The organism is Pseudomonas sp. WS 5071, assembly GCF_012985765.1.
GTDB classification, from domain to species: domain Bacteria; phylum Pseudomonadota; class Gammaproteobacteria; order Pseudomonadales; family Pseudomonadaceae; genus Aquipseudomonas; species Aquipseudomonas lundensis_A.
The window spans coordinates 53,814-109,719 of sequence record NZ_JAAQWY010000002.1 but is presented as its reverse complement, the minus strand read 5'-3'; the positions used below and the strand labels follow the sequence as shown (position 1 = coordinate 109,719).

Annotated in this window: 61 protein-coding genes (2 of these 61 only partly in view); 51 read left to right on the top strand and 10 right to left on the bottom strand. The window is 60.5% G+C overall.

Features of this window, described 5'->3' with window-relative positions:
• The 24 genes from fliD to flhB form a co-directional block, all read left to right on the top strand.
• Positions 1-355: the end of a flagellar filament capping protein FliD gene (fliD, locus tag HBN61_RS01710; protein WP_169963526.1), read on the top strand. It extends 1,013 nt beyond the left edge of the window; 355 of the gene's 1,368 nt are visible here — the last part of the coding sequence; its start codon lies beyond the left edge, outside the window; it ends in the stop codon at positions 353-355.
• 98 nt (positions 356-453) lie between these two features.
• Complete coding sequence (gene fliS / locus HBN61_RS01705; protein ID WP_048375740.1) at positions 454-843, top strand: flagellar export chaperone FliS; 390 nt, start codon at positions 454-456, stop codon at positions 841-843.
• 24 nt (positions 844-867) lie between these two features.
• Positions 868-1,161 carry a flagellar protein FliT gene (fliT, locus tag HBN61_RS01700; protein WP_094992292.1) on the top strand — a complete coding sequence of 98 codons (294 nt, stop codon included), beginning with the start codon at positions 868-870 and terminating at the stop codon, positions 1,159-1,161.
• 177 nt (positions 1,162-1,338) lie between these two features.
• Positions 1,339-2,814 carry a sigma-54 dependent transcriptional regulator gene (locus HBN61_RS01695; protein WP_094992291.1) on the top strand — a complete coding sequence of 492 codons (1,476 nt, stop codon included), beginning with the start codon at positions 1,339-1,341 and terminating at the stop codon, positions 2,812-2,814.
• A gap of 160 nt (positions 2,815-2,974) precedes the next feature.
• Entirely contained in the window at positions 2,975-4,159 is a 1,185-nt protein-coding gene (locus HBN61_RS01690) for a sensor histidine kinase (protein ID WP_169963524.1), read from the top strand.
• A 5-nt stretch (positions 4,160-4,164) separates the two neighbouring features.
• On the top strand, positions 4,165-5,568 hold the full coding sequence (locus tag HBN61_RS01685) for a sigma-54-dependent transcriptional regulator (RefSeq protein ID WP_170046079.1): 1,404 nt from the start codon (positions 4,165-4,167) through the stop codon (positions 5,566-5,568).
• 166 nt (positions 5,569-5,734) lie between these two features.
• Positions 5,735-6,067, top strand: coding sequence for a flagellar hook-basal body complex protein FliE (fliE, locus tag HBN61_RS01680; protein ID WP_094992289.1), 333 nt, complete (start codon positions 5,735-5,737; stop codon positions 6,065-6,067).
• Positions 6,068-6,082: 15 nt separating this feature from the next.
• A complete protein-coding gene (gene fliF / locus HBN61_RS01675; RefSeq protein WP_169963522.1) occupies positions 6,083-7,876 on the top strand; it encodes a flagellar basal-body MS-ring/collar protein FliF in 1,794 nt (597 codons plus the stop codon).
• Positions 7,869-8,891, top strand: coding sequence for a flagellar motor switch protein FliG (gene fliG, locus HBN61_RS01670; RefSeq protein ID WP_047275955.1), 1,023 nt, complete (start codon positions 7,869-7,871; stop codon positions 8,889-8,891). The genes fliF and fliG overlap by 8 nt, the downstream gene beginning before the upstream one ends.
• Positions 8,892-9,665 carry a flagellar assembly protein FliH gene (gene fliH, locus HBN61_RS01665; protein WP_094992287.1) on the top strand — a complete coding sequence of 258 codons (774 nt, stop codon included), beginning with the start codon at positions 8,892-8,894 and terminating at the stop codon, positions 9,663-9,665.
• Positions 9,655-11,013: a flagellar protein export ATPase FliI gene (gene fliI / locus HBN61_RS01660; protein WP_094992286.1), complete on the top strand. Its 1,359-nt coding sequence runs from the start codon at positions 9,655-9,657 to the stop codon at positions 11,011-11,013. The genes fliH and fliI overlap by 11 nt, the downstream gene beginning before the upstream one ends.
• 6 nt (positions 11,014-11,019) lie before the next feature.
• Positions 11,020-11,472: a flagellar export protein FliJ gene (fliJ, locus tag HBN61_RS01655; RefSeq protein ID WP_094992285.1), complete on the top strand. Its 453-nt coding sequence runs from the start codon at positions 11,020-11,022 to the stop codon at positions 11,470-11,472.
• A gap of 86 nt (positions 11,473-11,558) precedes the next feature.
• Positions 11,559-11,864, top strand: a complete 306-nt coding sequence (locus HBN61_RS01650; RefSeq protein WP_094992284.1) for an STAS domain-containing protein — start codon at positions 11,559-11,561, stop codon at positions 11,862-11,864.
• Complete coding sequence (locus HBN61_RS01645) at positions 11,861-13,576, top strand: ATP-binding SpoIIE family protein phosphatase (protein WP_170046035.1); 1,716 nt, start codon at positions 11,861-11,863, stop codon at positions 13,574-13,576. The genes HBN61_RS01650 and HBN61_RS01645 overlap by 4 nt, the downstream gene beginning before the upstream one ends.
• Before the next feature lie 30 nt (positions 13,577-13,606).
• On the top strand, positions 13,607-13,969 hold the full coding sequence (locus HBN61_RS01640) for an Hpt domain-containing protein (RefSeq protein ID WP_094992282.1): 363 nt from the start codon (positions 13,607-13,609) through the stop codon (positions 13,967-13,969).
• Between the two features lie 77 nt (positions 13,970-14,046).
• Positions 14,047-15,390: a flagellar hook-length control protein FliK gene (locus HBN61_RS01635; RefSeq protein ID WP_170046034.1), complete on the top strand. Its 1,344-nt coding sequence runs from the start codon at positions 14,047-14,049 to the stop codon at positions 15,388-15,390.
• A gap of 198 nt (positions 15,391-15,588) precedes the next feature.
• On the top strand, positions 15,589-16,080 hold the full coding sequence (gene fliL / locus HBN61_RS01630; protein ID WP_094992280.1) for a flagellar basal body-associated protein FliL: 492 nt from the start codon (positions 15,589-15,591) through the stop codon (positions 16,078-16,080).
• 9 nt (positions 16,081-16,089) lie between these two features.
• On the top strand, positions 16,090-17,058 hold the full coding sequence (gene fliM / locus HBN61_RS01625) for a flagellar motor switch protein FliM (RefSeq protein ID WP_047275940.1): 969 nt from the start codon (positions 16,090-16,092) through the stop codon (positions 17,056-17,058).
• Between the two features lie 56 nt (positions 17,059-17,114).
• A complete protein-coding gene (fliN, locus tag HBN61_RS01620) occupies positions 17,115-17,582 on the top strand; it encodes a flagellar motor switch protein FliN (protein ID WP_094992279.1) in 468 nt (155 codons plus the stop codon).
• Complete coding sequence (gene fliO, locus HBN61_RS01615; RefSeq protein ID WP_170046033.1) at positions 17,583-18,023, top strand: flagellar biosynthetic protein FliO; 441 nt, start codon at positions 17,583-17,585, stop codon at positions 18,021-18,023.
• Complete coding sequence (gene fliP, locus HBN61_RS01610; RefSeq protein ID WP_094992277.1) at positions 18,023-18,766, top strand: flagellar type III secretion system pore protein FliP; 744 nt, start codon at positions 18,023-18,025, stop codon at positions 18,764-18,766. The genes fliO and fliP overlap by 1 nt, the downstream gene beginning before the upstream one ends.
• A 24-nt stretch (positions 18,767-18,790) precedes the next feature.
• On the top strand, positions 18,791-19,060 hold the full coding sequence (gene fliQ / locus HBN61_RS01605) for a flagellar biosynthesis protein FliQ (RefSeq protein ID WP_094992276.1): 270 nt from the start codon (positions 18,791-18,793) through the stop codon (positions 19,058-19,060).
• Positions 19,061-19,843 carry a flagellar biosynthetic protein FliR gene (fliR, locus tag HBN61_RS01600; protein WP_170046032.1) on the top strand — a complete coding sequence of 261 codons (783 nt, stop codon included), beginning with the start codon at positions 19,061-19,063 and terminating at the stop codon, positions 19,841-19,843.
• 2 nt (positions 19,844-19,845) lie between these two features.
• Positions 19,846-20,982, top strand: coding sequence for a flagellar biosynthesis protein FlhB (flhB, locus tag HBN61_RS01595; RefSeq protein ID WP_170046031.1), 1,137 nt, complete (start codon positions 19,846-19,848; stop codon positions 20,980-20,982).
• A gap of 17 nt (positions 20,983-20,999) precedes the next feature.
• Here flhB and HBN61_RS01590 read toward each other — a convergent pair whose 3' ends face one another.
• A complete protein-coding gene (locus HBN61_RS01590; protein ID WP_170046030.1) occupies positions 21,000-22,121 on the bottom strand; it encodes an RHS repeat-associated core domain-containing protein in 1,122 nt (373 codons plus the stop codon).
• A 178-nt stretch (positions 22,122-22,299) separates the two neighbouring features.
• On the opposite strand from HBN61_RS01590, the gene HBN61_RS01585 reads away from it, so the two are divergent.
• From HBN61_RS01585 to HBN61_RS01510, 16 genes are all read left to right on the top strand, one after another.
• The gene (locus HBN61_RS01585) at positions 22,300-22,869 is read left to right on the top strand and encodes a hypothetical protein (protein ID WP_170046029.1); all 570 of its coding nucleotides are present in this window, start codon (positions 22,300-22,302) and stop codon (positions 22,867-22,869) included.
• A 363-nt stretch (positions 22,870-23,232) separates the two neighbouring features.
• The gene (locus tag HBN61_RS01580; protein ID WP_170046028.1) at positions 23,233-23,502 is read left to right on the top strand and encodes a short-chain dehydrogenase; all 270 of its coding nucleotides are present in this window, start codon (positions 23,233-23,235) and stop codon (positions 23,500-23,502) included.
• A gap of 221 nt (positions 23,503-23,723) precedes the next feature.
• The gene (gene flhA / locus HBN61_RS01575) at positions 23,724-25,853 is read left to right on the top strand and encodes a flagellar biosynthesis protein FlhA (protein ID WP_094992387.1); all 2,130 of its coding nucleotides are present in this window, start codon (positions 23,724-23,726) and stop codon (positions 25,851-25,853) included.
• 10 nt (positions 25,854-25,863) lie between these two features.
• The gene (gene flhF, locus HBN61_RS01570) at positions 25,864-27,177 is read left to right on the top strand and encodes a flagellar biosynthesis GTPase FlhF (protein WP_170046027.1); all 1,314 of its coding nucleotides are present in this window, start codon (positions 25,864-25,866) and stop codon (positions 27,175-27,177) included.
• Between the two features lie 119 nt (positions 27,178-27,296).
• Positions 27,297-28,130, top strand: a complete 834-nt coding sequence (fleN, locus tag HBN61_RS01565) for a flagellar synthesis regulator FleN (protein ID WP_094992269.1) — start codon at positions 27,297-27,299, stop codon at positions 28,128-28,130.
• Positions 28,127-28,867 (top strand): RNA polymerase sigma factor FliA, encoded by a 741-nt coding sequence (gene fliA / locus HBN61_RS01560; RefSeq protein ID WP_048366258.1) that lies wholly within the window; start codon positions 28,127-28,129, stop codon positions 28,865-28,867. Before fleN ends, fliA begins: the two co-directional genes overlap by 4 nt.
• Before the next feature lie 207 nt (positions 28,868-29,074).
• Positions 29,075-29,446 (top strand): chemotaxis response regulator CheY, encoded by a 372-nt coding sequence (locus HBN61_RS01555; RefSeq protein WP_162199707.1) that lies wholly within the window; start codon positions 29,075-29,077, stop codon positions 29,444-29,446.
• Between the two features lie 21 nt (positions 29,447-29,467).
• A complete protein-coding gene (locus HBN61_RS01550) occupies positions 29,468-30,256 on the top strand; it encodes a protein phosphatase CheZ (RefSeq protein ID WP_094992268.1) in 789 nt (262 codons plus the stop codon).
• Positions 30,257-30,267: 11 nt separating this feature from the next.
• Positions 30,268-32,514 (top strand): chemotaxis protein CheA, encoded by a 2,247-nt coding sequence (locus tag HBN61_RS01545; RefSeq protein ID WP_170046026.1) that lies wholly within the window; start codon positions 30,268-30,270, stop codon positions 32,512-32,514.
• A 49-nt stretch (positions 32,515-32,563) separates the two neighbouring features.
• Positions 32,564-33,703: a protein-glutamate methylesterase/protein-glutamine glutaminase gene (cheB, locus tag HBN61_RS01540; RefSeq protein ID WP_094992266.1), complete on the top strand. Its 1,140-nt coding sequence runs from the start codon at positions 32,564-32,566 to the stop codon at positions 33,701-33,703.
• The gene (locus HBN61_RS01535; protein WP_094992265.1) at positions 33,703-34,443 is read left to right on the top strand and encodes a flagellar motor protein; all 741 of its coding nucleotides are present in this window, start codon (positions 33,703-33,705) and stop codon (positions 34,441-34,443) included. Before cheB ends, HBN61_RS01535 begins: the two co-directional genes overlap by 1 nt.
• Positions 34,444-34,458: 15 nt before the next feature.
• Positions 34,459-35,349 carry a flagellar motor protein MotD gene (gene motD / locus HBN61_RS01530; protein ID WP_094992264.1) on the top strand — a complete coding sequence of 297 codons (891 nt, stop codon included), beginning with the start codon at positions 34,459-34,461 and terminating at the stop codon, positions 35,347-35,349.
• Positions 35,350-35,400: 51 nt separating this feature from the next.
• Complete coding sequence (locus HBN61_RS01525; RefSeq protein WP_170046025.1) at positions 35,401-36,189, top strand: ParA family protein; 789 nt, start codon at positions 35,401-35,403, stop codon at positions 36,187-36,189.
• 84 nt (positions 36,190-36,273) lie between these two features.
• Positions 36,274-37,083 carry a CheW domain-containing protein gene (locus HBN61_RS01520; protein WP_170046024.1) on the top strand — a complete coding sequence of 270 codons (810 nt, stop codon included), beginning with the start codon at positions 36,274-36,276 and terminating at the stop codon, positions 37,081-37,083.
• 80 nt (positions 37,084-37,163) lie between these two features.
• A complete protein-coding gene (locus tag HBN61_RS01515; RefSeq protein ID WP_094992261.1) occupies positions 37,164-37,646 on the top strand; it encodes a chemotaxis protein CheW in 483 nt (160 codons plus the stop codon).
• The gene (locus HBN61_RS01510; protein WP_094992260.1) at positions 37,647-38,039 is read left to right on the top strand and encodes a DUF2802 domain-containing protein; all 393 of its coding nucleotides are present in this window, start codon (positions 37,647-37,649) and stop codon (positions 38,037-38,039) included.
• Positions 38,040-38,091: 52 nt separating this feature from the next.
• Here the strand turns inward: HBN61_RS01510 and HBN61_RS01505 are convergent, their stop codons facing one another.
• Entirely contained in the window at positions 38,092-38,409 is a 318-nt protein-coding gene (locus HBN61_RS01505) for an EscU/YscU/HrcU family type III secretion system export apparatus switch protein (protein ID WP_094992259.1), read from the bottom strand.
• A complete protein-coding gene (locus HBN61_RS01500; RefSeq protein WP_170046023.1) occupies positions 38,406-39,977 on the bottom strand; it encodes a flagellar hook-length control protein FliK in 1,572 nt (523 codons plus the stop codon). The genes HBN61_RS01505 and HBN61_RS01500 overlap by 4 nt, the downstream gene beginning before the upstream one ends.
• A 245-nt stretch (positions 39,978-40,222) precedes the next feature.
• Here HBN61_RS01500 and ccmA point away from each other — a divergent pair, with 245 nt between their 5' ends.
• The 10 genes from ccmA (at position 40,223) to HBN61_RS01450 (ending at position 47,613) form a co-directional block, all read left to right on the top strand.
• Entirely contained in the window at positions 40,223-40,804 is a 582-nt protein-coding gene (gene ccmA / locus HBN61_RS01495) for a cytochrome c biogenesis heme-transporting ATPase CcmA (protein ID WP_249275317.1), read from the top strand.
• Complete coding sequence (ccmB, locus tag HBN61_RS01490) at positions 40,801-41,469, top strand: heme exporter protein CcmB (RefSeq protein WP_094992257.1); 669 nt, start codon at positions 40,801-40,803, stop codon at positions 41,467-41,469. The genes ccmA and ccmB overlap by 4 nt, the downstream gene beginning before the upstream one ends.
• 85 nt (positions 41,470-41,554) lie before the next feature.
• Entirely contained in the window at positions 41,555-42,313 is a 759-nt protein-coding gene (locus tag HBN61_RS01485) for a heme ABC transporter permease (RefSeq protein WP_169963493.1), read from the top strand.
• Positions 42,310-42,486, top strand: coding sequence for a heme exporter protein CcmD (gene ccmD, locus HBN61_RS01480; RefSeq protein ID WP_094992255.1), 177 nt, complete (start codon positions 42,310-42,312; stop codon positions 42,484-42,486). Before HBN61_RS01485 ends, ccmD begins: the two co-directional genes overlap by 4 nt.
• Positions 42,483-42,941, top strand: a complete 459-nt coding sequence (gene ccmE / locus HBN61_RS01475) for a cytochrome c maturation protein CcmE (RefSeq protein ID WP_094992254.1) — start codon at positions 42,483-42,485, stop codon at positions 42,939-42,941. Before ccmD ends, ccmE begins: the two co-directional genes overlap by 4 nt.
• Positions 42,941-44,929, top strand: a complete 1,989-nt coding sequence (locus HBN61_RS01470) for a heme lyase CcmF/NrfE family subunit (RefSeq protein ID WP_094992253.1) — start codon at positions 42,941-42,943, stop codon at positions 44,927-44,929. The genes ccmE and HBN61_RS01470 overlap by 1 nt, the downstream gene beginning before the upstream one ends.
• Positions 44,926-45,462 (top strand): DsbE family thiol:disulfide interchange protein, encoded by a 537-nt coding sequence (locus tag HBN61_RS01465; RefSeq protein WP_094992252.1) that lies wholly within the window; start codon positions 44,926-44,928, stop codon positions 45,460-45,462. The genes HBN61_RS01470 and HBN61_RS01465 overlap by 4 nt, the downstream gene beginning before the upstream one ends.
• The gene (locus HBN61_RS01460) at positions 45,459-45,932 is read left to right on the top strand and encodes a cytochrome c-type biogenesis protein (RefSeq protein WP_094992251.1); all 474 of its coding nucleotides are present in this window, start codon (positions 45,459-45,461) and stop codon (positions 45,930-45,932) included. Before HBN61_RS01465 ends, HBN61_RS01460 begins: the two co-directional genes overlap by 4 nt.
• Positions 45,925-47,127: a c-type cytochrome biogenesis protein CcmI gene (ccmI, locus tag HBN61_RS01455; RefSeq protein ID WP_170046022.1), complete on the top strand. Its 1,203-nt coding sequence runs from the start codon at positions 45,925-45,927 to the stop codon at positions 47,125-47,127. Before HBN61_RS01460 ends, ccmI begins: the two co-directional genes overlap by 8 nt.
• 87 nt (positions 47,128-47,214) lie before the next feature.
• Positions 47,215-47,613 carry a hypothetical protein gene (locus HBN61_RS01450; RefSeq protein ID WP_094992249.1) on the top strand — a complete coding sequence of 133 codons (399 nt, stop codon included), beginning with the start codon at positions 47,215-47,217 and terminating at the stop codon, positions 47,611-47,613.
• A 45-nt stretch (positions 47,614-47,658) separates the two neighbouring features.
• On the opposite strand, the gene HBN61_RS01445 is transcribed toward HBN61_RS01450, so the two are convergent.
• Positions 47,659-48,381: an SDR family oxidoreductase gene (locus tag HBN61_RS01445; protein WP_169963489.1), complete on the bottom strand. Its 723-nt coding sequence runs from the start codon at positions 48,379-48,381 to the stop codon at positions 47,659-47,661.
• A gap of 133 nt (positions 48,382-48,514) precedes the next feature.
• Between HBN61_RS01445 and HBN61_RS01440 the strand changes: the two genes are divergently transcribed.
• On the top strand, positions 48,515-49,357 hold the full coding sequence (locus HBN61_RS01440; protein ID WP_094992247.1) for a PhzF family protein: 843 nt from the start codon (positions 48,515-48,517) through the stop codon (positions 49,355-49,357).
• Positions 49,358-49,385: 28 nt separating this feature from the next.
• On the opposite strand, the gene HBN61_RS01435 is transcribed toward HBN61_RS01440, so the two are convergent.
• From HBN61_RS01435 to hyi, 6 genes are all read right to left on the bottom strand, one after another.
• Positions 49,386-51,323, bottom strand: a complete 1,938-nt coding sequence (locus tag HBN61_RS01435) for a DNA topoisomerase III (RefSeq protein WP_170046021.1) — start codon at positions 51,321-51,323, stop codon at positions 49,386-49,388.
• A 186-nt stretch (positions 51,324-51,509) separates the two neighbouring features.
• Positions 51,510-52,511 (bottom strand): sulfate ABC transporter substrate-binding protein, encoded by a 1,002-nt coding sequence (locus tag HBN61_RS01430; RefSeq protein ID WP_094992245.1) that lies wholly within the window; start codon positions 52,509-52,511, stop codon positions 51,510-51,512.
• A gap of 83 nt (positions 52,512-52,594) precedes the next feature.
• Complete coding sequence (locus HBN61_RS01425; protein ID WP_094992244.1) at positions 52,595-53,416, bottom strand: ion transporter; 822 nt, start codon at positions 53,414-53,416, stop codon at positions 52,595-52,597.
• 39 nt (positions 53,417-53,455) lie between these two features.
• A complete protein-coding gene (locus HBN61_RS01420; protein WP_170046020.1) occupies positions 53,456-54,355 on the bottom strand; it encodes an urea transporter in 900 nt (299 codons plus the stop codon).
• A 74-nt stretch (positions 54,356-54,429) separates the two neighbouring features.
• Positions 54,430-55,320 (bottom strand): 2-hydroxy-3-oxopropionate reductase, encoded by an 891-nt coding sequence (locus HBN61_RS01415; RefSeq protein ID WP_094992242.1) that lies wholly within the window; start codon positions 55,318-55,320, stop codon positions 54,430-54,432.
• Positions 55,321-55,410: 90 nt separating this feature from the next.
• Positions 55,411-55,906, bottom strand: the 3' portion of a protein-coding gene (gene hyi / locus HBN61_RS01410; RefSeq protein ID WP_094992241.1) for a hydroxypyruvate isomerase. 287 nt of this gene lie beyond the right edge of the window; only the last 496 of its 783 coding nucleotides appear in the window; its start codon lies off the right edge, out of view; its stop codon occupies positions 55,411-55,413.

The window sequence follows — 55,906 nt, the reverse complement described above, 5'->3', positions numbered from 1 at the left end:
GGGCTTGCTAAGTCTGGATGACAAGGCGTGGAACAAGGCCGTCGCCTTGCCTAATGGCGCCACTAACATTGCCAAAGTCTTCACTGGGGATGCCGGTCTGATCTCGCGCATGACCAAGATGACAGAGCCCTATGTCGGCACCACCGGTACGCTGTCCCAGCGCACCACCGACCTGAACAACAAACTGACCGATCTGACGACCCAGCAAGCTGAGCTGGACCGCCGTATCGAGAGCCTGCAAACTTCGCTGTCGGCCAAATACAACGCCATGGACACCCTGGTGGCCCAGCTCAATGCCAGCAGCTCCAGCATCATGACCACGCTGAACTCGCTGAATAATCCGAAGTCGAGCTAAGGCGGGCAGGGCAGGGCCGGTTAAAGTTTTGACGGGCCCGGTCGAAACAAGTAGTAAGTCACCCTATTTTTGCCGGTCATCTGTTACGAGGTAGAAACATGAACCCGATGCGCGCCCTTCGTCAGTACCAGAAGGTCAATTCCCACGCTCAAATCTCCGAGGCCAGCCCGCACCGGTTGATTCAGATGCTGATGGAAGGTGCTCTGGAGCGCATGGCTCAAGCCAAAGGTGCCATGGCGCGAGGTGATATTGCTCAGAAGGCCCTGCTGATAACCAAGACCATCGACATTATCACCGGCTTGCGTGCGGGCCTGCGTGAAGAGAATACCGATGACAAGGAAGCGCTGCGTCAATTGGACAGTCTGTACGAATACATGACCAAACAATTGACCCTGGCCAATGCTAAAAACGATCCAGAACTGATCGACGAAGTCGCCCGCCTGCTGATCACTGTGAAAAGTGGTTGGGATGCAATCGCGCCAGAATAAGCCTGCCGGTCCGAGGAGTGCATCATGAGCCAACTGCAACGAATTCAACAAACCCGTGATGCGCTGATCGATGCCCTGGCCGAGCGTAACTGGGAAGCCATTGGCGAGCTGGATACCGCTTGTCGGGATTGTGTTGAGCACGTGCTGGACGAAAAGCCGGTGGACGAAGCCGTGCTACGCGAGAATCTTGAGGGCTTGCTGGTGGTGTATCGCATGCTGCTGGAAGCCGCGACAGGGGAGCGTCAGCTCGTGGTTAACCAGATGGCGCAGATCAACCAAGCAAAAAGTGCTTCAAAGGTTTACCATCTATTTGGTTAAGACCTAAAAATTTTGTGGTTAAGCGTGTTTTGAGCGCCATAAAATTGACTGCATACAATTTTTTGACTTAACTAGTGCTGTTTTCTGATTTCAGTCGTCTTAAATATCCAAACGGGTCAAGGCGTCTACCTTGCCCCTCAATCAGGGCATTGAGTTGACTAGGGAAGTTGCTATTGCATGTGGCGTGAAACCAAGATTCTGCTAATCGATGACGATAGCGTCCGTCGCCGCGACCTGGCGGTGATTTTAAATTTTCTGGGTGAAGAAAATTTAACTGCCGCGAGTAACGATTGGCAGCAGGCTGTCGGTTCCCTGGCGTCCAGCCGTGAAGTGCTCTGCGTGCTTGTAGGCAACGTGAGTATTGCAGGCGGGACTGCGAGCTTGCTTAAGACACTCGCTACGTGGGATGAGTTCCTTCCAATTTTGCTTTTGGGTGAAATTTCTTCGGTTGACCTGCCCGAAGACCAGCGCCGCCGCGTGTTGTCCAGCCTCGAAATGCCCCCCAGCTACAGCAAATTGCTCGATTCGCTGCACCGTGCCCAGGTCTATCGCGAGATGTATGACCAGGCCCGCGAGCGCGGTCGGCACCGTGAACCCAATTTATTCCGCAGCCTCGTCGGCACCAGCCGTGCAATTCAGCACGTGCGCCAGATGATGCAGCAAGTGGCCGACACCGACGCCAGCGTCCTGATCCTTGGTGAGTCCGGCACCGGCAAGGAAGTGGTTGCGCGTAACCTGCATTACCATTCCAAGCGCCGTGACGCGCCGTTTGTGCCAGTCAACTGCGGGGCGATTCCCGCTGAGCTGCTCGAAAGCGAACTGTTCGGCCACGAGAAGGGCGCATTCACCGGCGCCATCACCAGCCGCGCCGGGCGTTTTGAGCTGGCCAATGGCGGTACGCTGTTCCTGGACGAGATCGGCGACATGCCCCTGCCGATGCAGGTCAAACTGCTGCGTGTGTTGCAGGAACGCACGTTTGAGCGCGTGGGCAGCAACAAGACCCAGTGTGCCGACGTGCGCATCATTGCGGCGACCCACAAAAACCTCGAAAGCATGATTGAAGTCGGCGCCTTCCGCGAAGACTTGTACTACCGCCTGAACGTGTTCCCGATTGAAATGGCCCCCTTGCGCGAACGGGTTGAAGACATTCCGTTGCTGATGAACGAGTTGATCTCGCGCATGGAGCACGAAAAGCGCGGGTCTATCCGCTTCAATTCAGCCGCCATCATGTCTTTATGCCGCCACGGCTGGCCGGGGAACGTGCGTGAACTGGCCAACCTGGTGGAGCGCATGGCGATCATGCACCCGTACGGGGTGATCGGTGTCGCTGAGTTACCCAAGAAATTTCGCTACGTGGATGATGAAGACGAGCAACTGGTCGACAGCCTGCGCAGCGACATGGAAGAGCGCGTGGCCATCAACAATGCCACACCGGATTTCACGGCCACCGCCATGCTGCCGCCAGAAGGGCTGGACCTTAAGGACTACCTCGGCGGCCTTGAGCAAGGGCTGATTCAGCAAGCGCTGGACGACGCCAATGGCATCGTGGCCCGTGCCGCTGAGCGTCTGCGAATCCGTCGCACCACCCTGGTGGAAAAGATGCGCAAGTACGGGATGAGCCGTCGTGAAGGCGAAGAACAGGCGGATGATTGACGCCTGTTTTTTAACCTGCTGATTTTTAAATCCTTTTTTTTAGGCACGGGTATTGCTAAGTCTCTGCTAACGAACCGTTTAATGACGGTCAGCCACGCGAGAAAGTCCCATGCCTCAGTCCGCCCAGCAGTCCTCCGTCCCTGATCTCGCAGGGCAAGCCATGTCTCTCGCCGCTCAGCCCTTGAACGCAGTTGAGCAGGCCAGTCGGGAAGGGCTCGAGCAGGCGTTCTCGCTGTTCAGTCAGATGTCGACTCAACTAACCGATTCCTACAGCTTGCTGGAAGCCCGGGTGACCGAGCTCAAGGGCGAGTTGGCTGTGGTCAGCGCCCAGCGCATGGCCGAGCTGGCGGAAAAGGAGCGGCTGGCCAATCGCCTGCAACACCTGCTGGACCTGCTGCCGGGCGGCGTTATCGTGATCGACGACCGTGGCCGTGTGCGTGAAGCCAACCCGGCTGCCTGCGAACTGCTGGGGCTGCCGCTGGAAGGCGAACTCTGGCGGCATGTCATCGCACGCTGCTTTGCGCCTCGCGAAGACGATGGTCACGAAATCTCCCTGATTGACGGTCGGCGCTTGTCGATTTCCACCCGCTCGCTGGATGCCGAGCCGGGTCAACTGGTCTTGCTCAACGACCTGACAGAAACCCGTCGCCTGCAAGACCAATTGGCGCGCCATGAGCGCCTGTCCTCGTTGGGCCGCATGGTCGCATCGCTGGCGCATCAGATCCGCACCCCGTTGTCGGCGGCGTTGATCTACGCCAGCCATTTGACTGAGCAACAGCTGCCGGTCGAGACCCAGCAACGCTTCGCCGGGCGCCTTAAAGAGCGTCTGCATGAACTGGAGCATCAGGTCCGGGACATGCTGGTGTTCGCCCGCGGTGAATTGCCCCTGACAGATCGCGTCACACCCAAGGCGCTGATGCAGTCCCTGCAAGCCGCCGCGCAGCCCCATGTGGAAGGCGTTGCAATGCGCTGGCAGTGCGACATCCATGATGGCGAAGTGCTTTGCAATCGCGACACGTTGGTCGGTGCGCTGCTGAACCTGATTGAAAATGCGCTCCAGGCGGGCACCGCGCAGGTGCGACTCAAGGTGCATGTGTACGCCCGCCATAACACCCTGCGCCTGTGCGTGAGTGACAGCGGCAGCGGTATCGAACCTCGCGTGCTGAGCCGTTTGGGGGAGCCGTTTTTCACCACCAAAGCCACGGGCACCGGTCTGGGGCTGGCCGTGGTCAAGGCCGTGGTGCGCGCGCATCACGGCGAGTTGCAACTGCATTCGCGCCTGGGGCGTGGCACCTGCGCGCTGCTCAGCTTGCCGCTGATCACTGGCGCTGGGGAGGCGAACTGATGGTGATGCGCATCAACGTGCTGCTGGTGGAAGACGATCGGGCCTTGCGTGAAGCGTTGTCAGACACCTTGCTGCTGGCCGGTCATGGCTTTCAGGCGGTGGGTTCTGCCGAAGAAGCGCTACAAGCCGTTTCGCGCGAAGCCTTCAGTCTGGTGGTTAGCGACGTCAACATGCCGGGCATGGACGGTCATGAATTGCTCGGCCTGCTACGGGCGCAGCAACCCCAATTGCCGGTGTTGTTGATGACCGCCCATGGCGCGGTTGAACGGGCGGTGGACGCCATGCGCCAAGGCGCAGCGGATTATCTGGTCAAGCCGTTCGAGCCCAAGGCGTTGCTGGACCTGGTGGCGCGCCATGCGCTGGGCAGTTTGGGCGCGGCCGAAGCCCAAGGCCCGGTGGCCATCGAGCCGGCCAGCGTGCAGTTGCTGGAATTGGCTGCCCGCGTGGCGCGCAGCGATTCCACGGTGCTGATCTCGGGTGAATCCGGTACCGGCAAAGAAGTGTTGGCGCGTTACATTCATCAGCATTCCCGTCGGGTGGATCAGCCCTTTGTCGCAATCAACTGTGCGGCGATTCCGGACAACATGCTGGAAGCGACGTTGTTCGGCCACGAAAAGGGCTCTTTCACCGGTGCGATTGCGGCCCAGGCGGGCAAGTTTGAACAAGCGGATGGCGGCACCCTGCTGTTGGACGAAATTTCCGAAATGCCCTTGGGCTTGCAGGCCAAGCTGTTGCGGGTGCTGCAGGAACGTGAGGTCGAGCGGGTGGGCGGGCGCAAGCCAATTGCGCTGGATATTCGCGTCGTGGCCACCACTAACCGCGATCTGGCGGGCGAAGTGGCGGCGGGGCGGTTTCGTGAAGATTTGTACTACCGGCTTTCAGTGTTTCCACTGGCCTGGCGCCCGCTGCGCGAGCGCACTGCCGACATTCTGCCGCTGGCTGAGCGGTTGCTGGCCAAGCACATCAGCAAAATGAAGCACACCGCCGTGCGTTTTTCGCCTGACGCGCAGGCGTGCCTGACCCACTATGGCTGGCCGGGGAATGTGCGTGAACTGGACAACGCTATTCAGCGCGCATTGATCCTGCAGCAGAGCGGGCTGATCGAGGCGGCGGATTTTTGTCTGTCGGGGCCTGTGGCTTGTGCGCCGTTGTCAGCTGCCGGTGGCGCCAGATTGTCGGCGCCTGTCGAAGCCTTGGGCGTGGAGCCGCTAGAGTCGGCGGGCGCGTTGGGCGATGACCTGCGTCGCCGCGAGTTTCAGATGATTATCGACACCTTGCGCGCCGAACGCGGTCGCCGCAAAGAGGCCGCCGAGCGTTTGGGGATCAGTCCGCGCACTTTGCGCTACAAGTTGGCGCAAATGCGCGATGCGGGCATGGATGTCGAAGCGTACCTGTTCGCCACCCCTTAATAGCTGACGCCTGTCACGGCAGCGGCTCGGGCGCCACTCATCCGTCTGCGACCATTTGTAACGCTATTTGTTCCAGATCAATAAATAACTGGCACCCTTGTTGCTAACACCTCAGTAGATGCTGTGTGAGTGTCAAAAAATTGCGGGCCGTCGGAGACAGTAGTCCATGAGCCAAGGTATTGAATTTAATCGAATGATGTTGGACATGCGGGCCATGCAAATGGACGCCATGGCCCAGCCTAAATCGGCTGTGCAAGCGCCGGCTGAAATGGGTGCGCCCAGCTTCTCCGATATGCTCGGCAACGCGATCAACAAGGTCAGCGAAACCCAGCAGGCATCGACCCAGTTGTCGAATGCGTTTGAAATCGGCAAGAGCGGTGTTGACCTGACTGACGTGATGATTGCATCGCAGAAAGCCAGTGTTTCTTTTCAGGCATTGACCCAAGTACGCAACAAGCTGGTTCAGGCGTACCAAGACATCATGCAGATGCCGGTTTAAGGACGATATTAGGTCATGGCAGAAGCAGTCGCTGATAACGTCCCGGCTAAAGCGGGCTCTACAGAAAGCAAGCCGCCGCTGTTCGGGCTGTCTTTTCTGGAAAACCTTTCCGAGATGACCATGCTGCGTCAGGTCGGCCTGATGGTCGGCCTGGCGGCGAGCGTGGCGATTGGTTTTGCCGTGGTGCTGTGGTCGCAACAGCCCGATTACCGGCCGCTGTACGGCAGCCTGGCCGGTATGGATGCCAAACAGGTCATGGAGACCCTGGCCACCGCCGACATCCCCTACACCGTCGAGCCCAACTCCGGCGCCTTGCTGGTCAAGGCCGATGACGTCGCCCGTGCCCGCCTGAAGCTGGCAGCTGCGGGTGTGTCACCGACGGACAGCAACATCGGCTTCGAGATTCTGGACAAGGATCAGGGCCTGGGCACCAGCCAGTTCATGGAAGCGACGCGTTATCGCCGTGGCCTTGAAGGCGAGCTGGCGCGCACCATTTCCAGCCTGAACAACGTCAAGGGTGCCCGCGTGCACCTAGCCATTCCGAAGAGCTCGGTGTTTGTACGCGACGAACGCAAGCCCAGCGCCTCGGTACTGGTTGAGCTGTACTCGGGCCGCTCGCTGGAGCCGGGTCAGGTGCTGGCGATTATCAATCTGGTGGCCACCAGTGTCCCGGAGTTGACCAAGTCGCAAATCACCGTTGTCGACCAGAAGGGCAACTTGCTGTCGGATCAGGCGGAAAACTCCGAACTGACCATGGCTGGCAAGCAGTTCGACTACAGCCGCCGCATGGAAAGCATGCTCACACAGCGCGTGCACAACATCCTGCAACCGGTATTGGGCAATGACCGCTACAAGGCGGAAGTGTCTGCCGACGTTGATTTCAGCGCCGTCGAGTCGACGTCCGAGCAGTTCAACCCGGACCAACCGGCGTTGCGCAGCGAGCAGTCCACCAATGAACAACGCACCGCCAGCAATGGCCCGCAAGGTGTGCCGGGCGCATTGAGCAACCAGCCGCCAGCGCCTGCTTCGGCGCCGCAACAAACCGGTCAGGCAACCGCCGCCGCAGGCATGGTGCAGCCGGGGCAGCCGCTGCTGGACGCCAACGGTCAGCAAATCATGGACCCGGCCACGGGCCAGCCGATGCTGGCGCCATACCCGGCCGACAAGCGTTCGCAATCGACCAAAAACTTTGAGCTGGACCGCTCCATCAGCCACACCAAGCAGCAGCAGGGTCGAGTCAATCGCCTGTCGGTCGCGGTGGTGGTGGACGATCAGGTCAAAGTTGACCCGGCCACCGGCGACGTCACCCGTGAGCCGTGGAACACCGATCAACTGGCGCGTTTCACGCGTCTGGTGCAAGACGCCGTGGGCTTTGATGCCAGCCGTGGCGACAGCGTGAGCGTGATCAACGTGCCGTTCTCCGCCGAGCGTGGCGAAGTGATTGCCGACATCCCGTTCTACTCGCAGCCCTGGTTCTGGGACGTCGTCAAACAAGTGTTGGGCGTGCTGTTCATTCTGGTGCTGGTGTTCGGCGTGCTGCGCCCGGTGCTCAACAACATCACCGGTCACGGCCGCAACAAACAAATGGCGCTTGGCAGTGATGCCGAGCTGGGCGGTCTGGGTGGCATTGGCGGTCTGGATGGCGAGTTGGCCAACGACCGCGTCAGCCTGGGTGGCCCACAAAGTATTCTGTTGCCTAGCCCGAGCGAAGGGTATGACGCTCAGTTGAACGCAATCAAAAGTCTGGTAGCAGAAGACCCGGGCCGCGTGGCTCAGGTCGTGAAAGAGTGGATCAACGCTGATGAGTGACAACCGAGCCGCCACCAACCTCAAGCTGACCCGGGTCGACAAAGCCGCGATCCTGCTGCTGTCCCTGGGTGAAACTGACGCGGCCCAGGTGCTGCGGCACATGGGGCCTAAAGAAGTCCAGCGCGTGGGTGTGGCGATGGCGCAAATGCGCAACGTGCACCGTGAGCAGGTTGAGCAGGTGATGAGCGAGTTCGTCGAGATTGTCGGCGACCAGACCAGCCTTGGCGTTGGCTCTGACAGCTACATCCGTAAAATGCTGACCTCGGCACTGGGCGAAGACAAGGCCAATGGCCTGATCGACCGCATCCTGTTGGGGGGCAACACCAGTGGCCTGGACAGCCTGAAATGGATGGAGCCGCGCGCAGTGGCGGACGTCATCCGCTTCGAGCACCCGCAAATCCAGGCCATTGTGGTGGCGTACCTCGACCCCGACCAGGCAGGCGAAGTGCTTGGCCACTTTGACCACAAGGCGCGGCTGGACATCATCCTGCGCGTCTCGTCCCTCAATACCGTGCAGCCTGCCGCCCTTAAAGAGCTGAACCAGATTCTCGAGAAGCAATTCTCCGGCAACTCCAATGCCGCCCGTACCACCTTGGGCGGGATCAAGCGTGCGGCCGACATCATGAACTTCCTCGACAGCTCGACCGAAGGTCAGCTGATGGACTCGATTCGCGAAATCGACGAAGACCTGTCCGGTCAGATCGAAGACCTCATGTTCGTGTTCAACAACCTGGCCGATGTCGACGACCGTGGCATTCAGGCGCTGTTGCGCGAAGTGTCCTCGGACGTGCTGGTACTGGCGCTCAAAGGCTCGGACGACAACGTTCAGGAAAAAATCTTCAAGAACATGTCCAAGCGTGCGTCCGAACTGCTGCGCGACGACCTCGAAGCCAAAGGCCCGGTGCGTGTCAGCGACGTCGAAACGGCGCAGAAAGAAATCCTCACCATTGCCCGCCGTATGGCCGAAGCCGGAGAAATCGTTCTCGGCGGGAAGGGCGGCGAAGAGATGATTTAAGTGAGCAATGCCAAGGGTGAATCGCCCAGTGATGTGATTCGCGCCCGCGATGTCGGCGGTTTTGACGTGTGGTCATTGCCCAGCTTTGACCCGTTTCGCGAAGCGCCGGAACCCGAGCCCGAACCGGTCGAAGAACTGCCGGTCGAGAGCGAAGAAGTGCCGCTGGATGAAGTCCAGCCACTGACCCTCGAAGAGCTCGAGAGTATCCGTCAGGAGGCCTACAACGAGGGCTTCGCCACGGGCGAAAAAGAAGGGTTTCACAGCACGCAGCTCAAGGTCCGCCAGGAAGCCGAAGTGGCTTTGAACGCCAAGGTTTCAAGCCTTGAGCGTCTGATGGCCAGCCTGTTTGCGCCGCTGGCCGAGCAGGACGTGCAACTTGAAAAGGCCATGGTGGGGCTGGTCGAGCACATGACGCGTCTGGTGATCCAGCGCGAGCTGAAAACCGACTCCAGCCAGATTGAGCAGGTCCTGCGCGAAAGCCTCAAATTGTTGCCAATGGGGGCTGACAACATTCGCCTGTTCATCAACCCGCAGGATTTTGACCAGGTCAAAGCACTGCGCGAGCGGCATGACGCCGCGTGGCGGATCCTCGAAGACGACACCTTGCAGCCGGGCGGTTGCCGCGTCGAAACTGAACACAGCCGGATCGATGCCAGCATCGAAACCCGTATCAAACAGGCCATGAGCCAGTTGTTTGATCAATTGCACGAACAGGCGCTGCACCCGTCTGCGCCGGACATTGACGTCGACCTGGACGCGCCTGATGCACCTTAAACGCACCAGTTTTGCCAAGCGCCTGAGCACGTATTCGCCGGCCATCACCTTGCCCGGCCAGCCGATTGTCGAAGGCCGCTTGCTGCGCATGGTCGGCCTGACCCTTGAGGCCGAAGGCTTGCGCGCCGCCATGGGCAGTCGTTGCCTGGTCATCAACGACGACAGCTTTCATCCGGTGGAAGTCGAAGCCGAAGTGATGGGCTTCTCGGGCAGCAAAATTTTCCTTATGCCGGTGGGCAGCGTTGCGGGCATTGCGCCGGGTGCCCGGGTGGTGCCACTGGCAGACACCGGGCGTTTGCCCATGGGCATGAGCATGCTCGGCCGCGTGCTGGATGGCGCCGGGCGGGCGCTGGACGGCAAAGGCGGGATGAAAGCCGAAGACTGGGTGCCAATGGACGGCCCCACCATCAACCCGCTCAAACGCAACCCGATCAGCGTGCCGCTGGACGTGGGCATCCGCAGCATCAACGGTTTATTGACGGTCGGCCGTGGCCAGCGCCTGGGCCTGTTCGCCGGTACGGGCGTGGGCAAGAGTGTGCTGCTGGGCATGATGACCCGCTTTACCGAGGCCGACATCGTGGTGGTGGGGCTGATCGGGGAGCGGGGCCGCGAAGTAAAGGAGTTCATTGAGCACATCCTCGGTGAAGAAGGCCTCAAGCGCTCGGTGGTGGTTGCATCCCCGGCGGATGACGCGCCCTTGATGCGGATGCGCGCCGCCATGTATTGCACGCGGATTGCCGAATACTTTCGCGACAAAGGTAAAAACGTCCTCTTACTGATGGATTCGCTGACCCGTTTCGCCCAGGCGCAACGGGAAATCGCCTTGGCGATCGGCGAGCCGCCCGCGACCAAGGGCTATCCGCCTTCGGTGTTCGCCAAACTTCCAAAGCTGGTGGAACGGGCGGGTAACGCCGAAGCGGGCGGCGGGTCGATCACTGCGTTCTATACGGTGCTGTCCGAGGGGGATGACCAGCAAGACCCGATTGCCGACTCGGCGCGGGGTGTGCTCGACGGCCACATCGTATTGTCCCGGCGGCTGGCCGAAGAGGGCCATTACCCGGCCATCGATATCGAGGCGTCCATCAGCCGGGTCATGCCTTCGGTGGTCAGTGAAGAACACATGCGCCGTGCGCAGCAATTCAAGCAGCTGTGGTCGCGCTTCCAGCAGGCGCGGGACTTGATCAGCGTTGGCGCCTACGTGCCGGGCGGTGATCGCGAAACCGACACCGCGATTGCCCTGCAACCGGCGATGGTGGCGTACCTGCGCCAGGGGTTGAACGACAACATCAGCCTGGGCGAAAGCAGTGGCCATCTGGGGACCATTTTTGCCCCGGCGCCGGGCGGCTAATCCCCTATGGCCAGCGGTGGAAGAGCGGCGCGTCTGGCGCCAGTGGTGGACATGGCCGAAAGCGCTGAAAAAGCCGCGGCGCAGCGCCTCGGTCATTTTCAGGGGCAGGTGAACCTGGCCAACAGCAAGTTGGGCGACCTGGAAAACTTCCGCGCCGAATACCAGTCGCAATGGGTCGACCGTGGCAGTCAGGGTGTTTCGGGCCAATGGCTGCGCAGTTACCAATACTTTCTCAACCAGCTTGAAACCGCCGTTTCCCAGCAGCGCCAGAGTTTGGTCTGGCACGAAAACAACCTAAATAAAGCCCGCGAAACCTGGCAGCAGGCCTACGCGCGGGTCGAAGGTTTGCGCAAACTGGTGCAGCGCTACGCCGACGAAGCGCGGCAGCTGGAAGACAAGCGCGAACAAAAGCTGATGGACGAACTGTCCCAGCGCCTGCCTCGCCGCGACACGCTTTAAGCCCGCCGGATTCCCGTCAAGGGATGTGAAATTGTCATCGACGTCTATAGTTCTGGGCACTTGACCTCAGATAAGGATGCGTGCGCATGGCTGTGACAGCTGAACTCACTCCGGATGGTAAAAAACTGACGTTAGCGATCAAGGGTCGTTTTGATTTCGGCAGGCATCATGATTTCAGGGATGCCTACGAACGGCTGGAGCACACGCCTGATCAGTACGTGGTTGACCTCAAAGACACGACTTACGTCGACAGTTCCGCGCTGGGCATGCTGTTGCTGTTGCGTGACCATGCGGGGGGCGATGAGTCCGATGTGCGTATCGTCAATTGCAATCCTGACGTGCGCAAAATTTTCGCTATCTCCAACTTTGACAAGCTGTTTGATATCAGTTGAACGGGCCAGAATCTGATCTCCAGCCGCTCACCCTGCTGATCGCAGAAGACAGTGCGGTCGACCGGTTGCTGCTTTCGCGCATTGTCGGCAAACAGGGGCATCGCGTGCTGCTGGCAGCCAATGGCGCCGAAGCCGTGACGCTGTTTGCCGAGCAGCGCCCGCAAATGGTGCTGATGGACGCGCTGATGCCGGTCATGGACGGCTTTGAAGCCACCCGGCAGATTAAGGCGCTGGCGGGTGAGACGCTGGTACCGATCATTTTCCTGACCTCGCTTGAGCACACCGACGCGTTGACCCGGGCGCTGGAAGCGGGGGGCGACGATGTGCTGATCAAGCCTTATAACCCGCAGGTGCTGGCCGCCAAAATCATCGTCATGGACCGTATGCGGCGTTTGCAGGACACCGTGTTGCAGCAACGCAACCTGATCGCCCGGCACAACACATACCTGCTCAACGAACAGCGGGTGGCCAAGGCGGTGTTTGATCGGGTGGCGCACTCTGGCTGTTTAAAGGCACCGAACATTCAGTATTTGCAGTCGCCGTATGCCTTGTTCAACGGCGATTTATTGCTTGCAGCCTACACCCCGACCGGCGATATCCACGTGTTGCTGGGCGACTTCACTGGCCACGGGTTGCCTGCCGCAATCGGCGCCATGCCGCTGGCGGAGGTGTTCTACAGCATGACGGCCAAAGGCTATGGCCTGGCGGAAATCCTGCGCGAGATGAATGCCAAGCTCAAACGCATCCTGCCCGTGGACATGTTCTGCTGCGCCACACTGGCCTGCGTGAGTGCCCAGCGGCGCATTGTCGAACTCTGGAATGGCGGCATGCCGGACGGTTATCTGCAGGTCCGGGCGACCGGCGAACGCACCCCGTTGCCCTCCCGGCATTTGCCGCTGGGCGTGCTCACGTCCGACGCCTTTGATGACGCCACCGATGTGCTGCCCATGGCGCCGGGCGACCAGCTGTTTTTACTCTCGGACGGCGTTATCGACACCCCGGGGCCTGATGATCAACTGTTTGGCGTGCAAGGGCTGGAGCGCGTGTTTGCTCGTAATCAGGACCCGGCGCGGTTGATCGATGAGGTGGTACAGGCGCTGCGCGATTTTCAGGGGCACAAGCGCGATGACGTGAGCCTGGTGCACATCACGTCGCAACTGCCGCAACCCTGGAACATACCGCCGATTCTCTACGCCGACAGCGGACGTTGCAGCCCGCTGGACTGGTCGGCCAGCTTTGAGTTTAGGGCCCAATCCCTGCAACAGTTCAACCCGTTGCCCTACCTGCTGCAGTTGCTGATGGAGGTCCATGGGCTGCGTGTGCAGGGGGCAGTGATCCATGCGGTTCTGGCCGAACTGTACGCCAATGCCCTGGAGCATGGCGTTTTGGGCCTTGACTCTCGAATCAAGCGCAACGCCGCCGGGTTCGCGCAGTATTACCTGAGCCGGGAAGCGCGGCTGGAAGCGCTCAAAGAAGGATTTGTCCGGCTGCATCTGCGGGTTGAGCCTATGCTCAATGGTGGACGTTTAGTGATACAGGTTGAAGACAGCGGAAAAGGATTCGATGTCAGCAAGGTATTGGCTCGTCCACTGGACAAAGGGCGCCTGTCAGGGCGCGGCGTGAGTCTGGTGCGTCAATTGTGCCCCGCGGCGCGTTGGTCAGACGATGGTCGCAGCGCGTACGTGGAGTTTTCGTGGGAGGCTCTGGCATAATCCGCCCATTCTTGATCAAGGAGTGAACAAGTGTCTGACTTACATATGGACCCAGCCGTAGTGAACGCGTTACGCGACGTGATGGAGGGTGGGTTTGCCGACCTGCTGGACACCTTTATCGCTGACTCGGACGAACGTCTGCAACACTTGCATCTGGCGCGCGGTCCTACAGAGCTGATGGGGGTTGCCCACAGCTTCAAAGGTAGCAGCTGCAACATGGGTGCCATTCGTTTGGCGCGGTTGTGCGGCGAACTTGAAGCCCGGGTGCAAAAAATGCCTTTGGTCGGCATCGAAGAGCTGGTGCTGAAAATCGACCATGAATATCAAACCGTGCGCCGGCTGTATTGCGCCGAACGCAAGCGCTGCGGGGCTGTGCACGTGGTTTCCCACTGATGCTGGCAAAGCTGGCCCGAACCTTGCTCTGAATCTCTCACCTGTACCTACGCCAGCCCGTACAGTGGAGACCTGACATGCCGCTTGCCGCCAACCCGCTTCTTCAGACACCTGCCGCCGCTGCGTCCAAAGCCGCGGCGGGCAATGCGTCCCAGACTGCCGTTGAGCCCAATAAAAACGGGGCTCAGCCCTTCTCGAAGGTGTACGCCAAGGCGTCGCAAGGCTCGGCCTTCAATGCAGCCGATAAAGTGGCAAAACCGACCCGGGACAACCCTGCGCACGCGCCTGCCAAGCCAGACCTGCGCACTGACAAAGATGGCGTAAAACCTGCGAACGTTGCCGATAGCGGCAAACCCTTGCCTGGCGGCAAGCGCACGGACAACGCCGCTGCTGATCAGGACGACAGCGTGGCGAAACCGGTCGACGACGCGGCATCGACCGATCCCTCAGCACTGACGCCGGTCGCGCCGACGTTGCCCGTTACGCCGCCGGTGGTAGACGTGCCGGTTGAAACAGTGCCGCAACAGCCACCAGCCGATGCGTCGCAACTGGCAGCGGCCGCCACTGCGGCGGCTGCGGTTCAGCCTCAACCGGTGGCCGATGACAATTTCGACCCCGAGGCTGATCCCCTCGACGACCTGCCTGCTGTGCGCCTGGCCATGGAGCAGGGCGGGCACGTGTCCGCCAGCAGTCAGGCACCCACCAAAAGCGCTCCCGCCGAGAACACCGTCCCGACTGCCCAAACCCAGGGGCAGGCCAGCGGCATTGCCATGCTGATCGAGCCGAAGACCGATTCACACACCTCGGGCGAGGGCGGCGAAAAAGCCTTCAAGGGGTTGGTGGACGATGGCCTCAAAGACCTGAAAAGCGCTTCCAGCGACACCCGTGTCGATGACTTCGCCAATCGGCTGGCGGCATTGACCCAAGCGGCGGTGCCTAAAACGGCCAATGCCTTGCCGGTCAACCAGCCCTTGGCCATGCACCAGAACGGCTGGTCTGAAGAAGTGGTCAACCGGGTGATGTACCTGTCCAGCGCCAACCTCAAATCGGCTGACATTCAACTGGAGCCCGCCGAGCTTGGGCGACTGGACATTCGCGTCAACATTGCCGCCGACCAGCCGGCGCAGGTCAACTTCATGAGCGGTCACGCGGGCGTGCGTGAGGCGCTGGAGGGGCAAATGCACCGTTTGCGTGAGATGTTTGCCCAACAGGGCATGAGCCAAGTTGACGTTAACGTGTCGGATCAATCGCGTAATTGGCAGGGACAAGGTCAGGAGCAGCAGGGCCAGAACCGCGCCAACGGCACTGCCAACGGTGGGCGAGCGGACGGCGTTGAGCAGGACGAACTGTCCGTGGCGGGCGTTGAAGCGGCTGCGCCCAGTGTGATTCTGGGCTCCAGTGCGGTGGATTATTACGCCTGATAACCAGGTTCGCAGCCTTGAGCGATGGCGACAGGTAAACGCGGTCGTCGCTGTCGCCCACAGCGCGGTTATAGCCGCGTTATCGCCCTCCAGCACCGCTGAAGCCAAACAATGCCCGTCCGACCCTCACTTCTGGCATAACACTTGCTCTTGCCTAGCCATGCACCTGTGAAAACCGAATAGTGACGGATTATTGGCATGGCGAAGAGCGACGCAGTGAAAGACCCCGCCCAGAAAGGCAAACTCAAGCTGATTATCCTGATCGTCGTGGCGTTGCTGCTGGCGATTGGTCTGTCGGTAGGCGCTACCTGGTATTTCATGCACAGCGCCCAGAGCACGCCTGAAGCAGTGGTCGACCCGAACGTTAAAGTCGCGGCGATCTACGAGCCGATGGCGCCTGCGTTCGTGCTCAACTACAACGCCAATGGTCGCCAGCGCTATATGCAAGTGAGCATGACCCTGCAAGCCCGTAACCAGGCCGACCTAGACGCGCTCAAGGTGCACATGCCCATGATCCGCAACAACCTTGTGATGCTGTTTTCCGGGGAAACCTTCGACAGCATCGCCACGCCGGTGGGTCAGGAGATGTTGCGTCAGAAAGCCACTGCCAGTGTGCAGGCCGTTGCGCAAAAAGAGCTCGGCAAAGTGGTGATCGATCAGGTGCTCTTTACTAACTTCGTATTGCAGTAGGATCACGACATGGCCGTGCAAGACCTGCTGTCCCAGGATGAGATCGATGCGCTGTTGCATGGCGTCGATGACGGTCTGGTACAGACCGAAATGGCTGCCGAACCCGGCAGCGTCAAAAGTTACGACCTGACCAGTCAGGACCGTATCGTTCGCGGGCGCATGCCGACCCTCGAAATGATCAACGAGCGTTTCGCGCGCTATACCCGCATCAGCATGTTCAACATGCTGCGTCGCTCTGCCGACGTGGCAGTGGGCGGGGTGCAGGTGATGAAGTTCGGTGAGTACGTGCATTCGCTGTACGTGCCGACCAGCTTGAACCTGGTCAAGATCAAGCCGCTGCGCGGCACGGCGCTGTTCATCCTGGATGCCAAGTTGGTGTTCAAGCTGGTGGACAACTTCTTCGGCGGTGACGGACGTCACGCCAAGATCGAAGGCCGTGAGTTCACGCCGACCGAGTTGCGCGTGGTGCGCATGGTGCTGGAGCAGGCCTTCATCGACTTGAAAGAAGCCTGGCAGGCGATCATGGAAGTCAATTTCGAGTACATCAACTCGGAAGTGAACCCGGCCATGGCCAACATCGTCGGCCCGAGCGAGGCGATTGTGGTCTCCACCTTCCATATCGAGCTGGACGGCGGTGGCGGCGATCTGCACGTGACCATGCCGTACTCGATGATCGAACCGGTGCGCGAGATGCTCGACGCCGGTTTCCAGTCCGACCTCGACGATCAGGACGAGCGCTGGAGCAAGGCGCTGCGTGAAGACGTGCTCGACGTCAGTGTGCCCCTCAGTGCCACGGTGGCCCGTCGCCAGTTGCGTCTGCGGGACATTCTGCACATGCAGCCCGGCGACGTGATCCCCATCGAGCTGCAGGACGAACTGGTCATGCGTGCCAATGGCGTGCCGTCGTTCAAGGTCAAACTGGGTTCGCACAAGGGCAATCTCGCCCTGCAAGTGGTTGAACCCATCGACCGGCGCTAAGCGCCGGTTTCAAGAATTCGCTCTGTAACTGATTGACTGCCCGCCGAGGACAAATGATGGCTGACGAACACGAAATGACTTCCGCCGAAGATCAGGCTCTGGCCGATGAATGGGCGGCTGCGCTGGAAGAAACCGGCGATGTGGGCCAACACGACATTGACGCGTTGCTGGCGGCCGATGCGGCCAAGGCCCCGTCGTCCAACCGCGTGCCCATGGAAGAATTCGGCAGCGTGCCGCGCAACAATGAGCCGGTTACGCTGGACGGCCCCAACCTGGACGTGATTCTGGACATTCCGGTGTCAATCTCCATGGAAGTGGGCAGTACCGACATCAACATCCGTAACTTGCTGCAACTCAACCAGGGGTCGGTGATCGAGCTGGACCGTCTGGCGGGTGAGCCGCTGGACGTGCTGGTCAATGGCACGCTGATTGCGCACGGCGAAGTGGTGGTGGTGAATGAAAAGTTCGGCATTCGCCTCACGGACGTGATCAGCCCAAGCGAACGCATCAAGAAGCTGCGCTAAGTGAAGCGGCTACTCGGCGGTTTACTGGCGTTACCGTTCAGCGTGCTGGCGGCCGAGCCGCTGGCCACTGCGACTGCGGCGGCTGCGCCAGTGGTCGGTAGCGGCATTGGCGGTCAATTGACCCAACTGATGCTGGGCCTGCTGCTGGTGCTAGGCCTGATTTTCGGCCTGGCCTGGCTGTTGCGTCGGGTTCAGCACGCCGGGCCGCGCCAGGGGCAGGTGATTGAACTCATCAGTTCGCGTGCGCTGGGTGCACGTGATCGCCTGGTGCTGGTGCAGGTGGGCAATGAGCAGATCCTGCTGGGCCTGACGCCCGGTCGCATCACGCCATTGCATGTGCTCAAGGAGCCGGTGACGTTGCCGCCCACCCCGCAACCCGCCACGCCGGAATTTGCCAAGCGCCTGATGGAACTGATGGGCAATCAGAAGGACAAGCCGTAATGCGTTTAGTCGTTGCGCTGTTGTTGGCGCTGGCCGCGCCGTTGGCGTTCGGTGCCGATCCGTTGTCGATCCCGGCCATCACGTTGGGCACGGGTGCCGACGGCCAGCAAGAGTATTCGGTCAGCCTGCAAATCCTGCTGATCATGACGGCGCTGAGCTTTATCCCGGCGTTCGTCATGCTGATGACCAGTTTCACGCGGATCATCATTGTGTTTTCCATCCTGCGTCAGGCGTTGGGGCTGCAACAAACCCCGTCCAACCAGATCCTGACCGGCATGGCGTTGTTTCTGACCCTGTTCATCATGGCGCCGGTGTTCGACAAAATTAACGAAAACGCCTTGCAGCCGTACCTTGCTGAAAAGCTTTCGGCGCAGGACGCGATTCTCAAGGCCGAAGGCCCGATCAAGGACTTCATGCTGGCGCAGACCCGCACCAGCGACCTTGAGCTGTTCATGCGCCTGTCCAAGCGGACCGACATCGCCACCCCGGATGCCGCACCGCTGACCATCCTGGTGCCTGCATTTGTCACCTCGGAACTGAAAACCGCGTTCCAGATCGGCTTCATGATCTTCATTCCGTTCCTGATCATCGACCTGGTGGTGGCCAGTGTGCTGATGGCCATGGGCATGATGATGCTGTCGCCGCTGATTATTTCGTTGCCGTTCAAAATCATGCTGTTTGTACTGGTGGATGGCTGGGCGCTGATTATCGGCACGCTGGCCAGCAGTTTTGGCGGTGTGTAACGCCATGTCCGGGAGTAAGGCGCAATGACCCCAGAAGTCGCGGTTGACCTGTTTCGCAGCGCGTTGTGGCTCACCACCATCATGGTGGCGGTGCTGGTGGTGCCCAGCTTGCTGGTGGGCCTGATGGTCGCCATGTTTCAGGCCGCTACGCAAATCAACGAACAGACCCTGAGCTTCCTGCCGCGCTTGCTGGTTATGCTCGTGACCCTGATCGTGGCCGGGCCGTGGCTGGTACAGACGTTTATGGAATACATCCTGTCGTTGTACGGCAGCATTCCGCAGTTGATCGGCTAAATGTCGCTGCTGGCCCTGACGGACGCGCAGATCAGTACCTGGGTCGCCAGCTTTATGCTGCCGCTGTTCCGGGTTGGCGCGCTGTTGACCACCATGCCGATCATTGGCACGACGCTGGTGCCCAAACGCATCAAGCTGTTTTTGTCGCTTGCCATTACGTTGGCCATCATGCCCAGCCTGCCGCCGTTGCCCACCGTCAACCCGCTGGACCTGAGCGGGCTGATGCTGATTGCCGAGCAAATCATCATCGGCGCGTTGCTGGGTTTTTCGTTGCAGCTGTTTTTTCAGGCGTTCGTGGTGGCCGGGCAGATCGTCGCCATCCAGATGGGCATGGGCTTTGCGTCCATGGTCGACCCGGCCAACGGGGTCAACGTGGCGGTGATCGGGCAGTTTTTCACCATGCTGGTGACGTTGCTGTTCCTGTCCATGAACGGGCATCTGGTGGTGTTCGAAGTGCTCACCGAAAGCTTTACCACGTTGCCGGTCGGTGGCGGTTTATTGACCCTGCATTTTTGGGAAGTGGTCGGCAAACTGGGCTGGGTGTTGGGCGCCGCCCTGATGCTGGTGCTGCCGGCGATTACCGCGCTGCTGGTGGTCAACATTGCCTTTGGCGTTATGACCCGGGCGGCACCGCAGTTGAACATCTTCGCCATCGGCTTTCCGCTGACGCTGGTGCTGGGCATGGTGATCCTGTGGATCAGCCTGGCGGACATTCTCAATCAGTATCAACCGCTGGCCAGCGAGGCCTTGCAGTTCTTACGTGATCTGGCACAGGCGAAATAGCCATGGCCGAAAGCGAGAGTGGCGCCGACAAAACAGAAGACCCCACGGAGAAACGAAAAAAGGACTCCAGGGAAAAGGGCGAAATCGCACGCTCTAAAGAGCTGAATACGCTCGCCATCATGCTCGCCGGTTCAATCGGCCTGATCATCTTTGGTGGCGCGCTGGCGCAGGACATGATGGAAATCATGCGCTACAACTTCAGCATCAGCCGTGAAGCGTTGCTCAACCCGGACTCCATGGGCGCCTTCCTGCTGCATTCGGGCAAGATCGCGCTGATTGCGCTGCAACCTGTGCTTATCACCCTGCTGATTGCCGCGCTGGTGGGGCCGATTGCGCTGGGGGGCTGGTTATTCGCGGCGGGCAGCCTGGCGCCCAAATTCAGCCGCATGAACCCCGCAGCGGGGATCAAACGCATGTTCTCGGCCAAGGCGCTGGTTGAACTGCTCAAAGCGCTGGCCAAATTCTTCATCATTTTGATCGTGGCCTTGTTGGTGCTTAAGGCCGACATCGACGACTTGCAGCGCATCGCCCATGAACCGCTGGAACTGGCGGTGATCCACAGCCTGCAAGTGGTGGCGTGGAGTGCGTTGTGGATGGCCTGCGGGTTAATCCTGATTGCCGCCGTGGACGTGCCCGTGCAGTTGTGGGAAAGCCACAAAAAATTGCTCATGACCAAGCAGGAAGTGCGCGACGAACACAAGGACCAGGAAGGGCGCCCGGAAGTCAAACAACGGATCCGCCAGACCCAGCGCGAGATGAGCCAGCGGCGCATGATGAGCGCCATCCCGGATGCGGATGTGATCATCACCAACCCGACCCACTTCGCCGTTGCCCTCAAATACGACCCCGAGAAAGGCGCTGCGCCGATGCTATTGGCCAAAGGCAGCGACTTCCTGGCGCTGAAAATCCGGGAAATCGGCGCCAAGCACGACATTCTCTTGCTGGAATCGCCAGCGTTGGCGCGTTCGATCTACTACTCCACCGAACTGGACCAGGAAATCCCCGCCGGCTTGTACCTGGCCGTGGCCCAAGTGCTGGCGTACGTCTACCAGATCCGCCAGCATCAGGCGGGCAAGGGCAAGCGGCCTGATCCGCTCAGCGACCTGCCCATCCCGCCGGATTTGCGGCGCGATGAGTGACGTGTTTTTCTGCAGATTTAGAGTTGAGTCTCTCTAATCCTCGCGCCGGTGTTCGCAACTTTCGTGCTTCTATGGACTTCAGGTAAGTGACTCATTCTGACTGTCACTTTTCGAGGTGTTGTCACTGCATGTGCTTGGCTTATAGGCGTGTACTCAGGTACTTCATCCCGAGGCGCGCGCTGTATTTCAGAGGCCAAACTTTCATAGTCCGGAAGCGATGATTGTCGACTGTGTCGGGGCGAAAATTGAAAGCCGGAGGCACGGGGTTGATAGGGAGGAGGGGGGTCGATAGGTATGTTTGCTTCCACATTGTCCAGTGAGTCGAGTGAGCTGAGTGAGGCTCGACTCGACAGTCCACGAAAACCTTGGCGGCTCGCACGTGCGCCCATCGTCATGGAGATAGCACCGAGCGTCGCGCTGGTGCCAGCCATGACTGTACCCAGCCGTGTTCCCGGCACTCTTGCTGCAAGGCTGCCATACAGCACCCCAAGCGACCCGCTAAAATAAGCAGCCAGCGCCGGGCCGCTTGTGCGGGCAGGGCTACTGAGGGCAAGGGCTATGCCTCCCATCGATGAAGAAATACCCTGGACAGCCAGGAGGTTTTTCCAGGAGGTGATAAAGTGCCCTGACGGGTCGCGATAGTTGATCGGATTGTTCAGGCAGTAGCTGTAGCAATTGATCCCGCCCTTACCAAACGGGCTCCAACTGTCCGGGCTGTTAAAGCGCATCAACACGGGATTAAACGCCCGGTACCCGTTGCCCAATAAATAATGCCCAGTCACCGGGTCTGCGCACTCCCCGTTAAACCCCAAAAGATGCTCATTGGCGCCCGCGGTTGGATGGTGTCCATAGGGTGAATACGCCATTGCCCGTTGTTCTGTACTGCCCACCGTATGCAGCACGGAGTGCTGCGTGTCGGTGGCGAGCAGAGTGCTGGCGGATGACGTTGCATCACGGCTATGTAGCGCAAGCAACTGGTCGCCGTGCTGCAGGATGATGTGTCGCACCTCGCCCTGGATCTGCGTGGCAAGCCGGTTTTGCCGATAAAAGCGTTGGCGTGTCGCCTGTGGATGGGGCAGTAGCCCCGTCAGCCGATCAAGCGGGTCGTAGTGATAACTGCACAGCAGTGCTTTTTTCATGGAAGCTCTCGCGCGCGTGGAGGAATGCTTGATGATGAGCGCGAGCAGGCGTCACGGGTACTGGCAGTTCTATCAGGTGGTCACCCTGTCAATGTTGCCAGTAGTCGGTTTGCCCAAACCTGCTTAACTAGGGATAGAGCGCGCCCTGGCGTTTGTTGACCGGCAATGGAGATGCGCGATGCCTATTGAGTTAACCCTGATTCCTGATGCGTCTGTCAAAACCTATGCGTTGAGTGATGCCCACGGTTTGGCCATGGCCGAGCTGGTGGGGTTGTTTCCGGCGTTCCCCGCGCTGGAGGGCACGTTTGCGATTTTTTGGCTGGATCAGGCGCTCGATCAACATGTGGTGGGGTTCAGCACCGAGGGCGCCAACCTGCTGGCGGTGATTTCGCTGCCGACCGTGCCGCAGGGTTGTGGCCACGAGGCGTATTACGCCGCCGTGCTGGAGCGGTGCGAGAAAGAGCGCGAAACGATTTTGCGATTTTTGCGCAAGTCATTGAGTTCGGAAGGGATCAATGGGATCTGTGCACGCAGTTTTATCCTGTGCAACCTGGTGCGCCCGTTGAAGCTCGACAGTGTGCCGGTGTGGAAGGATCGGCCGCACACGCGGGACGGGCGCTGCGGGGATATTCTGATTGGCGGGCGCGGGTCGGAGCGCTATCAGCCCAACCGCAAGATTGATGTGGTGTTCGGGGCCAGCAGCAGTGCGTGCCTGGTTATTGATTTGGGGGAGTGGCGCTGGAATTGAACCCTGCGTGAGTGTGCGGGGTCGGGTGTCTGGCGTGTGCATGCGGTCGCGTCGGCCTGCAGCATTATCAGCCCCTTCAGACAGGTTTGCTGCTTGCTGCGCCTCTGCGCAGGCGCTTATAGTCCGCGCTCGCCCACATGGCGACCGGGTTTGGCGACTCGGAATTTAACCGTAGATGCAGAAACGTCATGAGTCTTTGCGCGTACAATCCGTGCGCTCTAGGACTTTATGGCGGTTGTGCGTGGGAGACTTTCGAGTCTGCCGGGTTTCTATGGTTAACCGGTTCGCCAACCCGCGCACAGCTGCCACCCCTTTGTTTGGCGACGAAAGGTGGCTTATGCCTCTAACCATTGGACTTTCCTCATGCTGAACGCTCCCTATATCCCGCTGACTGCCATCGATTGCACCATCCCCGCCTTACTGATTGACCGCAATGCTCCGCTGGACGTGCTTCATGCCAACGCCGCTGCACGCGTATTGGCCGTCACGCAGCTGATGGAAACCTTCGCCGCTCGCGATGTGGAAAACGCAGACGCGGTGGATCTCAAGCACCTGGCCACCACGGCCATGCTATTGCTGCGCGATGGGTGTGACCTGCTGGATGTGCTGGGGTGGCGGCTCAGGCCGGCGTAACGGCCCACCCCAAGCCCATGCGCGGGTGAGCGGCTATTTCACCCGCGCACGCCCGGTGCCTGCACCGGTCGTCAGTGGATCAGGGAGCAAGCGCGGGCGCTGGAATTCAGGGCTTTTTCATTCTGATGTGGCCATTTGCCAAAGTTGGAAGGGTTCTTGCAAAGGCAGGCTCCACGGCGCACATGGCGTCAAAAGTTTGCTAAAGGTTTCCCGCAATGTCATTGGATCGCTCTCAGTTAATCAACACCGCACGCAACGGTCTGACCGGTTTGGGTCAGGGGCAGTTGGGCGTGCCGTTGTTGTTGCTGGTGATGCTGGCCATGATGATGTTGCCTATTCCGGCATTCCTGCTGGATGTGTTTTTTACCTTCAACATTGCCCTGTCGATTGTGGTGCTGCTGGTCTGTGTGTACGCCTTGCGTCCGCTGGATTTCGCGGTATTCCCGACCATTCTGCTGGTGGCGACACTGATGCGCCTGGCGCTCAACGTGGCGTCGACCCGGGTGGTGATGCTCCACGGTCAAGAGGGGCACGGCGCCGCCGGTAAGGTGATTCAGGCCTTCGGTGAAGTGGTGATCGGCGGCAATTACGTGGTCGGTATCGTGGTGTTCGCGATTTTGATGATCATCAACTTCGTGGTGGTCACCAAGGGCGCCGGGCGTATCTCTGAGGTCAGCGCACGTTTTACCCTCGATGCCATGCCCGGTAAGCAAATGGCCATTGACGCCGACCTCAACGCCGGTTTGATCGATCAGAACCAGGCCAAGGCCCGCCGTCAGGAAGTCGCGCAAGAGGCTGAGTTTTACGGCTCGATGGACGGTGCCAGCAAATTCGTACGCGGCGACGCCATCGCCGGTCTGTTGATTCTGTTCATCAACTTGATCGGTGGCATGGCCGTCGGCATGTTCCAGCACGGCATGTCGTTTGGCGAGGCCGGTAAGGTCTATGCGCTGTTGACCATCGGTGACGGTTTGGTGGCGCAACTGCCTTCGCTGTTGCTGTCCACGGCCGCCGCGATCATGGTGACCCGTGCGTCGGGCTCCGAAGAGATGGGCAAGCAGATCAGCCGCCAGATGTTCGCCTCGCCCAAGGCGCTGGCGGTGTCCGCCGGGTTGATGGCCGTGATGGGCGCCGTGCCCGGCATGCCGCACTTCGCGTTCTTGAGCCTGGCCGCCGTCTCCGGTGGCGTGGCGTATTTGATGTGGAAGAAGCAAAACGTGGTCAAGGCTCAGGCGCTGCAAGAAGTTCAGCGCCAACAGGAACTGCTGCCGTCGCCTGCCCGTGCGCAAGACACCAAAGAGCTGGGCTGGGATGACGTAACCCCCATCGACATGATCGGTCTGGAAGTGGGCTACCGCTTGATCCCGCTGGTGGACCGCAACCAGGGTGGCCAATTACTGGCGCGGATCAAGGGCGTGCGCAAGAAGCTGTCCCAGGATCTGGGCTTTCTGATGCCGACCGTGCACATCCGCGACAACCTCGACCTGGCGCCCAGCGCCTACCGCTTGACCCTGATGGGGGTGATTCTGGCCGAGGCCGAGATCTACCCCGACCGCGAGCTGGCGATCAACCCCGGTCAGGTGTTCGGCACGTTGAACGGCATTACTGCCAAAGACCCGGCCTTTGGGCTCGAAGCGGTGTGGATCGAAGTCAGCCAGCGCAGTCAGGCGCAATCGCTGGGCTACACCGTGGTGGACGCTAGCACCGTGGTGGCCACGCATTTGAACCAGATCCTCTACAAGCACTCTCATGAGCTGATTGGCCATGAAGAAGTGCAGCAGTTGATGCAGTTGCTGGCCAAAGCCTCGCCTAAACTGGCTGAAGAGTTGGTGCCGGGTGTGCTGAGCCTGTCGCAGCTGCTCAAAGTGTTGCAGGCGCTGTTGGCCGAACAGGTGCCGGTGCGCGACATTCGTAGCATTGCCGAAGCCGTCGCGAACAATGCGCACAAGAGTCAAGATACCGCCGCTTTGGTCGCGGCCGTGCGCGTTGGTTTGTCCCGCGCCATCGTCCAAAGCATTGTAGGCGTTGAGTCTGAGCTGCCAGTTATCACGCTGGAGCCAAGGTTGGAACAAATATTGCTCAATAGTCTGCAGAAGGCAGGGCAAGGTCAGGAAGAGGGCGTTCTGCTGGAGCCGAGCATGGCTGAAAAACTGCAGCGTTCGTTGATCGACGCCGCACAACGCCAAGAGATGCAAGGCAATCCGGTGATCCTGCTGGTGGCCGGCCCGGTCCGCGCGATGCTGTCGCGGTTTGGCCGTTTGGCCGTGCCGAACCTGCATGTGCTGGCGTACCAGGAAATCCCTGACAACAAGCAAGTCACCATCGTTGCGACAGTAGGCCCGAACGGCTGAGGTTTGGTTTATGCAAGTGAAGCGTTTTTTCGCCGCCGATATGCGTCAGGCCATGAAACTGGTTCGTGATGAGCTGGGGGCTGATGCCGCCATTATTGGTAACCGCCGCATTGCCGGCGGTGTCGAGTTGACCGCTGCGCTGGACTACAAATTGTCTGCGCTGGCGCCCCGTGTGCCGAATGTCGAACTTGAAGAAGAGCTGCGCAAGACCCAGTCGCGCATCGTGTCGGCCCAGGCCGAGTTGAGCATGCGTGCCGAGGGCGAGTCGGATGTCAGTCGGCAGTTGTTTGCCGGTCTGCCCCTGACCGCTGCTGAGCCGCTGATTGAGCCGACCTTCGAAGAGCCGCCGCGTCCCGCCGCCCCGGCCGCGCCGAGCATGGATCAACGCGCCTTCGACACCATGCGCTTTGAGCTCAATGGGTTGCGCGAGTTGCTGGAAGTGCAGTTGGGCTCGTTGGCCTGGAATCAGTTGCAAGGCAGCAAACCGGCGCAAGCCAATTTGTGGCGCCGTTTGCAACGCATTGGTTTGTCCGGCCCGCTGGCCCGTGACTTGCTGGAGCAAGTGACCGAAATTGACGAGCCGCGTCAGGCCTGGCGCATGCTGTTGGCGCATTTGGCCCGCATGATCGCGACCCCTGAAGTCGAGCCGCTCGAAGACGGTGGTGTGATCGCCATGGTCGGCCCGGCCGGCATGGGCAAGACCACCACGCTGGCCAAGCTGGTGGCGCGTTATGTACTCAAGTACGGCGCGCAAAACATCGCGTTGGTGAGCATGGACAGCTACCGGATCGGCGCGCAGGAGCAACTTAAAACCCTGGGCCGGATCCTCAATGTGCCGGTCACGCACGTGGCGCCCGGCCAATCGTTGGGGCAAACCCTGGAGCCGCTGGTACGCAAGCGCGTGGTGCTGGTGGACACCGCGGGCCTGCAAGCCAGTGACCCGGCGCTGCGCTTGCAGCTCGAAAGCCTGGCGGGGCGCGGCATTAAATCCAAAAACTATCTGGTATTGGCCACCACCAGTCAGAAACAAGTGCTGGCGGCGGCGTACCACAGTTATAAACGTTGCGGGCTGGCCGGTTGCATCCTGACCAAACTGGATGAAACGGCGAGCCTTGGTGAAGTATTGAGTCTGGCCATCAGCCACGAGCTGCCAGTGGCCTATCTCACGGACGGTCCGCGTATCCCGGACGATCTCCATTTGCCGCGTCGTCACCAGTTGGTGAGCCGTGCGGTGAGTGTGCAAATGCAGGAAGAACCCAGCGAAGAGGCCATGGCCGACATGTTCGCTGATATCTACCACAGCCCTTCCAAACGGGTCGGCTGAGGCAGTGATGATTACGTTGGAATGTACCTACATTGATGGTCTGCACATCCTGTTCCCGTTGAGGAACCCGCAGCCAACCTGTGTAGCCGCGTCTAAGTAAGACAAGGTAAAGAAAGATCATGGGCAGCATGCATCCCGTACAGGTGATCGCAGTGACCGGCGGCAAGGGTGGCGTCGGTAAAACTAACGTTTCAGTCAACTTGTCGCTGGCTCTTGCCGAGCTGGGCAGACGAGTGATGTTGCTGGATGCTGACCTGGGGTTGGCAAACGTCGACGTACTGCTGGGGCTGACCCCCAAATACACCCTGGCCGATGTGGTCGAGGGCCGTTGCGAGCTACGCGATGTGCTGCTGCCTGGCCCTGGCGGGATTCGTATCGTGCCGGCGGCGTCGGGCACTCAAAGTATGGTTCACCTGAGTCCGGCCCAGCATGCGGGGCTGATTCAGGCCTTCAGCGAGATCGGTGACAACCTGGACGTGCTGGTGATCGACACGGCCGCCGGGATTGGCGATTCAGTGGTCAGCTTTGTGCGCGCTGCGCAGGAAGTGCTGTTGGTGGTCTGCGACGAACCGACCTCGATCACTGACGCCTATGCGTTGATCAAACTGCTCAACCGGGACTACGGCATGAACCGCTTCCGCGTGCTGGCCAACATGGCGCAGAGCCCGCAGGAAGGGCGCAACCTGTTCGCCAAGCTGACCAAAGTCACCGACCGCTTTCTGGACGTAGCCCTGCAATACGTGGGCGCCGTGCCGTACGACGAAAGTGTGCGCAAGGCTGTGCAAAAGCAGCGCGCTGTGTACGAAGCGTTCCCGCGCTCTAAATGCTCGCTGGCGTTCAAGGCCATTGCGCAGAAAGTTGACACTTGGCCATTGCCTGCCAATCCCCGTGGGCACCTGGAGTTCTTTGTTGAGCGCCTGGTGCAGCAAACCAATGTAGGTACGTCTCCATGACAGCAAGCGGCTATCGCATGTACAGCAAGTCATCGCGCGACAGTCAGTACGAGCTGATCGAACGCTACGCCCCTTTGGTCAAGCGCATTGCCTACCACCTGCTGGCGCGTCTGCCGGCCAGTGTGCAAGTTGAAGATTTGATTCAGGCCGGCATGATCGGCCTGCTCGAAGTCTCGACCAAATACGACGCCAGCAAAGGTGCAAGTTTCGAAACCTACGCGGGTATTCGCATCCGTGGCGCGATGCTTGATGAAGTGCGAAAGGGTGACTGGGCTCCCCGCTCGGTCCACCGCAACACACGCATGGTCAGCGACGCAATTCGGGCAATTGAAGCAAAAACCGGCTGTGACGCTAAAGATCACGAAGTTGCGGCCGAACTCAATTTAAGCCTTGATGATTATTACGCCATTTTGAATGACACCTTGGGCAGCCGCCTGTTCAGCTTCGACGACCTGTTGCAGGACGGCGAGCATGAAGGGCTGCACGAGGACGGCGCCAGTGCGCACCTTGAGCCGTCGCGGGACCTGGAAGACGAGCGTTTCCAGGCTGCGTTGGCCGAAGCGATCGCCAACTTGCCGGAGCGCGAGCGGCTGGTGCTGGCGCTGTACTACGACGAAGAACTCAACCTCAAGGAAATCGGTGAGGTGCTGGGCGTGAGCGAGTCGCGTGTCAGCCAGTTGCACAGCCAGTGTGCCGCGCGTTTGCGCGGGCGCCTGGCGGAATGGCGAGCGCGCTGATACGCCGCCGTCCACACGATTTACCCCCTGTAGCCGCTGCCGCAGGCTGCGATAAGGCCGCAAGACCTTCTGTCACAGACGGTCGCTGCATCCGCGTCGCGGTCGGCGGTGGCGGCTACAGGGTTAAGGTTTACTGAATTGATTGAATGGCGCGCCCAGGTGCTGGGCGCGTTTTAAGACTGCTTGGAGGTCGAATTGGACAAGAATATGAAAATCCTCATCGTTGATGATTTTTCGACGATGCGGCGGATCATTAAAAACCTGCTGCGTGACCTGGGGTTCACCAATACCGTCGAGGCCGATGATGGCACCACGGCGATACCGATCCTCAATCAAGGTCATATCGACTTTCTGGTAACGGACTGGAACATGCCGGGCATGACCGGCATTGATCTGCTGCGCCACGTGCGCGCGGATGAAAAACTCAAGCACATGCCCGTGCTGATGGTGACTGCCGAAGCCAAGCGCGAGCAAATCATCGAAGCGGCGCAAGCCGGTGTTAACGGCTATGTCGTCAAGCCGTTCACTGCCTTGGCACTCAAAGAGAAGATCGAAAAGATCTTCGAACGCATCGGTTGATCGACTCGCCACGGGGGCGTTATGGAGCATAAAGAGGCTAGCCAGGGCGATTTTGAATCGACCTTGAAAAAACATGCTCGCGAGTTGGTCGACAGCCTTGAAAAAGGCCAGTTTGGCGACGCTGTGCAGCTGATTCACGAATTGAACCAGACCCGCGACCGGGGCCTGTACCGCGAAGTCGGCAAGCTGACGCGCGAGCTGCACAGTGCAATCGTCAACTTCCACATTGACCCGCACATGCCGCAAGCCGAAGAAGTGTCGCAGATCACGGATGCCACGGAACGTTTGTCGTATGTTGTGCGTTTAACGGAAGCGGCGGCCAACCGCACCATGGACCTGGTGGAGAACAGCACGCCCGTGGTCAACAGCCTGGGCGCCGAAGCCAAAACCTTGAGTGCGGAGTGGGGGCGCTTCATGCGTCGCGAGCTCAGTGCCGAGGAATTTCGGGATCTGGCGCGCCGGGTTGACGGTTTTCTGACGCGTAGCGAAGAAGAAAGCCACGTGGTCTCCGCCAACCTGAACGATATTTTGTTGGCTCAGGATTACCAGGACCTCACCGGTCAAGTGATCAAACGGGTCACGCAGCTGGTAACCGAAGTTGAAAGCAATCTGCTCAAACTGGTGCTGATGGCCAGTCAGGTTGACCGTTTCGCAGGGATCGAGCATGACCGCGAAGCACTGCGGGCTGAAAATAATCCGCAAAAAAACCTGGCGCAGGGTGAAGGTCCGCAGATTCATGCCGATAAGCGTGATGACGTCGTGTCCGGTCAGGACGATGTAGACGATTTGCTTTCAAGTCTTGGATTCTAAGGAGCACGTACATGAGCTTCGGCGCCGATGAAGAAATCCTTCAGGATTTCCTGGTTGAAGCCGGCGAAATTCTAGAGCAGTTGTCCGAACAACTGGTCGAGCTGGAAAGCCGACCGGATGATGCCGACCTGCTCAATGCAATTTTTCGCGGTTTTCACACTGTAAAAGGGGGCGCCGGCTTCCTCCAGCTCAACGAGCTGGTGGAGTGCTGTCACATCGCCGAGAACGTGTTCGACATCCTGCGCAAGGGTGAACGGCACGTCGATTCGGAGCTGATGGACGTGATCCTGGAAGCGCTGGACGCGGTCAACGGCATGTTCAGTGAAGTGCGCGAACGCGCACCGATCACGGCCGCGACGCCGGAGTTGCTGGCTGCCCTGGCGCGTTTGGCCGAGCCTGCGGCGGCACAAGCTGCCCCGGTGGTTGAGCCAGCCGCCGTGGCGCCTGCGCCGCAACCGGTGGCCGAAGACAGCGGTGACATCACCGATAACGAATTCGAGCTGTTGCTGGACTCGCTGAATGCGGTCAAAGCTGAAGCAGCGGCTGGCGGGTCTGCGGTTGCTGCGGCGCCCGTTACCGCGCCTGGACAGTCGGCTTCATCTGCCCCTGCCAGCGACGAAATTTCTGACGCCGAGTTTGAGTCGTTGCTGGACCAGTTGCACGGCAAAGGTCAGTTTGCACCAGACGCCGTGGCTGCCACGCCTGCGGCTCAACCCGCAGAACCGGCCGCGACTGCCAGTAACGAAATCACCGACGACGAATTCGAAGCGTTGCTCGATCAGTTGCACGGTAAAGGCTCGTTCAGTGCCGATGCGCTGGATGCCTCGGCCTCCGTGGCGCCTGAGGCACCGGCGGCTGTCGCACCGGCCAACCCGGACCACATCACCGATCACGAATTTGAATCGTTGCTCGACGAGTTGCACGGCAAGGGCAAGTTCACCGAAGTCCCCGCCCAGCCTGTCGCGGCCAAACCCGCTGCGGCGCCTGCGGCAGCGGCCGCTGTGGCCAGCAAGCCTGAACCGGCAGCACGCCCGGTCGCCCCGGCCCGCGCGGCAGCGGCCCACCCGGACAAACCGGCCGCCTCGGAAGCGGAAACTACAGTGCGGGTCGACACGGCGCGCCTGGACGACATCATGAACATGGTCGGTGAGTTGGTGCTGGTGCGTAACCGTTTGGTGCGCCTGGGCCTCAACAGCAATGACGAAGCCATGTCCAAGGCGGTCTCCAACCTCGACGTGGTGACCGCAGACCTGCAAACCGCGGTGATGAAGACCCGGATGCAGCCCATCAAGAAAGTGTTCGGTCGCTTCCCGCGACTGGTTCGCGATCTGGCCCGTCAGCTCAAGAAAGAAATCACCCTTGAGCTGGTGGGCGAAGAAACCGACCTGGACAAGAACCTGGTAGAAGCCCTGGCCGACCCGCTGGTTCACTTGGTGCGCAACGCGGTCGACCACGGCTGCGAAACCCCGGAAGAGCGCGAAGCGGCCGGCAAGTCTCGCTGCGGCAAGGTAATCCTTTCGGCCGAACAGGAAGGCGACCACATCCTGCTGTCCATCTCCGATGACGGCAAAGGCATGGACGCCAATATTCTGCGCGGCATTGCCGTGAAGAAAGGCCTGATGGACAAGGACGCCGCCGATCGCCTGAGCGAGTCCGACTGTTACAACCTGATTTTTGCGCCGGGGTTCTCGACCAAAACCGAGATTTCCGACGTGTCGGGCCGTGGCGTGGGCATGGACGTGGTGAAAACCAAAATCGCCCAGCTCAACGGCTCGCTGAACATCTATTCGACCCTGGGCCAGGGTTCGAAGATTGTGATCAAGGTGCCGCTGACCCTGGCGATCATGCCGACCTTGATGGTGATGCTGGGCAATCAGGCCTTCGCCTTCCCGCTGGTCAACGTGAACGAGATTTTCCACCTCGACCTGTCGCGCACCAATGTGGTGGACGGCCAGGAAGTGGTGATTGTGCGCGACAAGGCGCTGCCATTGTTCTACCTCAAGCGCTGGCTGGTGGCGTCGGCTGCCCACGAAGAGCAGCGCGAAGGGCATGTGGTGATTCTGTCGGTGGGCACCCAGCGCATCGGCTTTGTGGTCGATCAGTTGGTCGGTCAGGAAGAAGTGGTCATCAAACCGTTGGGCAAAATGCTCCAGGGCACGCCTGGCATGTCGGGCGCCACCATTACCGGTGATGGCCGTATTGCCTTGATTCTGGATGTTCCGAGCATGCTCAAACGCTACGCCGCACGGCGTATTTGATTCTGGTGGAGCGGGGCGGTTGCGTCCCGCGCCGCCTAACGGAGTGTTTATGGTAGTCAAGGTCCTGGTGGTGGATGATTCCGGTTTTTTCCGCCGCCGTGTCTCGGAGATTCTGTCCGCTGACCCGACGATTCAAGTGATCGGCACCGCCACCAATGGCAAAGAGGCGATTGATCAGGCGCTGGCGCTCAAGCCGGACGTGATCACCATGGACTACGAGATGCCGATGATGGACGGCATCACGGCCGTGCGTCACATCATGCAGAAGTGTCCGACCCCGGTGTTGATGTTCTCTTCCCTGACCCATGAAGGTGCCCGCGTTACGCTGGATGCACTGGACGCCGGGGCAGTGGATTTCCTGCCGAAAAATTTCGAAGACATCTCGCGCAACCCCGAGAAGGTCAAGCAATTGCTGTGCGAGAAGGTGCACACCATCTCGCGCAGCAATCGCCGGTTTTCCGGCTATGGCGCTTCGCAGCCGCCAGCGCCGTCGCCTGCACCACGTCCGGCGGTCAGCGGTTTCGCGCCTGCGGCCACGCCTGCGTCCCCGGCACCGACCCGCACCACGCCGATTGCCAGCCGCAGTGCACCGGCGGCAACCCCGACTTCGCCAGCGCCCAAGCGCAAAGCCTACAAACTGGTAGCGATTGGCACCTCCACGGGTGGGCCTGTGGCCTTGCAACGGGTCCTGACCCAACTGCCGGGCAACTTCCCGGCGCCCATCGTGCTGGTGCAACACATGCCTGCAGCGTTCACCAAGGCGTTTGCCGAGCGGCTGGACAAGCTGTGTCGTATCAGTGTGAAAGAAGCCGAAGACGGTGATATGTTGCGTCCGGGCCTTGCGCTACTGGCGCCGGGCGGCAAGCAGATGATGATCGACGGCCGTGGCGCGGTACGCATCCTGCCGGGCGATGAGCGTCTGAATTACAAGCCGTGTGTGGACATCACCTTCGGTTCAGCGGCCAAGTCCTACGGCGACAAAGTGCTGGCAGTGGTGTTGACCGGTATGGGGGCCGACGGCCGTGAAGGCGCGCGCTTGCTCAAGCAGGGCGGCAGCAATGTCTGGGCGCAGGACGAGGCCAGTTGTGTGATTTACGGCATGCCCATGGCCATCGTCAAAGCCAACCTGGCGGATGCGGTGTACAGCCTGGATGACATCGGCAAGCACTTGGTCGAGGCGTGTCACTGATGGATGTACTGAGCCTGATCGGCATCATCATGGCCTTCGTGGCCATCATTGGTGGTAACTACCTCGAAGGCGGCCATCTGGGCGCGCTGGCCAATGGCCCGGCGGCCCTGATTGTGCTGGGTGGCACCATCGGCGCCGCGTTGTTGCAGTCGCCGCTGAGCGCGTTCAAGCGCGCCATGCAAACCGTGGTGTGGATTTTCTTCCCGCCGCACATCGATCTGGCTGGCGGCGTGGACCGCGTCGTCAACTGGAGCCTCACGGCGCGTAAAGAAGGCCTGTTGGGGCTGGAAGGCGTGGCAGATGCCGAACCCGACGATTATTCGCGCAAAGGCTTGCAATTGCTGGTCGATGGCGCTGAGCCCGAAGCCATCCGCAGCATTCTGGAAGTCGATTTCATGACCCAGGAGAGCCGCGATATCGAAGCCGCCAAGGTGTTCGAAAGCATGGGCGGCTATGCGCCGACCATCGGCATCATCGGTGCGGTGATGGGCTTGATTCACGTGATGGGCAATCTGGCCGACCCGACGCAGTTGGGCAGCGGTATCGCCGTGGCCTTCGTTGCCACTATCTATGGCGTGGCCAGTGCCAACCTGATTCTGTTGCCCATTGCCAGCAAGCTGAAGTCGATTGCCATGCGCCAGTCGCGTTACCGCGAAATGTTGCTCGAAGGCATTCTGTCGATCGCTGAAGGCGAGAACCCGCGTTCCATTGAGTTGAAGCTTCAGGGCTTCATGGATTAATGGAGAGTTTGCGCTATGTCCCGTCGCCGTCGGCAGCCTGAAGAACACGTCAATCACGAGCGCTGGCTGGTGTCCTATGCGGACTTCATCACCTTGCTGTTCGCGTTTTTCGTGGTCATGTATTCGATCTCTTCGATCAATGAAGGCAAATACAAAATCATCTCCCAGGCACTGGTGGGGGTGTTCAACGATGCCGAACGCACGATGAAGCCGATCCCGATTGGTGAGGAGCGGCCATTGACCACCCAGCCCGCCAAGCCTCTGGTCAAAGACAGCGAGCAGACGGATGCTGGCATCGGGCAGATCACCAGCGACCCGCTGAAAACCATTGCCGATGACATCACGAATGCGTTTGGCGACTTGATTGCGTCCAACCAGTTGACCGTGCGCGGCAATGAGTTGTGGGTCGAGATCGAGCTTAATTCCAGCTTGCTGTTTGGCAGCGGCGATGCGATGCCCAGCGATGTGGCGTTCAGCATCATCGACAAGGTGGCGGCGATCCTCAAACCGTTCGATAACCCGATCCACGTCGAAGGGTTTACGGACGACTTGCCGATCCGTACGGCGCAGTACCCCACCAACTGGGAACTGTCGTCAGCCCGTTCAGCGAGCATCGTGCGCATGCTCGCCATGCAAGGGGTCAACCCGGCCCGCATGGCGTCGGTGGGCTATGGCGAGTTTCAGCCAGTGGCCAATAACGCCACGCCCGAAGGCCGTGCACTGAACCGGCGGGTGGTGCTGGTGGTCTCGCGCAACCTGGATGTGCGCCGCAGCCTGACCGGCACCGGGAGCGCCCATGCCACGCCGGATGCAGCCTTGAAGCGGGCTGGCACACAAACTGCACCGCCGGTATCAACGCCGCCGGTTCGCGGGAATGCCGTCAATTCTCCGTCGCCGGCCCTTTAACTGAATGCCAATTCTCGGCCAGGGTTTTTTGCCGCCGGGAGGAACACGCTAATGAGAGTCTGGGCAGTAGCCAATCAAAAAGGTGGCGTCGGTAAGACCACCACATCCATTGCTCTGGCCGGTTTGCTGGCCGAGGCGGGCAAGCGCGTGGTGGTGGTCGACCTGGACCCCCACGGCTCGATGACCAGTTACTTCGGTTACGACCCCGATGCCCTTGAGCACAGTAATTACGACCTGTTCCTGCACAAGGGGCAGGTGCCGGAAGGCTTGCCGGGGCAACTGTTGCTGCCGACCAGCCATGACCATATTTCGCTGCTGCCTTCGAGTACGGCGCTGGCGACGCTGGAGCGCCAGTCGCCGGGCCAGAGCGGTCTGGGGCTGGTGATTGCGCGCGCGCTGGCGCAGCTTTGGCAAGACTACGATTACGCGATCATCGACAGCCCGCCGTTGCTGGGGGTGTTGATGGTCAATGCGCTGGCGGCCAGCCAGCAATTGGTGATTCCGGTGCAGACCGAACATTTGGCGGTCAAGGGCCTGGAGCGCATGGTCAATACGCTGGTAATGATTAACCGCTCGCGCAAGCAGGCGCTTCCGTTCAGCATCGTTCCGACCTTGTTCGACCGACGCACCCAGGCATCCATGAGCACCTTGCGGGTGCTGCGCGATTTGTACCCCGACACCATCTGGCAGGGTTACATCCCGGTGGACACGCGCTTGCGCGATGCCAGCCGGGCGGGCCTGGCACCCTCGCAATTTGACCCCAAGAGCCGTGGCGTGGTGGCGTATCGCGCCTTGCTCAAGCATTTGCTCAGCCGCCAGCTTTCACCGCAGGTGGCCTGAGGTGCCCATGCATTCAAGTAACAAAGTGATGCGGCCGATAACCTTCAAAGGTCACGCAAGCGCTTACGGGATGTGGGTCACGTTATGAAGCAACCTGTAATGATTCCTACGCGTCCGCAATTGGCGTTGCAGTCTTACCTCGACGGTTTGTTGCAAGAGGCCACTGAAGAGCTGCTGCTGGTCGAGCTTGAACCGATCATGCCGGTGGCAGAGCCGGTTGAGCGCGATGATTTTGCCGCCGCCGTGCTCGAAGAGCAGGTGCGCGATGCGGTGCCGTTGCGCACGCCTGAGGTTGTGCCTGCCGAGATTGCGCAGGTGGTCGACACGCAAGGCGCTGTGGCCCAGCCGCTGGTCGAGGTGCACCTGCCCGCCACGCCGGGCGGTAACGCGCCGCTGCGCAGCGACGGACGCCCGGCCTGGGCTGCCGAGCCTTTTGAATGCCTGTTGTTCGATGTGGCAGGGCTGACACTGGCCGTGCCGCTGGTGTGCCTGGGGTCGATTTATTCACTGGCCGGGCGTGAGTTGACGCCCTTATTCGGCCAGCCTGAATGGTTTCTCGGCATTCTGCCGAGCCAGAGTGGCAACCTCAAAGTGCTCGACACCGCGCGCTGGGTGATGCCCGACCGCTACCGCGACGATTTCCGCGAAGGTTTGCAGTATGTGATTTCGGTTCAGGGTTACGAATGGGGGCTGGCGGTGCATCAGGTCAGCCGTTCGTTGCGCCTGGACCCCAATGAAATTAAATGGCGCACCCAGCGTGGCCAGCGGCCATGGTTGGCGGGCACCGTGATTGAGCACATGTGCGCGCTGCTGGATGTGTCCGAACTGGCCGAGCTGATCGCCAGCGGCGCGGTCAAGCACATGAGCAAAGCGGCGCCCGTGCCACACACATAACACAACATTAACGACCGGGCCTCGGCGCGGTCAGACAGCACACTCGCCGCTTAAGCGGTATTTAGTCAGGGGTTTGGGGTATGAATCAGTCAAGTGCAAAGGCGTCGTCCGAAGATCCGATCCTGCAATGGGTTACCTTCAAGCTGGACAACGAGACCTACGGCATCAACGTGATGCAGGTCCAGGAAGTGTTGCGCTACACCGAAATCGCACCCGTGCCGGGTGCGCCTTCCTACGTGTTGGGCATCATCAACCTGCGCGGCAACGTGGTGACGGTGATTGACACCCGCCAGCGTTTTGGACTGTTGAACGCCGAGATTACTGACAACACGCGCATCGTGATCATTGAAGCCGACAAGCAAGTGGTCGGGATTCTGGTCGACAGCGTGGCGGAAGTGGTTTACCTGCGCCAGTCTGAGATTGAAACAGCGCCGAACGTGGGCAACGAAGAATCCGCCAAGTTTATCCAGGGCGTGTGCAACAAAAACAACGAACTGTTGATTTTGGTTGAGCTGGACAAAATGATGAGCGAAGAAGAATGGTCGGACCTGGAGAACATCTGATTGATGCTTGAGGGAGCGGTACTCGTCCTGGGCTTGTTGTGGTTGCTGACGGTGTGGATGTTCGTGTCCTACGTTCGCGGCCAGCGCCTGATCGCGGCACAACAGGCCGCAGGGGATGCGCTGCGCGATCAGCGCATCAAGGAACTGGGGAGGCGGCTGGACACTTACCAGAACGGCAGCGTGCAAATGGGCGAAGAATTGCATGAACTGCGCGCCGTGGTGGCACCGTTGCCTGAGAAGTTGACCCAGCTGGAACAGCGCGACCCGACCAGCCTGTCGTTTTCCCAGGCGGCGCGTCTGGTGGGCATGGGTGCCAGCATCGACGAACTGACCGAGTCCTGTGGCTTGACCCAGGCAGAGGCTGAGTTGATGAGCAAGATGCACAAAGGCTAGGCGTTCTGGATCTGGCACAGGTTTGCCCCGCGCTCTGCGGGGCAGGCGTGGGTCATTCGGGGGTGATATCGCGCTCTTGCATGGGCGGGTTCGAATCAAAGCCAGTCGGAAATTTCCCTTTAAGCTGCCAGGCGAAGGCGATGATTTCAGCCAGTGTGCGGTACAACTCTTGCGGGATGCTGTCCCCCAACTCCATGCGCGCCAGCAGTTTCACCAGCTCGGCATTCTCGTAAATCGGGACTTCATACTCGCGGGCGAGTTTGAGAATGGCTTCGGCCAGTTCGTCGTCGCCCTTGGCGGTGAGGGTCGGTGCCTGTTTGCCGTCATATTTGAGGGCAATCGCCTGACGCGGCGGGTTCGGTGTGCTCATGCGGTTTCGTCCACCCAGCGTTGTTCCAGTGGCCTGTGGTTGCCCTGAGGCGGTGTGCCCTGATGGCAGTCGAGGTCGGTCACGCTCAGGCCAGCGTCGTTCAGGCGCTGGCGCAAGAGGCCGAGTTGGCTTTCGATCAGGTCTGCGGTGAAGGCGTGTTGCGCCCAGAGTTGCCCCGACAGGTTGCCGCGCAACAGTTGCGCCTGCACGTGCAGCGGCCCGAGCGGGGCGAGGTCGAAGGCGAGTTCCACGCGCCACAGCGCGTCTTTGATTTCGCGGGTTTCACGCTTGTCTTCCGGGGCTTGTTCGGGCGGGTCTTCGCGCTGGAATTTCACTTGCAGTGGCACGATGTCGTGGGCGTTGCGCATGGGGATTTCCAGCTGCCAGGTGGTGAGGACGCCGCCGTCCGGGGTGCGACCGCTTTGTTCCAGACTGGAGAGTTGGTGGCTTTGCAGGCGGGAAATGGCGGCCGCCGCCAGTTTTAACAGGCTTTCGAGGCTGTCTTCACCTTCTGCGCTTTGCAGGGTACGGCCAGGCAGCGGGAAGCCGCCCGGTTGGGGCTTGGCACTGACCTGACCGAGCATGCCCAGGGCGTTGCGCACAAAGGTGGGCATGGCTTGGGCCTGTGCGCTGGCGGCCATGCCGGGGTTGAACGCACTGCTGGACGGAATGCCCGGTGCGATCTGGGCAATCAGGCGCAGCAAGGTGGCTTTGAGGTCGGGGGCCAGGCTTTGCGCTTGGCCGCCCAGCAGCTTGGCCTCAAGAAACCCTCCGCTGTTGAGCAAGGCGTCGCTCAGGCCTTTGCCAGTGCTTAATTGCGCGGGTGTGGGCAAGCTGGCGAGCAGTTTGTCGATGGACGCGCGCACGTCGGCGGGTAACGTGTCGCCGGGCGGCAGTTTTTGCAAGGCCGTCAGCAGCCCATCGAGCGAGCCCTGCGCGCGCTGTTGTGTGACCAGGTGTTGCGCAATCGCCAGTTGATCCTGTCGCCCGCTCAGGGGCACGAACGTGAGACTTTGCTCGCCTTGCACCCGGGCCGTCAGCAGGCTGCCGATGCGCAAGGGGTGCGGGCTGTCCAGTGCCAGGGTGGTGCCGCTCAGCGCGGTGTTGAGCAGGGTCACCAGTGAGCGGTAAAGGGCGGGCTGCCCCGTGGGTTGCGGCACGAGTTGAGTGGTCAGCACTTTGCCTTGCAGCAAGGTGCCTAAGGGCAGTTGTCCGGTGTCGAGGCGGGTGAGGGTGGCGACACTGCTGCTCAGTGCCTGCTGCACGCTGATGGCCAGGCTGCCGGAGGTCGGTTGGGTGACAGCCAACTGCGTGCCTTGCGGCAAGGGAAACGGGCTGTTGGCTTGCACATGGGTTTGGCGCCCGCCCGCCAGTGTGAGTTTGAGCAACAGTTGAAACGCGAGGTTGTCCTGCTTGAGCGATAGCACTTCGGCCTGGGCGCTTTGGCCGGGGCCAATCAAGCCATCGAGGGGCTGCAACAATTTCAGCAGTTCACCGCCCACCACGCCTGCACGTGCACCGTTTGCCACGGCGGCTGGGAGCGGAGGAATATTCATGTCGCCTTTCATCGTTACAACCTGTCGAAATTGCCCTCTTTAGAGTAGGACATGGCATGTATAATGCCGCCCCGTCGTTCAGAGGGCAGCAAAACTTCAAAATTGTTTGATCCAGCTCTCTGAAACAGGCCGCAAATGCATTTATCCTGCATCACTTTAACGGCCGCGCCTGAGCCGACTTGAACCGTGAAGGCCTCAATTACGTGACCAGCCCTCTTCTAGAAGCCGTAGCGCTCGCCTGTGAGCGTGACTGGCGGATGTTGTTCGAAGACCTCGAATTGCGTCTGGCCAGCGGTGACATGTTGCAAATCAGCGGCCCCAACGGCAGCGGCAAAACCAGCCTGCTGCGCTTGTTGGCCGGATTGATGCAACCGACGGCGGGTGAAATTCGCCTCAATGGCCAGCCTTTGAGCGGCCAGCGCACTGAACTGGCCAGCAACCTGCTGTGGATCGGGCATGCGGCCGGGATCAAAGACCTGCTGACGGCCGAAGAGAACCTCAACTGGCTGTGTGCCTTGCATCGCCCGGCCTCGCGCGATGCCATCTGGGCCGCGCTGGCCGCCGTGGGCCTCAAAGGCTTCGAGGACGTGCCGTGCCACACCTTGTCGGCCGGTCAGCAACGGCGTGTCGCGCTGGCCCGCTTGCACCTCGACAGCCCGCCGCTGTGGATCCTCGACGAACCCTTTACCGCGCTCGACAAACAAGGTGTCGCCCAGCTTGAAGAACATCTGGCCCGTCACTGTGAGCAGGGCGGCATGGTGGTGCTCACCACGCACCACACCTTGAGCCGCCTGCCTGCCGGGTATCGCGACATAGATTTGGGGCGTTGGGCCGTATGAGTGTGTTTGCTGTGCTGGTGGCGCGCGAGGCGCGCCTGTTATTCCGTCGTCCGGCTGAACTGGCCAACCCGCTGGTGTTCTTCGCCATCGTGATTGCCATGTTCCCGTTGGCGGTCGGACCCGAGACTCAATTGTTGCAAACCTTGTCTCCGGGGCTGCTCTGGGTGGCAGCCCTTTTATCGGTCCTGCTCTCGCTGGACGGGCTTTTCCGCAGTGATTTCGAAGACGGATCGCTGGAGCAGTGGGTCCTTTCGTCGCACCCCCTTGCTCTACTGGTGTTGGCCAAAGTACTGGCACACTGGGCGTTTTCCGGATTGGCGCTGGTGATTCTGTCACCCGTGCTGGCCTTGATGCTGGGGTTGCCGGTGGCGTGTCTGCCGGTATTGCTGATGTCGTTGTTGCTTGGCACGCCGGTCCTGAGTTTGCTCGGTGCCGTCGGCGCTGCACTGACGGTGGGTCTCAAACGGGGCGGTCTGTTGCTCGCGTTGTTGATCCTGCCCCTCTATATCCCGGTGCTGATTCTGGGCAGTGGCGCTTTGCAGGCGGCACTCCAGGGGATGCCCGCGACCGGTTATCTGCTGTGGCTGGGCAGCCTGACGGCCCTGGCAGTAACCCTGACACCGTTTGCGATAGCGGCCGGCCTGAAAATCAGCGTCGGCGAATAATGAGGTCTGGCCATTCATTGGCCAGTAAAGACCCTGGCTGGGATGGCACTCAACCTGCCGTGACCGGCACCGTGATGGAAACAGCGTGATGAACTGGACTTGGTTTCACAAACTCGGCTCGCCCAAATGGTTCTATGCCATCAGCGCACGCCTGCTGCCGTGGTTGAGCATCGCCGCCGTGCTGCTGATCGTAAGTGGTGTGGTGTGGGGGCTGGCCTTCGCGCCACCGGACTACCAGCAAGGCAATAGCTTTCGCATCATCTACATCCATGTGCCCGCCGCGATGCTGGCCCAGTCCTGCTACGTGATGCTGGCGGTCTGCGGCGTGGTGGGCCTGGTATGGAAGATGAAAATCGCCGATGTCGCGTTGCAGGCCGCCGCCCCGGTGGGCGCCTGGATGACCGCGGTGGCGCTGGTGACTGGCGCGGTCTGGGGCAAGCCGACCTGGGGCTCTTGGTGGGTGTGGGATGCGCGCCTGACCTCGATGCTGATCCTGCTGTTTCTGTATTTCGGCCTGATTGCCCTGGGCAATGCCATCACCAATCGTGACAGCGCAGCCAAGGCCTGCGCCGTGCTGGCGATTGTCGGCGTGATCAATATCCCGATCATCAAATACTCGGTGGAGTGGTGGAACACCCTGCACCAGGGGGCGACGTTCACCCTCACCGAAAAACCGGCGATGCCCATGGAAATGTGGCTGCCACTGCTACTGACCGTGGTGGGGTTTTATTGTTTCTTTGGCGCCGTGGTGCTGCTGCGCATGCGTCTGGACGTGCTCAAGCGCGAAGCCCGCACCCATTGGGCCAAAGCTGAAGTGTTGAAAGCGCTGGAGGGTGCGCGATGAGTTTTGCTTCTTTTGGCGACTTTATCGCCATGGGCCATCACGGTGTGTATGTCTGGACCTCTTATGGCATTTGCCTGGCGGTACTGGCGCTGAACGTGGCGTTGCCGATCATGGCGCGTCGGCGTTATCTGCAACAAGAGGCGCGTCGTCTGCGCCGGGAGAACACGAAGTGAATCCGCTGCGTAAAAAACGTTTGATCATCATTCTGGCGATTCTGGTCGGTGTCGGCGCTGCCGTGGCCTTGGCCTTGAGCGCCTTGCAGCAGAACATCAACCTGTTTTATACCCCGACCCAGATTGCCAATGGCGAAGCACCGCTGGACACGCGCATCCGTGCGGGTGGCATGGTGCAGGACGGCTCGCTGAAACGCTCCGGCGATTCGCTGGACGTCGAATTCGTGGTGACCGATTTTAACAAGTCAGTGACCATTCAATACCGCGGCATCCTGCCGGATCTGTTCCGTGAAGGGCAGGGCATCGTGGCGCTGGGCAAGCTCAACGCCCAGGGCGTGGTAGTGGCGGATGAAGTGCTGGCCAAACACGATGAAAAATACATGCCGCCTGAAGTGACCAAGGCGTTGAACGAAAGCGGTCAATCCGCGCCTGCACCGGCCAACGAGGTTAAGTGATGACGTTCGGACTGTTTATTCCGGAATTGGGCCAGTTGGCCATGATTCTGGCACTGTGCATTGCCATCGTGCAGGCCATCGTGCCGCTGCTCGGGGCGTGGCGTGGTGACAAGTTGTGGATGAGTCTGGCGCAGCCAGCGGCCTGGGGCCAGTTCGCCTTTTTGCTGTTTGCCTTTGGCTGCCTGACCTGGTCGTTCATGGCCGATGATTTCTCGGTGGCGTACGTGGCCAGCAACTCCAACAGCGCGCTGCCGTGGTACTACAAATTCAGCGCGGTGTGGGGCGCCCACGAGGGTTCGCTGCTGTTGTGGGCGATGATTCTCGGTGGCTGGACCTTCGCCGTGTCGATCTTCTCGCGCCAGTTGCCGCACGTGATGCTGGCGCGGGTGCTGTCGATCATGGGCATGATCAGCGTCGGTTTCCTGCTGTTTCTGATCCTGACCTCCAACCCGTTCACCCGCCTGCTGCCGCAAATGCCGGCCAACGGCAATGACCTCAACCCGTTGTTGCAAGACATCGGCCTGATCGTGCACCCGCCGATGTTGTACATGGGCTACGTGGGCTTTTCGGTGGCCTTTGCATTTGCCATTGCTGCCTTGCTGGGCGGGCGACTGGATGCAGCCTGGGCGCGCTGGTCGCGGCCGTGGACCATTGTGGCGTGGGCGTTCCTGGGCATCGGCATCACCCTGGGCTCGTGGTGGGCTTATTACGAGCTTGGCTGGGGTGGCTGGTGGTTCTGGGACCCGGTGGAAAACGCCTCGTTCATGCCTTGGCTGGTTGGCACGGCACTGATTCACTCGTTGGCCGTGACTGAAAAACGCGGCGTATTCAAAAGCTGGACCGTGTTGCTGGCCATTGCTGCATTCTCCTTGAGCTTGCTGGGCACGTTCCTGGTGCGTTCGGGTGTGCTGACGTCGGTTCACGCGTTCGCCTCGGACCCTGAGCGCGGGGTATTCATCCTGATCTTCCTGCTGTTTGTGGTGGGCGGCTCGTTGACGCTGTTTGCATTGCGCGCGCCGGTGGTCAAGAGCCAGGTCGGCTTCAACCTGTGGTCCCGTGAAACGCTGTTACTGGGCAACAACCTGATTCTGGTGGTGGCAGCGTCGATGATTCTGTTGGGTACGCTGTACCCGATGGTGCTCGATGCCCTGACTGGCGCCAAGATGTCGGTCGGCCCGCCGTATTTCGATGCGCTGTTTATCCCGTTGATGGCGGTGTTGATGGTGGTGATGGCGGTGGGCGTGCTGGTGCGCTGGAAAGACACGCCGGTCAAGTGGCTGCTGGGCATGCTGACCCCGGTGCTGCTGGGCAGTGCGGCGTTGTCAGCGATTGCCGGTGTGGCGTATGGCGATTTCAACTGGGCAGTCATGACCACCTTTATGCTGGCCTCGTGGGTACTGTTGGCCGGGGTGCGCGACATTGGCGACAAAACCCGCCACAAAGGGCTGTTCAAAGGCCTGCGCAGCCTGACCCGCAGTTATTGGGGCATGCAGATTGCGCACCTGGGCATTGCTGTATGTGCCATTGGCGTGGTGTTGTCGAGCCAGAACAGTGCCGAGCGCGACCTGCGTTTGGCGCCGGGCGAGTCCATGGAGCTGGGCGGTTATCACTTCATTTTTGAAGGTGCCCAGCATTATCAGGGCCCGAACTTCACTTCGGACAAAGGCACCGTGCGCGTGGTGCGCAATGGCAAGGAAGTCAGCGTATTGCACCCGGAAAAACGCCTGTACACCGTGCAGTCGTCGATGATGACTGAGGCCGGTATCGATGCCGGTTTCACCCGCGACCTGTATGTGGCGCTGGGTGAACCCTTGGGTGATGGCGCGTGGGCTGTGCGGGTTCATGTCAAACCGTTTGTGCGCTGGATCTGGCTGGGTGGCTTGCTCACCGGGTTTGGCGGGTTGCTGGCGGCGCTGGACCGCCGTTATCGGGTCAAGGTGAAAAGCCGCGTGCGAGAAGCGCTGGGCATGACAGGAGCCACCGCATGAGACGCTGGTTGATGCTGATTCCGCTGGCCATTTTTCTGGCCATGGCGGGTTTTCTCTATAAAGGGTTGTACCTGGACCCGACCGAGTTGCCGTCAACCCTGATCGGCAAGCCGTTTCCGGCGTTCAGTCTGCCCTCGGTCGAGGGTGACAAAACCCTCACCGAAGCCGACCTCAAAGGCAAGCCGGCACTGGTCAACGTCTGGGCCACGTGGTGCATTTCATGCCGCGTCGAGCACCCGGTGCTGACCAAACTGGCCGCTCAGGGTGTGGTGATCCATGGGGTTAACTACAAGGACGTCAACGCCGATGCGCAAAAGTGGCTCAAGGAATTCCACAACCCGTATCAACTGGACATCAATGACGAAGCCGGTTCGCTGGGTCTGAATTTGGGCGTGTACGGCGCCCCGGAAACGTTCCTGATCGACAGCCAGGGCATCATTCGTCACAAGTTCGTCGGCGTGATCGACGAAACCGTGTGGCGTGAACAACTGGCGGGCAAATACCAGGCGCTGGTCGACGAGGCTAAACCATGAAGCGCTGGTTTGCGGCCCTGGTCTTTGGCCTGACCCTGACAGGGGTGGCCCAGGCGGCCATCGACACCTATGAGTTCAAGAACGACGCCGAGCGCGACCGTTTTCGCGAGTTGACCAAAGAGCTGCGTTGCCCCAAGTGCCAGAATCAGGACATTGCCGATTCGAACGCACCCATTGCCACCGACTTGCGGCGCGAGATTTTCCGCATGCTGGGCGAGGGCAAGGACAACCAGCAAATCATCGACTTCATGGTCGACCGCTACGGCGATTTCGTGCGTTACAAACCGGCGCTGACCGGCAAGACCGCGATCCTGTGGTTCGGGCCGCTGGTCTTGCTGCTGGGCGGGTTTGTGGTCATCGGCGTGATCGTGGGGCGCCGTCGCACCCGCCGCGCCACCCGCACGGACACCCTTTCTGCCGAGGAGCGTCAGCGCCTCGACACTTTGCTGGATAAAACCAAAGATGATTGATTTCTGGCTTGCAGCCGGTTTGCTGCTACTGATCGCCCTCAGCTTTATCTTGATCCCCGTCTTGCGCGCTCGCCGCGCCCAGCGTGAAGAAGACCGCACTGCACTCAACGTCGCGCTGTATCAGGAGCGTGTGGCCGAGTTGCAGGCGCAACGCGATGACGGCGTGTTGACCGACGCGCAATTGGAGGCAGGCCGGGCGGAAGCTGCGCGTGAGCTGCTGGCCGACACGGAAGGTGCTGCTCCGGCGCGGGTGTCCAGCCTCGGTAAATTGGTGCCCCTGCTGGCTGCCTTCATGGTGCCGGTGCTGGGCGTGGCGCTGTACATGCATTATGGCGCGAGCGACAAGGTCGAGCTGACCCGTGAGTTTGCCCAGCCGCCGCAGTCCCTTGACGAAATGGTGGCCCGCCTGGAGCGCGCTGCGGTCGCGCAGCCCGAATCGGCCGAAGGCCTGTACTTCCTCGGTCGTGCTTACATGGCGCAAAACCGTCCGGCCGATGCCGCCAAGGTGTTTGAGCGCACCGTAGCGGTGGCCGGTCGCCAGCCTGAACTGCTGGGGCAGTGGGCACAGGCGCAGTACTTTGCCGACAACAAGCAGTGGAGCGACAAGACCCAGGCGTTGACCGATGAAGCGCTGAAGGCGGACCCCAAGGAAGTCACCAGCCTTGGGCTGCTGGGCATCGCGGCGTTTGAAGCCAGGCGCTATCAGGAGGCCATTGGCTACTGGCAGCGGCTGATGAACGAACTGCCTGAAGGCGATGCATCCCGCGCCGCCCTGGAAGGCGGCATTCAGAAAGCCCGCGAGCAGTTGCAGGCCAGTGGCGAGAAGGTTGAAGCGGCACCTGTTGCCAAGGCCGAAGCGTCGATCAACGTCAGCGTGGACTTGGCCGACGCGGTGAAAGCCCGTGTGCTGCCCACCGACAGCGTGTTCATTTTCGCCCGTGCCGTGACCGGACCGCCCGCGCCATTGGCGGTCAAGCGGGTGACGGTTGCTGATTTGCCGATCACCGTGGCGCTGGGTGACAGCGACGCGATGATGCCGCAATTGAAACTGTCGAACTTTCTTGAAGTCCAACTGGTTGCGCGCGTCTCTCGTGCTGGCCAACCGACAGCAGGCGAATGGGCCGGGCGCAGCAAACCGCTGTCCAGCAGCACCACTGCGCTGCAACAGCTGATCATCGACAGCCCGGACCAGTAGCCGGTCCACATTGTCCCCGCGGGCACGCGCGCGCATCGCGAAGCACCTGCGCGCCGGCGGGGACAATTAACGACAAGAGAACACAGTATGAGACCGCTTGCCCGCATCACCTTGCTCAGTTTCGCCTTAGGCCTGAGCGCCTGTGCGGTTCATCAGCCTTCGGATCAGCAGGCTCCAACCGCGCCTGCGCGCGTGCCGCAGCCGTCATCGCCCGCGGCAAAGCCGTTGCCCGACATGCCGATTCCCAAGCCGCCAAAACCGCTGCCGCGGACGTCGGCCACTTTTGCTCCGCCACCGGGCGGGCCAAGCCATTGGGATGCGCGTTTGGGGGTGTATGTCTTGGATGCTCAGCCGAACACGTTCTATCGCCAGCGCACGTACTACCGCTGGAGCAACGGCTGGAGCCGTTCTGTCAGCCCGAACGGGCCGTGGGAAGAGACCGACATCAGCGGCGTGCCGCCGGGGTTGAGCCGGCAGTTCAAGTAAGTTGAACGGCGACCTGCACAGGTCGCCGTTTTTTATGGCGCGTCGTTAAAACGCGGCTTTGCCCACCGATGCACCGCCGTCAACGAACAGGGTTTGGCCCGTGATATAGCCGCTGTTTTCAGACAGCAAAAACGCAATCGCAGAGGCAATCTCGTGGGGTTGGCCCAGGCGCGCCATGGGTACGCCTGCCAGATAACGGGCTTCGCCTTCGGACCCCGGCGGGTTGTTGGCGCGGAACAGCTCGGTTTCGGTCGGGCCGGGTGCTACGGCGTTGACGGTGATCCCGGTTTGCGCCAGTTCCAGCGACCACGAGCGGGTGAAACTGACCAGCGCGGCCTTGGCTGCCGCATAGGCCGTGCGCTGCGTGATGCCCAGCACGGTCAAGCTGGAAATGTTCACGATACGTCCCCAACCCCGGGTGCGCATGCCTGGCAGCAGGGCTTGAGTGGCTTGTAAAGCCGAATGCAGGTTGACCCGCATGACGTCGTCGAAGGCTTCCAGATCAATCTCGCCCAACGCCTGCGGGCGCACCAGCCCGACGTTGTTAACCAGCCCGTCAAATGCAAAGCGTTCGCTCAGTTCGGCCAGGACCTGCGCACTGCGCGCACGGTCCGCCAAGTCCAGCGCCACCAGCGTGCCGGGGAAGGAAGGGTCGTCGGCATGGCGCGCAATGCCGACGACGGTGTGGCCTGCTTCTGACAGATAAATCGCCAGCGCGCGTCCGATTCCTTTACTGGCGCCGGTGATGAGAAAGGTACGTGCGGTCATGCTGAACTCCAGAGTGAAAACTGGCGGGGATAATACCTTGTCACGTGGGGCGCGAGATTCTATGTTGCGGGCTACCCGACCCAGCACCCGTGCGGGCACTGCCATGGGGGTGCGTATTTGACAGGAGTTGCGTGTGAATCAATTCGAATTCAAGCAAGTGGATGTGTTCAGCAGCAGTGCGCTCAAGGGCAACCCCGTGGCCGTGGTGTTAAACGCCGACGGCCTGAGTGATGCGCAGATGGCGGACTTTGCCCGCTGGACCAACCTCAGTGAAACCACCTTCGTACTCAAACCGCGCAACCCATTGGCCGATTATCGCTTGCGCATCTTCACCACCCTGCGCGAATTACCCTTTGCCGGGCACCCGACGTTGGGCAGTTGCCATGCCTGGCTTGAAGCCGGGGGGCAGCCCAAGGCACAAGAAATTGTCCAGGAATGCAGCGCCGGCCTGATCGGCATTCGGCGCGAGGCTGGACAACTGGCCTTCAAGGCGCCGCCCTTGTTGCGCAGCGGGCCGGTGGATGAGGCTCTGATGCAGCGCATCTGCTCGGGTTTGCGGATTGAACCGCAGGCGGTGGTACGCGCGAATTGGGTCGACAACGGGCCGGAATGGGTGGCCATCATGCTGCGCGACCGCGCGCAGGTGCTGGCTTTGGAGCCGGACTACCCGCAACTGTTGGGGCTGGCTTTGGGGGTGATTGCGCCGTGGGACAGCGAGAAGGACGGCGATGACGCTCATTTTGAAGTGCGTGCCTTTATCGCCGGGGACGGTATGCAGGAAGACCCGGTCACCGGCAGCCTGAACGCCGGTCTGGCGCAGTGGCTGATGGCCGAAGGGCTGGCGCCGGAGCGTTATGTGGTGAGCCAGGGCACCGCGATGGCCCGGGCGGGCCGTGTCGCTATTGAGCGCGTCGGTGCAGATATTTGGGTGGGCGGCGCTGCCGTGACGTGCATCTCGGGCCGCCTGGCGCTTTAAGCACAAGGCTTGCAGCACAGGTGCCCGATCAGGCGCCTGTGGCCTTAACGGCACGTTTGGCCTTGGGTTTGCCTGCGGCTGCCTTGCGTTTTTTCTTCCACGGGGGGGCGCCCCCCGCCGGGCTGGCCGGGCCGCGCAGGTTCATTTGCAGGCCGCTGCAACGTTCGATGTGTTTGCTCATCCATGCCGCCTGTTTGGCGACGAAGATGTCGAGGCTCATTTCGCCGCTTTGCACCATGTCTAGCGCTTGTTCCCAGATCGCCGTGGTGCCGGGGTCTGCGATGGCGCGTGGCACGGCGTCGATCAGGCTGAAGGCCGCTGGCGTGGCCGCCAACGCCTTGCCGTTTTTGTTCAGATACCCGCGGTCCAGCAAGCCCTGAATGATCCCGGCGCGGGTGGCTTCGGTGCCGATGCCGGTGGTGTCCTTGAGTTTTTGCTTGAGCAGCGGGTCCTGGACCCACTTGGCGACGTTTTTCATGGCCTTGATCAAGTCGCCTTCGGTGAACGGCTTGGGCGGCTGGGTCCACAGGTCTTTGAGCAGCACGTTCGCCACAGCGCAATCGAGGCCCTCGTTCAGGCGCGGCAACGGCTGAGGTGCCGGGGCTTCGCGGCCCTTGGCAGGGGCGAGGGCTTCAGGCAGGGCGCGCTTCCAGCCCGGTTCGACAATTTGCTTGCCCACCGCTCGCAGCGCATGCCCCGCGCAGTCGAAATCCGCCTGAGTGCGATCGTACTCATGGTTGGGCAGGAATTGCGCCAGATAGCGCGCGCGAATCAATGTGTAGACGGCCCGCTGCTTACCGCTCAGGCGTTCGAGGTTTTTTGCGGCGGCCGTGGGGATGATGCCGTGGTGAGCGCTGACCTTGGCGTCGTTCCATGCCCGAGAACGGCGTTGCGGGTCCAGAAAACCTGCCAGCGGCTGCAAGGCTGGATCGGCCTGCTGCAACGCCCCGAGGATTGAAGCGGCTTCCGCGTGCTGGCTTTGTGGCAGGTAGCCGCAGTCGCTGCGCGGGTAGGTGATGACTTTGTAGGTTTCATACAGTGACTGGGCGATGTCGAGGGTTTCTTGCGCGCCCAGCCCCAATTTCTTGGAACATACTTCTTGCAACGTGCCGAGGTCGAACGGCAGCGGCGCGACTTCACGCATGCGCTCGGTGCGCAGTGAGATCACCCGTGCGGTGCTGGCGTTTTGCATTGCCATGGCGGCTTGCTGCGCGTGGGCCTGATTCAGGCAGCGGTCCTGATCGTCGCAGGTGTCAGGGGCGGGGCGCCATTGCGCGATAAACAGGTGCCCGTCATGGTTGAGTTGCACATCAATGGCCCAGTAGGCGACGGGGATGAAGTCGTTGATGCTGCGGTCGCGGTCCACCACCAGGCGCAAGGTCGGGGTTTGTACGCGGCCAACAGGGAGCACACCCTGGTAGCCCGACTGACGCCCGAGCAGGGTAAACAGGCGGCTCATGTTCATGCCGATCAGCCAATCGGCCCGGGAGCGCCCCAAGGCCGCGTGATACAGGTTGAAGGTCTCGGCGCCGGGCTTGAGCGCGGCCAGTGCCTTGCGGATCGAGGCGTCGTCCAGTGCCGACAGCCACAGACGCTGGATCGGCCCGCGATAGCGGCAGTGTTCGATCAGCTCGCGGGCGATCATTTCGCCTTCACGGTCGGCGTCGGTGGCGATTACCAGCTCCCGGGCTTCGCCCAGCAGGCGCTTGACGGCTTTGAACTGGCTGGCGGTTTTGGGTTTGACGCGCATCTTCCACTGCTGCGGCACGATGGGCAGGTCGGCCAGCACCCAGCGTTTGTAGCGCTCGTCGTAGGCGTCGGGCGGAGCGGTTTCGAGTAAATGACCGATGCACCAGGTGACGGTGGCATTGGGGCCCACCCAGCAGCCGTCACCGCGACGGCTGGCGCCGAGCACGGCCGCAATATCTTTGGCCTGGGAAGGTTTTTCACACAAAAACAGCCGCATCGTTTCACTCGTTCATGCTGCGCAGAAGGTGCACAGCATGGCAGAGATTGAAATCGGGGCAACTGTTTTTACTGTATTTATGTACAGCTCAAGGTGCAGGTGCTGTTGTCGCTGATGAGGCGCGAGGTGTCGATCAATGTCGAAGCCTCGCGTCACCTGACAGCCGTTGCGGCCGTGTCGCAGGGGTTAATTGGGCGAGTAGACCTGATCGAACACGCCGCCGTCATTGAAGTAGGTTTTTTGCACCTCGCGCCAGTCGCCGAAGGTTTTCTCCACAGAGAGAAAGTCGACTTTCGGGAAGCGATCGCTGTACTTGGCCAGAATCTCCGGGTTACGTGGGCGCAGGTAGTTTTTAGCTGCGATTTCCTGACCTTCAGGCGACCACAAATACTTCAAATAGGCTTCAGCCACCTCACGCGTGCCTTTTTTGTCGACCACTTTGTCGACCACAGTCACTGGCGGTTCAGCTTCGGCCGAAACGCTGGGGTAAATCACTTCGAACTGGTCGCGGCCAAATTCACGGGCGATCATTTCCGCTTCGTTTTCAAAGGTCACCAGCACGTCGCCGATCTGGTTGGTCATGAAGGTGGTTGTCGCTGCACGGCCGCCGGTGTCCAGAACGGGCACTTGTTTGAACATCTTGCCGAGGAAGGCTCTGGCTTTTGCTTCATCCCCGCCGTTTTTCAGGACATAGCCCCAGGCGGACAGGAAGGTGTAACGGCCATTGCCCGAGGTTTTCGGGTTCGGCACGATCACTTGCACGCCATCCTTGACCAGGTCCGGCCAGTCTTTCAGGGCTTTGGGGTTACCTTTGCGCACAATAAACACGGTGGCCGAGGTGAACGGTGCACTGTTGTTCGGCAAGCGGGTGACCCAATTCTCAGGCACCAGTTTGCCGTTATCGGCCAGGGCATTGATGTCGGTGGCCATGTTCATGGTGATGACGTCAGCGGGCAGCCCGTCGATCACCGAGCGTGCTTGTTTGCTGGAGCCGCCGAACGACATTTGCACCAATTGCTTCCCGTCGTGTTGCGCCTCCCAGTGTTTTTGGAACGCCGGGTTGTAGTCTTTGTAGAAATCGCGCATGACGTCGTATGACACGTTCAGCAGCGGCTTGGGAGCGGCTTGGGCGATGCCCATAAACGCCAGGCTGGCGGCGAGCACAGAGGCGCTAAAAAGGTTTTTCACTGCTCATTCCTTGTTGTCGGTGCAAATTGCCAGCAACTATAGCCGCTGACGTTTAGTGCTTAAAAGATTAAAAAAATCAGTGCTTATGCATTTTTGGTAAAAAGTGCATTTCCGCAGCGCGAACAAAAAGACGCCGATTGTTCATGGCGTTCTTTTTTGCAGGTGGGGCAGTTGTGTTTGAGCTGTTCGCCGCGCATGGCGTTGGCCAATTCGGCGGTGAAAATCCCGGTGGGCACAGCGATGATCGAGTAACCGGTGATCATCACCATGGCCGAGATAATTTGCCCGAACGGGGTCTTCGGCACGATATCGCCGAAGCCCACCGTGGTCAGGGTGACGATGGCCCAATAGATGCTGACCGGGATGCTGGTAAAACCGTTTTCAGGCCCCTCCACCACGTACATCAGGGTGCCGAATACTGTGACCAGCGTGGAAACGCTGACCAGAAACACGATGATTTTCTGCTTGCTGCCGCGCAGGGCCGAGAGTAGGTAATTGGCCTGACTCAAGTAGGGCACCAGCTTGAGTACCCGAAAGATTCGCAGCATGCGGATGATGCGAATAATCAACAGATACTGCGCATCGCTGTAATAGATCGCCAGAATTCCCGGCACGATGGCCAGCAAATCCACCAGCCCGTAAAAGCTGAACGCGTAGCGCAGGGGTTTGGGTGAGCAATACAGACGCAGGCCGTATTCCACGGCAAAGACAAACGTGAAACCCCACTCGATGTAGGCCAGGAGGTTGGCGTAATCGCGGTGGATGCTGTCGATACTGTCAAGGATCACCACCACCAGGCTGCACAAAATAATCAGCAGTAATGTGGTGTCGAAACGGCGTCCGGCGGGGGTGTCGGCTTGAAAAACCATCACGTAGAGCCGCTGGCGCCAGTCGTTGTTATTCATGTACGAAGCTCGAATCTCAAAGGTAAGAAGATTCGGGGATTAGCGCTCAATGCGCAACCGTGATTGCTCATTTGCCGGTTTTAAAAGGCGCACGCTGGCGTGTACCAGCCAGCAACTGAGAATAAATGGCGCGGTCAGCGCAGGCAGCCCGAGCGCGGCAAAACCGGGCGTGAGCAGTACGGCAAGCAGGATGCCAGCCAACGGTCGCCAGGGCTGACGCGTGTGCTGGCTCAACGCCAACGCTGCCAGCGCCGGGTTATAGCCCGCCAGTCCGCTTAATGCAGGGGCCGGGTCGTGCTGTAGCAGATGCAACCCCATCCCCGCGAAAGCGCCTGCCAGCGCCCACAGGGCAGCGCGGCGGCTGCTCAGCCACAGCCCGGTCACTACCAACAGGCCAGCGATGGGGGATTGCAACAGCATGACTTGGCCGATGCCAGTCAACAGCCCTTGCGTGAGCGTGAGCCCGCTCAGTTCTGCTACGGGGAGGGTCGCCGTTACGGGCGCTGGATTGACGCTGAGCAGCAGCCACCCAAGACCGACGAAAGGCGCCGTATACGCCATGAGGCGATTACCGTCAGGCGCCCGTTTGAGCCATTGATGGACCAGCATGGCGCTCAGTCCGGCACTGGCAATGATTAGCAAGGGCAGCATGGGCGACCACGGCAGTTGATGGCTCAGGAGCAACCCCAGCAACACGCCGTTGTAACTGTAGAGCCCGGCCTGCCGCTCGGGTTTGGGGTAACCGCGCCGTTGTGCGGTCAACAGACCGCTGATCCCGCCCAGCAGCGCGCCACCCAACAGCGCAGGCGCGCCGACCACAATGGCCAGCAAACAGAGCACGCCGCAGAGCGGGTGGCGTTGCAGGAAAATCTGGCTGAAGCCGTTGCACAGGGCCGTCGCCCAATCCGGACACGGCTGGCTGAATGAAGGGGCGTGCATGGTGATGACACACTTCAGAGGGGAAAGAGGTGTGCAGCCGCCGCAGGGGGCGGGCGGCGGCTACAGGGGTGGCGTTACTGCTCGCGGATCGAGAAGTTGGCCATGTGTTCCAGGCCTTTGATCAGCGCCGAGTGATCCCAGTTGCTGCCACCGATGGCAGCGCAGGTGCTGAACACTTGCTGTGCGTTGGCCGTGTTGGGCAAGTTGATCCCCAGCTCGCGGGCGCCTGCCAGGGCCAGGTTCAGGTCCTTCTGGTGCAGGCTGATGCGGAAGCCAGGATCGAAGGTGCCTTTGATCATGCGTTCGCCGTGTACTTCGAGGATTTTGGAAGACGCAAAGCCGCCCATCAGTGCCTCACGGACCTTGGCCGGGTCTGCACCATTTTTGGCGGCAAACACCAGCGCTTCAGCGACGGCCTGAATGTTCAGGGCCACGATGATCTGGTTGGCCACTTTGGCGGTCTGGCCGTCGCCATTGCCACCCACCAGGGTGATGTTTTTGCCCATGTTTTGCAGCAGGGGCAGGGCGCGCTGGAAGATCTGCTCCTGACCGCCGACCATGATGCTCAGGGTGCCCGCTTTGGCCCCGACTTCACCGCCAGAGACGGGTGCGTCCAGGTAGTACGCGCCTTTGGCAGTGATTTTTTCAGCGAACGCTTTGGTCGCGGTCGGCGAGATCGAACTCATGTCGATCACCACTTTATTCGGGCTCAGGCCTGCCGCGATCCCGTCTTCGCGGAACAGTACGTCTTCCACCTGTGGGGTGTCCGGCACCATGACGATGATGAATTCGGCTTCCTGGGCCACTTCTTTCGGGCTGGCCAGGGCGATGGCGCCTGCAGCCACCAGGTCGGCGGGGGCCGCGCCGTGGTGGGTCGACAGGAACAGGCTGTGGCCAGCCTTTTGCAGGTTGCTGGCCATGGGCGAACCCATGATGCCGGTGCCGATAAATCCGATTTTAGCCATGACAAATCCTCTTGTTTTTATTGGATAAACAGCCGTAGTCGCTGCTGTGGGCTGGCAAGGGGTGTGCAGCAGCCCGTGATACCGAAAGCCTTACACCGCGTTATGCGTCTTGAGCCAGCCCAGCCCGGCTTCGGTGCTGGTTAACGGCTTGTATTCGCAGCCAACCCAGCCTTGATAGCCGATGCGGTCAAGGTGTTCGAACAGGAAGCGGTAGTTGATTTCGCCGGTGCCCGGTTCGTGGCGGCCCGGGTTATCGGCCAATTGGATGTGGTTGATCTGCGGCAGGTGCGTTTGCAGGGTGCGCGCCAAATCACCTTCCATGATTTGCATGTGGTAGATGTCGTATTGCAGGAACAGGTTGGCGCTGCCGACCTTCTCCTGAATGGCCAGCGCCTGACGCGTGTTGTTGAGGTAGAAGCCGGGGATGTCGCGGGTGTTGATGGCTTCCATCACCAGTTTGATGCCCACCGCGTGCAGTTTTTCGGCGGCGTATTTGAGGTTGCTGACGAAGGTTTTTTCAATCAGTGCCTCGTCTATGCCCTGTGGGCGAATGCCTGCCAGGCAGTTGATTTGGTCGTTACCCAGT

Excerpts from the sequence above, each read along its gene's own strand:
- fliQ (WP_094992276.1), top strand. The coding sequence starts at position 18,791 with ATGACCCCAGAAGTCGCGGTTGACCTGTTTCGCAGCGCGTTGTGGCTC.
- fliT (WP_094992292.1), top strand. The coding sequence starts at position 868 with ATGAGCCAACTGCAACGAATTCAACAAACCCGTGATGCGCTGATCGAT.
- HBN61_RS01580 (WP_170046028.1), top strand. The coding sequence starts at position 23,233 with ATGCTGAACGCTCCCTATATCCCGCTGACTGCCATCGATTGCACCATC.
- HBN61_RS01515 (WP_094992261.1), top strand. The coding sequence starts at position 37,164 with ATGAATCAGTCAAGTGCAAAGGCGTCGTCCGAAGATCCGATCCTGCAA.
- HBN61_RS01695 (WP_094992291.1), top strand. The coding sequence starts at position 1,339 with ATGTGGCGTGAAACCAAGATTCTGCTAATCGATGACGATAGCGTCCGT.
- ccmB (WP_094992257.1), top strand. The coding sequence starts at position 40,801 with ATGAGTGTGTTTGCTGTGCTGGTGGCGCGCGAGGCGCGCCTGTTATTC.
- HBN61_RS01460 (WP_094992251.1), top strand. The coding sequence starts at position 45,459 with ATGAAGCGCTGGTTTGCGGCCCTGGTCTTTGGCCTGACCCTGACAGGG.
- motD (WP_094992264.1), top strand. The coding sequence starts at position 34,459 with ATGTCCCGTCGCCGTCGGCAGCCTGAAGAACACGTCAATCACGAGCGC.
- fliM (WP_047275940.1), top strand. The coding sequence starts at position 16,090 with ATGGCCGTGCAAGACCTGCTGTCCCAGGATGAGATCGATGCGCTGTTG.
- HBN61_RS01425 (WP_094992244.1), bottom strand. The coding sequence starts at position 53,416 with ATGAATAACAACGACTGGCGCCAGCGGCTCTACGTGATGGTTTTTCAA.
- HBN61_RS01545 (WP_170046026.1), top strand. The coding sequence starts at position 30,268 with ATGAGCTTCGGCGCCGATGAAGAAATCCTTCAGGATTTCCTGGTTGAA.
- HBN61_RS01415 (WP_094992242.1), bottom strand. The coding sequence starts at position 55,320 with ATGGCTAAAATCGGATTTATCGGCACCGGCATCATGGGTTCGCCCATG.
- ccmI (WP_170046022.1), top strand. The coding sequence starts at position 45,925 with ATGATTGATTTCTGGCTTGCAGCCGGTTTGCTGCTACTGATCGCCCTC.
- HBN61_RS01470 (WP_094992253.1), top strand. The coding sequence starts at position 42,941 with ATGACGTTCGGACTGTTTATTCCGGAATTGGGCCAGTTGGCCATGATT.
- fliN (WP_094992279.1), top strand. The coding sequence starts at position 17,115 with ATGGCTGACGAACACGAAATGACTTCCGCCGAAGATCAGGCTCTGGCC.
- ccmA (WP_249275317.1), top strand. The coding sequence starts at position 40,223 with ATGTTGTTCGAAGACCTCGAATTGCGTCTGGCCAGCGGTGACATGTTG.
- HBN61_RS01585 (WP_170046029.1), top strand. The coding sequence starts at position 22,300 with ATGCCTATTGAGTTAACCCTGATTCCTGATGCGTCTGTCAAAACCTAT.
- fliS (WP_048375740.1), top strand. The coding sequence starts at position 454 with ATGAACCCGATGCGCGCCCTTCGTCAGTACCAGAAGGTCAATTCCCAC.
- fliJ (WP_094992285.1), top strand. The coding sequence starts at position 11,020 with ATGGCCAGCGGTGGAAGAGCGGCGCGTCTGGCGCCAGTGGTGGACATG.
- fliA (WP_048366258.1), top strand. The coding sequence starts at position 28,127 with ATGACAGCAAGCGGCTATCGCATGTACAGCAAGTCATCGCGCGACAGT.
- flhF (WP_170046027.1), top strand. The coding sequence starts at position 25,864 with ATGCAAGTGAAGCGTTTTTTCGCCGCCGATATGCGTCAGGCCATGAAA.
- fliL (WP_094992280.1), top strand. The coding sequence starts at position 15,589 with ATGGCGAAGAGCGACGCAGTGAAAGACCCCGCCCAGAAAGGCAAACTC.
- fleN (WP_094992269.1), top strand. The coding sequence starts at position 27,297 with ATGGGCAGCATGCATCCCGTACAGGTGATCGCAGTGACCGGCGGCAAG.
- fliG (WP_047275955.1), top strand. The coding sequence starts at position 7,869 with ATGAGTGACAACCGAGCCGCCACCAACCTCAAGCTGACCCGGGTCGAC.
- HBN61_RS01420 (WP_170046020.1), bottom strand. The coding sequence starts at position 54,355 with ATGCACGCCCCTTCATTCAGCCAGCCGTGTCCGGATTGGGCGACGGCC.
- HBN61_RS01635 (WP_170046034.1), top strand. The coding sequence starts at position 14,047 with ATGCCGCTTGCCGCCAACCCGCTTCTTCAGACACCTGCCGCCGCTGCG.
- fliR (WP_170046032.1), top strand. The coding sequence starts at position 19,061 with ATGTCGCTGCTGGCCCTGACGGACGCGCAGATCAGTACCTGGGTCGCC.
- HBN61_RS01505 (WP_094992259.1), bottom strand. The coding sequence starts at position 38,409 with ATGAGCACACCGAACCCGCCGCGTCAGGCGATTGCCCTCAAATATGAC.
- fliI (WP_094992286.1), top strand. The coding sequence starts at position 9,655 with ATGCACCTTAAACGCACCAGTTTTGCCAAGCGCCTGAGCACGTATTCG.
- HBN61_RS01500 (WP_170046023.1), bottom strand. The coding sequence starts at position 39,977 with ATGAAAGGCGACATGAATATTCCTCCGCTCCCAGCCGCCGTGGCAAAC.
- HBN61_RS01690 (WP_169963524.1), top strand. The coding sequence starts at position 2,975 with ATGTCTCTCGCCGCTCAGCCCTTGAACGCAGTTGAGCAGGCCAGTCGG.
- HBN61_RS01525 (WP_170046025.1), top strand. The coding sequence starts at position 35,401 with ATGAGAGTCTGGGCAGTAGCCAATCAAAAAGGTGGCGTCGGTAAGACC.
- ccmD (WP_094992255.1), top strand. The coding sequence starts at position 42,310 with ATGAGTTTTGCTTCTTTTGGCGACTTTATCGCCATGGGCCATCACGGT.
- HBN61_RS01685 (WP_170046079.1), top strand. The coding sequence starts at position 4,165 with ATGCGCATCAACGTGCTGCTGGTGGAAGACGATCGGGCCTTGCGTGAA.
- HBN61_RS01555 (WP_162199707.1), top strand. The coding sequence starts at position 29,075 with ATGAAAATCCTCATCGTTGATGATTTTTCGACGATGCGGCGGATCATT.
- HBN61_RS01465 (WP_094992252.1), top strand. The coding sequence starts at position 44,926 with ATGAGACGCTGGTTGATGCTGATTCCGCTGGCCATTTTTCTGGCCATG.
- HBN61_RS01450 (WP_094992249.1), top strand. The coding sequence starts at position 47,215 with ATGAGACCGCTTGCCCGCATCACCTTGCTCAGTTTCGCCTTAGGCCTG.
- HBN61_RS01520 (WP_170046024.1), top strand. The coding sequence starts at position 36,274 with ATGAAGCAACCTGTAATGATTCCTACGCGTCCGCAATTGGCGTTGCAG.
- HBN61_RS01650 (WP_094992284.1), top strand. The coding sequence starts at position 11,559 with ATGGCTGTGACAGCTGAACTCACTCCGGATGGTAAAAAACTGACGTTA.
- HBN61_RS01590 (WP_170046030.1), bottom strand. The coding sequence starts at position 22,121 with ATGAAAAAAGCACTGCTGTGCAGTTATCACTACGACCCGCTTGATCGG.
- cheB (WP_094992266.1), top strand. The coding sequence starts at position 32,564 with ATGGTAGTCAAGGTCCTGGTGGTGGATGATTCCGGTTTTTTCCGCCGC.
- HBN61_RS01550 (WP_094992268.1), top strand. The coding sequence starts at position 29,468 with ATGGAGCATAAAGAGGCTAGCCAGGGCGATTTTGAATCGACCTTGAAA.
- HBN61_RS01535 (WP_094992265.1), top strand. The coding sequence starts at position 33,703 with ATGGATGTACTGAGCCTGATCGGCATCATCATGGCCTTCGTGGCCATC.
- HBN61_RS01445 (WP_169963489.1), bottom strand. The coding sequence starts at position 48,381 with ATGACCGCACGTACCTTTCTCATCACCGGCGCCAGTAAAGGAATCGGA.
- fliP (WP_094992277.1), top strand. The coding sequence starts at position 18,023 with ATGCGTTTAGTCGTTGCGCTGTTGTTGGCGCTGGCCGCGCCGTTGGCG.
- fliE (WP_094992289.1), top strand. The coding sequence starts at position 5,735 with ATGAGCCAAGGTATTGAATTTAATCGAATGATGTTGGACATGCGGGCC.
- flhB (WP_170046031.1), top strand. The coding sequence starts at position 19,846 with ATGGCCGAAAGCGAGAGTGGCGCCGACAAAACAGAAGACCCCACGGAG.
- HBN61_RS01435 (WP_170046021.1), bottom strand. The coding sequence starts at position 51,323 with ATGCGGCTGTTTTTGTGTGAAAAACCTTCCCAGGCCAAAGATATTGCG.
- fliF (WP_169963522.1), top strand. The coding sequence starts at position 6,083 with ATGGCAGAAGCAGTCGCTGATAACGTCCCGGCTAAAGCGGGCTCTACA.